The organism is Saccharopolyspora ipomoeae, assembly GCF_029952525.1.
Classification (GTDB): domain Bacteria; phylum Actinomycetota; class Actinomycetes; order Mycobacteriales; family Pseudonocardiaceae; genus Saccharopolyspora; species Saccharopolyspora ipomoeae.
Window position 1 is genome coordinate 54517 of the sequence record NZ_JASAOF010000015.1, and the last position, 55507, is coordinate 110023.

A 55507-nucleotide genomic window follows, 5' to 3' on the forward strand; every position below is an offset into this window, starting at 1 on the left:
CTCAGCCCGACCAGCGCCAGCAGCGCGCCGACCCAGCTCGGTGACACCAGCCCGAACCCGGCCGCGATCACCACGCCGCCCAGGTAGGCGCCCAGCGAGTTGGCGATGTTGAAGGTGGACTGGATGCTCGCCGAACCCAGCGCCGGGGCCTCCTTGGCCTCGTCGAGGATGCGCGCCTGGATGCTGGGGATCGCGGTGAAGCCGGTCGCGCCGATCAGGAACACCATGATCGGAGCCATGATCGGGTTCTGCGCGGTCAGCGCGAACACCGCCAGCGAGACCGCCAGCGCCGAGATGCCCGCGCACAGCGTCTTCAGCGGTGCGCGGTCGGCCAGCCGGCCGCCGATCGCGGTGCCGACGGTCATGCCGACGCCGAACACGGCCAGCAGCGGGGTGACGGCGGTGGCGCTGAACCCGGTCACGTCGGTGAGCACGGGCTTGATGTAGCTGTAGAAGGAGAAGATCGCGGCGAAGCCGAAGACCACGACGGCGAAGGCGATCCACACCTGCGGGTTGCGGAAGGCCCGCAGCTCCCCGCGCAGGCTGACCTCGGTGGGCTTGGGCTGCTTGGGCACCAGCACCGCCACGGCCGCCAGCGCGAGCACGCCGATCACCGCGACCAGGCCGAACGCCCAGCGCCAGCCGAGCGCGTGGCCGAGCTGGGTGCCGATCGGCACGCCGACGATGTTGGCGACGGTGAGACCGATGAACATCATCGAGATGGCCTGCCCGCGCCGGTCGGCGGCGACGAGACCGGCGGCGACGACCGCGCCGATGCCGAAGAACGCGCCGTGCGGCAGGCCCGAGATGAACCGGGCGGCCAGCAGCGTCCCGTGGTTCAGGGCGAACGCCGAGAACAGGTTTCCCGCGGTGAACAGCACGAGCATCCACAGCAGCATCGTCTTGCGACGGGCTCGCAGACCGAGCATGGTCAGCGCGGGCGCGCCGATGACGACGCCGAGTGCGTACAGCGAGATGTACCCGCCGGCGTCGGGGATCGACACCTGCAGGTCGGTGGCCACTTCTGGCAGCAGCCCCATCATCACGAACTCGGTCGTTCCGATCCCGAATGCGGCGATGGCCAGGGCCAACAGGGCAATGGGCAAGGAATTCTCCCGTGTGGTGAAGGTGTGGTCCTCTTCCGCGCGCTGCACTGCACGGCGTGCTCAGGCGTTCGTCGCCTTGCTGGTGCTGGGGTGGCTGCGGAAACGATTCAGTTCAGCGCCCACGATGGCGCTCCGCACACGTTCAACAGTACTCAGGCCTGCGCTGTTCCTCGTCCGAGTATGAAGCGCGCCACTTCCGAGATCGCTCGTTCGGACCACAGCGCTGCGAGATCAGCTCGTCCACTGTGGAATTCAACGGTGCGGAACGCACAACCGAATGGCGCTCGGATTGGGCGAATTCGGAAATCCCCGAAAATCTCGAAAATGGAGAGCTGAATGCGAAAGCCGGGTTCACGTCTCGTCGCGGGAGCAGCGCTCGCCATGACGGCGCTCGTCGCCGCCGCGATCCCCGGAGCGGCGGCACCACCCGTGCCCAGCCAGTACGCCAGCCGGCCGGACCTGAGTCCACCGCAGGTGCAGATCGAGTCACCCGCGCGCGGCACCGAACCCGGCTACATCTTCCTCGACGCCCGCGGCACCGCGACCCAAGGCGGACCGATGATCGTCGACGACTCCGGGCAGCCCGTGTGGTTCCGGCCCTACGGCGACGGCATGAGCCGGGTGAGCACGTCTCTGCGCACCCAGACCTACCGCGGCCAACCGGTGCTGACCTGGTGGGAAGGTGATCAGGACGAGGGCTGGGGCGACGGCGAGTTCCACGTGCTCGACCAGTCCTACGAGGAGGTCGCCACCGTCAGGACCGGCAACGGGGTCGACACCGACCTGCACGACATGACCATCACGCCGCGCGACACCGCGCTGCTGCTCGGCTACCACCAGGTGGAGCGCGACGGGCGCCAGGTGGTCGAGGGCGTGATCCAGGAGGTCGACATCGCCACCGGCCGCGTCCTGTTCGACTGGCGGAGCCTCGACCACGTCGGGCTGGAGGAGTCGACGATTCCCGCCCCGGCCGACCCGAACGCGCTGTTCGACTACCTGCACCCGAACTCGGTCACCGAGGACGCGAACGGGAACCTGCTGCTGTCGGCCCGCAACACCGACGCCGTCTACCAGATCGACCGCGCCACCGGCGCGATCCAATGGCGGCTGGGCGGCGTGCGCAGCGACTTCGCCGTCGATCCGGCCGCGCGGTTCGCCCGGCAGCACGACGCCCGCTGGCTGCCGACCGGGCAGCTGAGCATCTTCGACAACGCCTCCGACGTGCCCGGACCGCCCTCGCGCGGCATCGTCGTCGACCTCGACCCGGGCGCCCGCACGGCCCGGCTCGCCCAGTCCGTCGCCCATCCCGGCGGGACGACGAGCCCCACCCAGGGCAGCTACCAGGTCCTGCCCGGCGGCCACCACTTCGTGGGCTGGGGCTCGCAGGGGCAGTTCACCGAGTACGACGCGGCGGGCGGGGTCGTGCTGCACGCGTCGCTCGGCGACGGGATGCAGTCCTACCGCGCGCTGCGCCTGCCGTGGGTCGGCACGCCGAAGACCCGCCCGGACGTCGCGATCCGCGATGAGAACGGCACCCGCGCGCTCTACACCAGCTGGAACGGCGCCACCGAGGTCCGCGGCTGGCGGCTGCTCGCCGGCGACACCCCGTTCACGGTGGAGCCGGTCGGCGACGTGGCCAAGGCCGGGTTCGAGACCCGCGGCGTCGTCGCAGGCCCCGAGCGCTACGTCGCCGTCGAAGCCCTCGATGCCCAGGGTCGAGTCCTCGGCCGCTCCGACACGGTCTCCTAACTCCGCGAGACGTCCCGTTGGGGTGGGGAAGTTTTCATGAAAACTTCCCCACCCCAAAGATCCCCGAAGGATCCGAGGTTTTCATGAAAACTGTCCCGATCCAGACTGATCAGGAGCACGAGATGCCCTGGTGGGAGCCTCCCCACCCCGTTCTCCGAGGGTGACTGGAGAAGGGGAGGTTTTCATGAGAACTGCCCACTCGACCTCCTCTCCCGAGGTCTTTGGGGAGGGAAGTTTTCATGAAAACTGCGCCGTCAACGGCGTCGGAGACTGGCGTGCGCCTCGGAGTCGAGGCGGTCGGCCATGTGCGGGTAGTGCAGCTCGAACGCCGGCCGGATCGAGCGGATCCGGGGCAGCGCGGTGAAGTTGTGCCGCGGCGGCGGGCACGACGTCGCCCACTCCAGCGAGTTCCCGTGCCCCCACGGGTCGTCCACCTCGACCGGCGTGCCGTAGCGGTAGCTGGTGAGCACGTTGTACAGGAACGGCAGCATCGAGGCGCCCAGCACGAACGCGCCGATCGTGGACACCGCGTTCAAGGCCGTGAACCCGTCGGTGACCAGGTAGTCGGCGTAGCGGCGCGGCATCCCCTCGTCACCCAGCCAGTGCTGCACCAGGAACGTCGTGTGGAACCCGACGAACGTGAGCCAGAAGTGCAGCCTGCCCAGCCGCTCGTCCATCATCCGGCCGGTGATCTTCGGGAACCAGAAGTAGACCCCGGCGAACACCGCGAACACGATCGTCCCGAACAGCACGTAGTGGAAGTGCGCCACCACGAAGTAGGTGTCGGTGATGTGGAAGTCCAGCGGTGGTGAGGCCAGCAGGACGCCGGTCAGCCCGCCGAGCAGGAACGTCACCAGGAAACCGACGGCGAACAGCATCGGGGTCTCGAACGTCAGCTTCCCCCGCCACATCGTGCCGATCCAGTTGAAGAACTTGATCCCGGTCGGCACCGCGATCAGGAACGTGGCGAACGAGAAGAACGGCAGCAGCACGGCCCCGGTGGCGAACATGTGGTGCGCCCACACGATCGCCGACAAGCCCATGATCACCATCGTGGCCAGCACCAGCCCGGTGTAGCCGAACAGCGGTTTCCGGCTGAACACCGGCAGGATCTCGGTGACGATGCCGAAGAACGGCAGCGCCACGATGTAGACCTCGGGATGGCCGAAGAACCAGAACAGGTGCTGGTAGAGGATCGCCCCGCCGTGCGCCGGGTCGAAGACGTGCCCGCCCAGGTGCCGGTCGATCAGCAGCCCGAACAGCGCGGCGGTCAGGATCGGGAACGCCATCAGCACCAGGATGCTGGTGGCCAGCACGTTCCAGGTGAAGATCGGCATCCGCCACATCGTCATGCCGGGGCAGCGCAGGCAGACCACCGTCGTGATCATGTTGACCGCGCCCAGGATCGTGCCCAGCCCGGACACGATCAGCCCCGCCGCCCACAGGTCACCGCCCGGGCCGCCGGTGAAGGCGCCGCGCGAGAGCGGCGCGTAGGCCGTCCAGCCGAAGTCGGCGGCGCCGCCGGGCGTCAGGAAGCCGCTGATCACGATCAGCCCGCCGAACAGGAACAGCCAGTAGGACAGCGCGTTGAGCCGCGGGAACGCCACGTCAGGCGCGCCGATCTGCAGCGGCAGGACGATGTTGGCGAAGCCGAACACGATCGGCGTCGCGAACAGCAGCAGCATCACCGTGCCGTGCATGGTGAACAGCTGGTTGTACTGCTCCTGCGACAGCATCTGGAGCCCGGGAGCGGCCAGCTCGCCGCGGATGAGCAGCGCCATCGCGCCCCCGGCGAGGAAGAACGCGAACGAGGTGAGCAGGTACAGGACCCCGATGTCCTTCGGATCGGTGGTCCGCAGCCACGGCACCAGCCGTCCGCCCTTGCGCGGGCGCCTTCCCGTCAGGGCCCGCGTGGGTACCGCGGTGGGATGGATTTCGGTGGTGGCCATGTCCGCCTCCGGACGAGCGCGGGAGCGACCTACCGGCCCAGTCTTCTCCCGCGGCGGAGCCCCCGCAAGCGACCACCGGCGCAGCGAAACCCGGCCTCCGCCATGCGGAAGGGCTCAGATCGCGGCGATGGCGCCGTGCGCCATGTCGCGCAGCAGCCGCGACATGGCGGAGGTGTCCAGGTGCGCGCTGAACGGCGTCGAGTTGATCAGGCCGAACACCGCGTGCACGGCGGCGCGGGCGCGCGGGCGGTCCAGCGCCGGGCGGGCGTCGACCAGGGTCTGCACCCACACCTCGACGTAGAGCCGCTGCGACTCCCGGACGCGCCGGTGATCGCGGTCGGAGAGGCTGTCCAGGTCGCGCATGTGCACGGTGATCAGAGCCGGGTTGCGCAGCGCGAACTCGACGTGCCAGCGCACCAGCCGGTCCAGCGCCTCCGTCGGATCGGTGGTGGCGTCGACCCGGTCCTTGCCGCCGAGCAGCAGCCGGTCGCTGATACCGGTCAGCAGCTCCGCCAGCATCGCGTCCTTGCTGCGGAAGTGCCTGTACAGGGCGGGTCCGGAGATGCCGACGGCCGCGCCGATGTCGTCGATCCCGACGCCGTGGAAGCCCGCTCGCGCGAACTTCTCGGCCGCGGCGGTCAGGATCTGCTCGCGCCGGGTCGGCTTCGCCGCATCGGTGGACATGCCCCGAGATACTAGACGAGAGCGTTAGTCATCGTTAACATGAGGCTCAAGTTAACGATGACTAACCGCCCGAGGAAGGTGTGCCCCATGGATGCGCCCGTCCTGCGCACGTCGGTGGATCCGGACTCGCCGGAGTACGCGCGCAACGCCGAGCAGCACGCCAAGCTCGTCGACGACCTCAACGCGCAGCTGACCCGAGCCCGCCTGGGCGGGCCGGAGAAGGCGCGGATCAGGCACGTCGAGCGCGGCAAGCTGCTGCCCCGCGACCGCGTGGACGCGCTGCTGGACCGGGGTTCGCCGTTCCTGGAGCTCTCGCCGATGGCCGCGCACGGCCTCTACGACGACGAGGCGCCGGCCGCCGGGATCATCACCGGTGTCGGCCGGGTCGCCGGCCGGGAGTGCGTGATCGTCGCCAACGACGCCACCGTCAAGGGCGGCACCTACTACCCGGTGACGGTCAAGAAGCACCTGCGCGCCCAGGAGGTCGCGCTGCACAACAACCTGCCGTGCCTGTACCTGGTCGACTCGGGTGGCGCGTTCCTGCCCAGGCAGGACGACGTGTTCCCGGATCGCGAGCACTTCGGCCGGATCTTCTACAACCAGGCCACGATGTCGGCGCGCGGCATCCCGCAGATCGCGGCCGTGCTCGGGTCCTGCACGGCCGGTGGCGCCTACGTGCCGGCGATGAGCGACGAGGCGGTGATCGTCCGCGAGCAGGGCACGATCTTCCTCGGCGGTCCACCGCTGGTGAAGGCCGCGACCGGTGCCGAGGTCACCGCCGAGGAGCTGGGCGGCGGTGAGCTGCACTCGCGCACCTCCGGCGTCACCGACCACCTCGCCGCCGACGACGCCGACGCGCTGCGCATCGTCCGCGACATCGTGAGCACCCTGGGGCCGCGCGAGCCGCGGCCGTGGGAGGTCGCGCCCAGCGAGGAGCCCGCGGTCGACCCCGACGAGCTCTACGGCGCGGTTCCCACCGACTCGCGCACGCCCTACGACGTGCGCGAGGTGATCGCGCGGATCGTCGACGGCAGCCGGTTCCAGGAGTTCAAGCAGGAGTACGGGCAGACGCTGGTCACCGGCTTCGCCCGGATCCACGGTCAGCCGGTCGGCATCATCGCCAACAACGGGATCCTGTTCAGCGAGTCGGCGATGAAGGGCGCGCACTTCATCGAGCTGTGCGACAAGCGCTCGATCCCGCTGGTGTTCCTGCAGAACATCTCCGGGTTCATGGTCGGCAAGGAGTACGAGGCCGGCGGCATCGCCAAGCACGGCGCGAAGATGGTCACCGCCGTGGCCTGCGCCCGGGTCCCGAAGTTCACCGTGGTCATCGGCGGCTCGTTCGGCGCCGGGAACTACTCGATGTGCGGGCGGGCCTACTCGCCCCGATTCATGTGGATGTGGCCCAACGCCCGGATCTCGGTGATGGGCGGCGAGCAGGCCGCATCGGTGCTGGCCACCGTCCGCCGCGACCAGAAGGACGCGCGAGGCGAGGACTGGTCGACCGAGGACGAAGAGGCCTTCAAGCAGCCGATCCGCGACCAGTACGAGCACCAGGGCCACCCGTACTACGCGACGGCCCGGCTCTGGGACGACGGCGTGATCGACCCCAAGCAGACCCGGGACGTGCTGGGGCTGGCCATCTCGGCGGCGGGCAACGCCCCGCTCGAACCGATCTCCTACGGCGTTTTCCGGATGTGAGTGGAGTGAGCATGTTCGACACCGTGCTGGTCGCCAATCGCGGCGAGATCGCGGTCCGGGTCATCCGCACCCTGCGTGAGCTGGGCATCCGCTCGGTCGCGGTGTTCAGCGACGCCGACCGGAACGCGCGTCACGTCGCCGAAGCCGACACGTCCGTCCACATCGGACCGGCGTTGGCGTCCGAGAGCTACCTCAACGGCAAGCGGATCCTCGACGCAGCCCGGGAGACCGGGGCGCAGGCCATCCACCCCGGCTACGGGTTCCTCGCCGAGAACGCCGATTTCGCGCGCGCCTGCGAGCAGGCGGGCGTGGTGTTCATCGGCCCGCCGGCGAGCGCGATCGAGTCGATGGGCGACAAGATCCGCGCCAAGCAGACGGTCTCGGCCGCCGGCGTGCCCGTCGTGCCCGGCCGCAGCGACCCCGACATGACCGACGCCGACCTGCACCGGGCGGCCCTCGACGTCGGGTTCCCGGTGCTGCTCAAGCCATCGGCGGGCGGCGGCGGCAAGGGGATGCGACTGGTGCACGCCGAATCCGAGCTCGACGACCAGATCGCCTCGGCGCGCCGCGAGGCGGGAGCCGCCTTCGGCGACGACACCCTGTTCGTCGAGCGGTTCGTCTCCCGGCCCCGGCACATCGAGGTCCAGGTCCTCGCCGACGCCCACGGCACCGTCGTGCACCTCGGTGAGCGCGAGTGCAGCCTGCAACGACGCCACCAGAAGATCGTCGAGGAGGCCCCGTCACCGCTGCTCGACGCCGAGACCCGCGCCCGCATCGGCGCCTCGGCGGCCGACGCCGCCCGAGCGGTCGGCTACACCGGGGCCGGGACGGTGGAGTTCATCGTCTCCGCCGACCGGCCGGACGAGTTCTTCTTCATGGAGATGAACACCCGCCTGCAGGTCGAGCACCCGGTGACCGAGCTGGTCACGGCCGTGCGCGGTGAACGCGGCGTCGACCTCGTCGAGCAGCAGGTCCGGGTCGCCTCCGGCGAGCCGCTCGCCTGGCGGCAGCAGGACCTGTCCCTCGACGGCCACGCCGTCGAGGCCCGCGTCTACGCCGAGGACCCGGCCCGCGGCTTCCTGCCCACCGGCGGCGAGCTGCTCGCCGTTCACGAACCCACCGGCCCGGGCGTCCGCGTCGACTCCGGCATCCGACAGGGCGGCAGCGTCGGCTCCGACTACGACCCGATGCTGGCCAAGGTCATCGCCTGGGCCCCGCACCGGGCCGACGCCCTGCGTCGGCTCGACAAGGCCCTGGCCGACACGACGATCCTGGGCCTGAGCAGCAACATCGCGTTCCTCCGCGCCCTGCTGCAGCACCCGGAGGTGCTCGCGGGCGACCTCGACACCGGTCTGGTCGAGCGCGACCTGGACTCCCTCACCGAGGACGCCGTCCCCGAGCACGCCTACGTCGCCGCCGCCCTGCGCGGCCTCCTCGCGGCCCAGCCCGGCCGCGGTGCCGACCCGTGGGACGTCCCGAACGGCTGGCGCATCGGGCCACCGGCCTGGAGCACCTGGCGCTTCGCCGACGACCTCAAGATCCACCTCCGGGGCACCCCGGACCGGGCCGAGGTCGTGGTGGAGTCCGGCGGGTCGACGACCACCGCCGAGGTCTCCGCCCACGCCAGGGACGACGCGCTCACCGTCACCTACGAGGGGCGCACCCGCCGCTACCGGTTCGCGCACGTCGACGGCACCACCTGGCTCGCCTCCGACGGCCACGCCTGGGCGCTCACCGAGCACGAGCTGCTGGCCGAGCGCGGCGGCACCGCGGGCCGCTCCGACGGCGTGGTCACCGCCCCGATGCCGGGAACGGTGCTGGTCGCCGACGTCGCCCAGGGGCAGCAGGTGCGCAGCGGACAGCGCCTGTTCGTCGTCGAGGCGATGAAGATGGAGCACACCGTCACGGCCCCGATCGACGGAACCGTCACCGAATTGCACGCGCGGAAGGGGCAGTCGGTCGGGCTCGACCAGCCGCTGGCCGTCCTCACCGCCGAAGGGGAGGGATGAGGAGATGGTGGACCACCGGCTCACCGAGGAGCACGAGGCGCTGCGGCAGAGCGTGCAGGACTTCGCGCGAAAGGACGTCGCCCCGGTCATCGCCGACTACTACGAGCGGGAGGAGTTCGCCTACCCGCTGGTGCGCAAGATGGGCGAGATGGGCCTGTTCGGCCTGCCCGTGCCCGAGGAGCACGGCGGCATGGGCGGCGACTACTTCGCGCTGTGCCTGGCGCTGGAGGAGCTCGGACGCGTCGACCAGTCGGTCGCCATCACCCTCGAAGCGGGCGTCTCGCTGGGCATCATGCCGTTGCTGCGGTTCGGCTCGGACGAGCAGAAGCGCACCTGGCTGCCCAAGCTCGCCACCGGTGAGGTGCTGGGCGCGTTCGGCCTCACCGAGCCCGACGGCGGTTCCGACGCGGGGGCCACCCGCACGACCGCTGTCCTCGACGGCGACGAGTGGGTGATCAACGGCGCGAAGGCGTTCATCACCAACTCCGGCACCGACATGACCGGGTTCGTCACGGTCACGGCGGTCACCGGCGAACGTCCGGACGGGCGCAAGGAGATCTCGGCGATCCTGGTGCCGTCCGGGACCCCGGGCTTCACGGTCGCCAAGAAGTACTCGAAGGTCGGCTGGAACGCCTCCGACACCCACGCCCTGTCCTTCGACGACTGCCGCGTCCCGGCGGCCAACCTCGTCGGCGAGCGCGGGCGGGGCTACGCCCAGTTCCTGGCCACGCTCACCGAGGGCCGGGTGGCCATCGCCGCCCTCGGCGTCGGCACCGCGCAGGGCTGCGTCGACGAGTGCCTGCGCTACCTGGGAGAACGCGAGGCGTTCGGGCACAAGATCGGCGAGTACCAGGCGATGCAGTTCAAGGTCGCCCAGATGGAGCTGCGGGCGCACACGGCCCGGCTGGCCTACTACGACGCCGCCTCGCGGATGGTGCGCGGCGAGCCGTACAAGAAGCAGGCGGCGATCGCGAAGCTGGCCTCGTCGAACGCGGCGATGGACAACGCCCGCGACGCCACCCAGATCTTCGGCGGCTACGGCTTCATGAACGAGACGCCGGTGGGGCGCTTCTACCGCGACTCCAAGATCCTGGAGATCGGCGAGGGCACCAGCGAGGTTCAGCTCATGCTCATCGCCAGGGAGCTGGGTCTGCCGGCCTGACCTCCGGCAGACGCGAAACGAGGCCGTGGGCGCGCATCGGGGGGCGCGCCCACGGCCTCGTCGAGTTCGTGTCACATGGGGCGGTAGCGGTCGACCGGGACGGTCATCTCCTCGGTTCGCTCCACGTCGGGGATGCCTCCGGAGAAGTCGGAGGGCATCGGGTCGGGGGTGTTGTTGTCGGGGTAGGGGCCGTCCTGGCCGGGCCACGCGGGCGCCTGCGCAGCGGGCTGCTGCACCTGCGTCTGGGCCTCGTGCTCCTCCTCGGCGATCTCGAGGTGCTGCATCACCCAGTCGCGCGCGAGCGCGGCCGGGGATGTGCCCTGCTTGACGGCGAGCTCGCGGAGTCGCTCGTTGGCCAGCAGCGGCAGCCGCAGCTGGTACACCTGAGCGGCACCGAAGCGACGCCCTGACCCGGTGGTTTCGGGGTTGTCCGCCGGGTCCAGCGCAGCCAGGTACGACTCGAATTCGGGGTCCGGTTCGGCTTCCTCGGCTGTCTTGCGCTGCCGATTCGCCCTGGTTCGTCCTAGAGCCACGCGGACACGATAACGGTTGTGTTGCGGCCTGCCTATCACGGCGACCTCGGAATTCCAGCCGTGCGTCCAGGCCGGGCACCGCCACCTGCGAGTGAGCCGGCCGGGGCGGGAGATGGCGAAAACCCGTCCTGACGTGGAAGGGCCCCCGCGCCAGGGGGAGGAGCACGGGGGCCGGAGGGGATCTCCACAGGTGCTGACCGGGGGTGTGTCAGCGAGGCCGATTGTGGCACGCGCCTCCCTCTGCCGGGGAGTGTTCTCGCCACGATTCGTGCTTCCGGAGCCGTCCGCGGGCACCCGGTCGGCGGTCGCGGTGCGCTACGAGCGGTGAGGTCGCCGAGATCCGGAATGCCGGAGCTGTCGCGTTCGTTGTCCGGTTAGGACGCGGGGATGTGACGCAGCCGATATCCGAAGTGGATCGACCCACGCACGCGATTACGCTCAGTTGACTGCGAATCACTCTCTGGGGGGCTGCGGCTGTTGACAACCTGTGGATAACCTGCGGCCGAAACCCGAGGCCTGGGAGGCGTCATGTACGGGTCGCTGGACGTACGAAAGTTCTTGTGGCAGCAGGACGACGGGCAGTCGCGCCAGTCGGGCGCGGTGCCCGGGCAGCGCGTCGGCGAGCCTTCGCGCATCTCGGAGGAGCAGGTCCACCGGGCCAGGATCGCGGTCGCCCGCAGCGCCGAGAGCGCGGAGGACTGCCGCCTGCTGCTGGACATGCTGGGTCTGGTCCCGGACGAGGACGGCCAACCGCCGGTGGCGCGCTGACCTGGGACGCGCACGCGGCCGGACCGGCCGCGCGCCGGAGCGGTGTGCCGGGCGCAGCCCCGGTCGGCGTGCGTTCTCCGAACGTGTGACACGCGGGTGTTCCGCTGGGCGAAAGACCGGCGTCCGGGGTAACTTCCGGTGGCATATTTGATCATCCGTTCGGGCGGGGTCTCGCCCGCACGAGCGGGTCATGCACTGCCATCGGGGGTCGGAGTCGATCAATGCCGCAGCAGCAGCGGGCACAGCTCACGCGTCACTCGATCCTGGTCGCCGCGGCCGGGGTGATCGATGAGGTCGGCTACGAGGCCGCCAGGCTCAGCGCGATCCTGCGCCGCTGTGAGACGACCAAGGGCGCGTTCTACTTCCACTTCAGCGGCAAGGAGGAGGTCGCGCACGCGCTGGTCGAGCGCTACCGCGAGAACCTCACCGAGCTCAGCGAACGCTGGTACCAGCGCGCGCAGGACCCGATGGCGACGCTGGTCGGCCTCACCTGCGACACGGCTCGCCGCCTGGAGGAGGACGTGCTGCTGCGCGCGGGTCTCGTGCTGGCCTGCAACCACGTCGGCACGGACACCGACGGCTGGGAGTCCCTGTTCGACGATCTGGTCGGTCGCGCGGCGGAGCGCGGTCAGCTGCGGCCGGGCGCGGATCCGGCCGCCGCGGCCCGCCTCTGCTACGCGATGGTGGTCGGCACGAACCTGTTGGTGGCCGGCGACCCGCACCGCCTCGCGGCCCGCCTGGAGGAGTCGTGGCGAGTCCTGCTTCCGGGCCTGCTCGCCGACAGCTCCCGCCTGGCCGCCGCAGCCCGATGATCATGAGTCGTGGATCACAAAACCGGCCCGCTGTCGGTTTTGACCGCTTCCATCCCCTGCGGACCCGGTCCGGCGGGTGCCGGGCGGCCGTGGGGAGTCATGCTCGACTGTGGCGATTGGGCTGGTCAGGCGGCTAGTATCGGCGTCAGGCGCGGGGCGCCGAGGTGGCCCGCGGCGGTGTCGCGCGGTTTAGGGGACCCCCGGTTTGGGTGGCCGGAAGCGTGTGTCGTAAGCTTTCATCACTGCCAACGGGGCGCCCCGAAAGGGAAAGCCGGTTGGAGGCGACGGCCGGACCGGTTTCGGATCGGTCAAGCCCCCATCGTCTAGCGGCCTAGGACGCCGCCCTTTCAAGGCGGTAGCGCGGGTTCGAATCCCGTTGGGGGTACGAACAACTGAAGAACGATTGCATGGCCCAGTGGCGCAGTTGGTTAGCGCGCCGCCCTGTCACGGCGGAGGTCGCGGGTTCGAGTCCCGTCTGGGTCGCCAAGGCGAACGGCATCAAGCCGGACGCTATCGGCCAGGTAGCTCAGTTGGTACGAGCGTCCGCCTGAAAAGCGGAAGGTCGGCGGTTCGACCCCGCCCCTGGCCACCGCTCTCACCTGCGAAGAAGCCCCTCCGGATCCCGGAGGGGCTTTTTTGGGTCTCAGTTGTTGCGCTGGTGGCCTGTGGGTTAGGAGATTCGTGGAGGTCAGGTCTCAGATCCTGTTGAGGCCGGGCATGCCCATCGTGAGCCAAGTGATCAGCTCAGACCTCGTTGAGATCGTCAGTCGTAGACTCGTTCCCCAGGGCTGTTTCGTCTCGCAGCGCTTTGAGGGTGCCCAACTCTCGGTCGATGTCGCGCCGTTTGGCTTCAAGTCGTTGAAGCTCCTGGTCGAGCAGCTTTTCCATGAGGCCTGTGCGTTCTTCCGGGGGCGCTTCCAGGCACGGGAGCAGTTCGTTGATCGTGGCGCTGCACAGTCCGGCGGCGAACAGGTGCTGGATCATGACGACGCGTTCGATCATGGAGGGGTCGAAGTCCCTCCACCCTCCCGGAGTGCGTTCTGAGCGGATCAGGCCCAGGCCTTCGTAGTAGCGCAACGACCGGGCGCTGACACCGCTGGCGTCCGCCAGTTCGCCTATGCGCATGAAGACCTCCTCAGGCTGTGTCCACTCAAGTGTTGCAGTTGACACCGGTGTGAGGTTCCAGGATCGAGGGGACGCGCCCACCACGGGTGCCCGTGGAACCGGAGGTCCCCGGTGACGAAGCAGATCCACGTGTGGTCGGACTACGTTTGCCCGTTTTGCCTGATCGCTGACGAGGTCATCGAGCGCGCGATCGAAGATGACGCGGATGTGGAGGTCGTCCACCATCCCCATGAGTTGCGCCCTCGACCGGCGCCAACGCTGCGGCCCGAGGATCCGTACCTGCCCGATATCTGGCAGCGCGCCGTCTACCCGATGGCTCGCCGCTACGGCGTGCCGTTGAAGCTGCCCAGCATTTCCCCGCAGCCCTACACCGACTTGGCATTTCGCGGCGCGCAGTACGCCGCGGACTGCGAACGGGCGCACGCCTACCACCGCCGCGTGATGACCGCGTTCTTCCGCGAAGACCTCGATATCGGGGACCGGTCGGTGCTCGGCCGCCTGGCAGAGGACGTCGGCCTGGATCCCTCCGGGTTCGATCGGGCGCTGGACGAGGCCACCTATACCGAGCGGCACCGGCAAGCACTGGCCGACTCAGCCTCGATGGACATCACGGTGGTTCCGACCATCGTCATCGGGACGCGGCGCATCCACGGGGTAGCAGCCGAAGGTGTAATCCGCCGTGCTCTGCACGAAACGGCCGTCGCATGAGTACCGACGCCACCCGGCTCAGCGATCTCATGGTCCGCGCCGTCGAGGCTGGCACCCGCCACGTTCTGTCAGGCGGGCTTCCGTTCGTCGGCGTGGTTGTCACCGCGGACGGTTGGGTCTCAGCACCAGGGTTCAACCGCGTTCCAGAGACCGGGGACCCTACGGCCCATGCCGAGATTGTCGCCATCCGACAAGCGGCCGAGGAGCGGGGAGCCTCGGCGCTAACCGGAGCGACGCTGCTGGCCACCGGTGAACCCTGCGCCCTGTGTTACCGCTTCTCCGCTGGTCACGGCATCAGCCGCGTCTACTACGCCGTTGACCGCGACAGTGCCGCTGAATGGGGATTCGACTACCGGGCCGGTTACGCCGCCGACCGCACCCAGGACCTCGCCCTTTCCGCAACCGCCCAACACCTCGCCGTCGACGGAGCTCTGGAGCCGTTCGTCGCTTACCTGCATCGCCAGGCCGGCGGCAGTGCTCCCCGCCTCTGACGCACGAAAGGACCTTCTCCCATGCACTGGCTCTACCTCGGCATCGCCGTCATCTTCGAGATCACCGTTGCCATCTCCGCAGGTAAAGCTCAAGGCTTCACCAACGCCTCGTGGACCATCGCAACGCTGGTCAGCGGCGGCATCGCCACCTACTTCCTCAGCCTGTCACTGCTCACCTTCGACGTCGGCGTCGGCTACGCGATCTGGACCTCGGTCGCCGGCGTCGGGATCGTCCTGCTCGGCGCGCTCTTGTTCGGCCAGCGCCTGGACTGGCGCAAGCTCCTCGGAATCGTTGCCGTGATCGCCGGTGTGGTCGGGCTCCAACTCAGCGGCATCGCATAACCAGGCACGACGGCTTCGCACGAACCAACCCTGCAATCACGAGAGGCACCCGCAATGACCTCACCGGTAGGAACGACTGCGTCCAGTTCCCGGGCCCGCGCCTGGCTAACCCTCCTCCTCGCCGGCTGCTTCGAGATCGGCTACGCCCTGTGCGTTGGAGGTAGCCGAGGCTTCACGGTGCTGTCGTGGTCACTCGTCGCTGTGGTCTTCTTCCTGCTGACCCTGTTCGCGCTGAGCATGTCGCTGCGCACCATCGACGTCGGCATCGGCTACGCCGTCTGGGCCGGCATCGGCGCAGTCGGAGCCGCGCTCCTCGGACCACTGTTCTTCGATGAGCCCCTCACGGCTGCGAAGGCGTTCTGGCTGGCCGTCATCATCGCAGGAGTGGTCTGGCTCAAACTTGCGGATAGCCCCAAGCGAGCCGGCACGACTCAATGAGATCGCCGGGATGTTGTTCCGGTCTGCGGACCAACTGCGTGGTCTCATTCGTTCGCGTTCACGGCGTTTCGAAAGTGGCTTCGGATGTTCATCGCGATCCTTTGTGCAGGCCACCGGGCTCGTCGCCTTCCGAGCGTGCATGGCCTCGACGCGTTTGACGCCGGATTCGCGCGATCGGCATCGACACGCCGGGTGTTGACCGCACGCGGGCCGTGTAGGGTGAACGGTGGTCGTTGTATTTCTGGGTTCGTGTTTTTGCGCATGCTCGCAGGATGTTGATGCGGGCGAGCTTCTTTCTTTGGTTTGCAGCTGGAGTGAGCCGCCGTCTGAGATCCCCCGGCCCGGGCCTCCGCGCGGTGTGGGTGCCCGTGATAACCCCAGCTCCCGAAGGAGACCGACATGACCAACGGAACCGTGAAGTGGTTCAACTCGGAAAAGGGCTTCGGCTTCATCGCCCCGGACGAGGGCGGCCCGGACGTGTTCGTGCACTACTCGGCCATCGACGCCGGTGGCTTTCGCAGCCTGGACGAGGACCAGCAGGTGACCTACGAGGTCAGCCAGGGCCCCAAGGGCCCGCAGGCCGACCTCGTGCGTGTTGTCTGAGGCTCCGCTGAGTCTTCTTCCCGGCCCGCGCCTCGCGTGCGGGCCGGGGAACCGCGGTTTCACCCGGCACAGCTCCCGCACCCGCCACCTGCGGTGCGGTTGAGGCAGGCCGAGGCGATCTAGTCGCGCAGCACGCTCGCCGCCGTGACGACGCTGCCCACCGCTGGTGAGCGCAACGACGCGGCTGGTCCGTAGCCTGCTGCACCAATTCTTCTCCTTCTTCCGGTTGAGCCGAGCGCGTGTGCGCCGGCGGTTCCCGGAACCGAGTCTTGTTTCTGCCTGCGGCCTGCAGCGGCGACTTCTCTGCGTTGCGCCAGGCCACAGTTTCCTTCGACGTGTATTGGAGCCCGATGCGGGCCAACTACAGCCTGATCACAACCCTGCCCACCCTGTTCGCAGTGGAGGGTGACCTCGCCGGCGAGGAAGTCGTCCTGCTGGCCGAGCGGCTCTGGCCGCACGTGCTGACCGGACCACCGGACACGCTCGTGGACCTGGCCCAGGCCAGCACCATCGATACCGCCGGGGTCGACCTTCTGGTCGCCGCACACTCCTACGCGGCTCACCGGTGCATTCCGCTGCGCATCGTCAACGCAGCGCCTCGGGTGCTGCGCGTGCTGCAGGCGGCCGGAGTTCACGCGCTCCCGCCCCGCGGCCGCCGTCCCGATTGCGCGGCCGCGAAGACCACGACACCTGCACCCCGGCAGCACAACGCGGCGGTGATGGCTTGATGCGGCACTGCCGTCACGTCGCGCGGACGTTGTCCGACGATGCCTGGCAGATCACCGATGCCGAAGGCCAGCACACCGCCCGCATCGCCGGCACCGAACACGATGCGGTCGCCCGCGCTCACCACCAGCTCGCAGCCTACGGCGGAGGACGCGTGTTCCTCACCGACGCCGACTGACCAACGAATACCGGCTTCAGACCCCGCGAATGGACTTTCCCGTGAACCTCTCCACCTCCCTCCGCCCTGGCAATGTGCCGCGGAACGGCCACGACCCGCGTCCACCTGGCCGCGGAGACACCTCTCGCGCGCGGAGGCCGGTGGCGCCCGTGGCGTTCCTCGAGCCCGGCACGACCGGCCCCACCTCGGCTCCACTGCCTCGGCGCACCGATCAGGACGAGAAGACGCTGCGCCCGCTCCGCACGCCCTTTTCCACTGGCGAACCCGGAGGTTCGTGATCGAACGCGCCGACGGCATGGGCCCCGCGCTCAGAGTTGCAAGAAGCCCCCGTCGATCCCGGCGGGGGCTTCTTCGTCTGGCCTTCGAGGTGTTCATTGCCCCAGTGGCCATGTGCGTGCGTCGTCCGCGATGGTGGGGACGGTTCAAAGGATCGCGAGTGCGAGGACGTTGCCTCCGCAGGCTGCTGCTAGGCAGGCGGTTGTGCTGATCAGGATGTTCAGTCCGGCGATCAGGTGTGAGCCGTCCTGGGCCAGGCGGAGGGTTTCGTAGCTGAACGTGGAATAGGTGGTCAGGGCGCCGCAGAAACCTGTTCCGGTGATGGCGAAGACAGTCGGGTCGGTCGGGAGCGCGACGAGGAACGCGAGCAGCAGGGATCCGCTGACGTTGACGGTCAGGGTTCCCCACGGGAACACCGAGTCGTGCCGGGACTGCACGGCGCGATCGACGAGGTAGCGCAGCGGTGCTCCGACGGCGGCGCCGAGAGCGACCCACAGCAGCGTCATCGGAGATCGTTCTCGTGCTCGCGGCCGACGTAGCGGATCACCTCGACCTCGTCGACGATCGCCATGCCCTCTTCGATTAGCTCGTCGAGCTGCGGCAGGAACTCCCGGATCCGCTCGGCGGCGTCGACGATGATGATCACCATGGGCAGGTCTTCCGACAGCGAGAGGATCCGGGTGGTGTGGATGTGGTTGGACGCGCCGTACCCCTCCTGGCCGCGCAGCACGGTGGCACCGGCCAGGCCTGCGGCGTGCGCTCGGTGCACGATCTCGGTGTAGAGCGGTTTGTGGCGCCACTTGTCGAACTCGCCGACGAAGATCGTCAGCCGCAGCGCCGGTCCGTGCCGCTTCATGAGCGTCCCGCCTTCCTGCGTGCTGCTTGGAGCAGCGCCCGCATCAGGATCGTTCCCGTGAGGACGGCCACCATCGCGACCACGACGGTGAGCGCCATGTAGATCAGGGCCACGTGCGGGGCCCCGACCGCGATGGCCCGCTGGATCTCCACGACGTAGGTGGAGAAGGTCGTGTACCCGCTGAGGAAGCCCACGCCGATGAACGGGCGAAGCAGTCGCTGACCAGGCCAGACATCGCTGATCAAGACCATCAGCACGCCGATCAGCGCGCAGCCGCCGGCATTGATGCACAGCGTTGCCCACGGCACGGCCCCGGACGCGGTCGGGAACGCCGTTGTCAGCCCGTGCCGAGCCAGTGCGCCCAGCGCGCCACCAGCGGCGATGGCGATCAGCACTGCGGCCGGGTGATCGCGCCACTCCCGCTGCGGTGGCGCACCGAGGCCGACATCGGCGTCCACGGGCGGTTCTGAAGACATCCACGCGCTCCTACCGGCATCACCGGCAGGGACCGTTCACGGCCGGACTGCGGTTCGGCGGTCCCCACCGCCGCACATCATCAACCCGTCCGGCCCAACGGGCTCGTCGACGCGGACGCCCGTTCGCGGATCACTCCCAGGTGAGGAAGCGGTAGTGGAGGCCGGTGGTGGACTCGTGCCATTCGCCGACCGTGTCTGCGGGGCGGTCGAGTTCGGGGGCGTGGGTGTCGCCTTCGAAGGGTTCTTGGATCTCGGTGACGACGATCTTGTCTGCCAGGGGCAGGGCCGCTCGGTAGACGGCTGCGCCGCCGATCACCCAGACGTCGCCGGACACCGCGGCGAGGGCCGTGTCGAGGTCCGGGAAGGTTTCCGCGCCGTCCTGCGGGGTGCGGGAGAGGACGAGGTTGCGCCTGCCGGGCAGGGGGCGGAAGCGGGGCGGGAGGGATTCCCAGGTGCGGCGGCCCATGAGCACCGTGGCGCCCCGGGTGACCGCGCGGAAGTGCTTGAGGTCCTCCGGCAGGTGCCACGGCATGGTGCCGTCGCGGCCGATGACGCCCGTGGACGACTGGGCCCAGATCAGGCCGATCACACCGCCACCGGAGCCTTGATGCCGGGGTGCGGGTCGTAGCCTTCGATCTCGAAGTGCTCGTAGGTGTAATCGAACAGGCTGCCCGCCGGTTTCAGGCTCAGCGTCGGGAACGGCCGGGCTTCGCGGGAGAGCTGCCTGCGGACCTGCTCCTCGTGGTTGTCGTAGATGTGGCAGTCGCCGCCGGTCCAGATGAAGTCGCCCACGTCCAGGCCGACCTGGTCGGCGATCATGTGCGTGAGCAGCGCGTAGCTGGCGATGTTGAACGGCACGCCCAGGAACAGGTCGGCGCTGCGCTGGTACAGCTGGCAGGACAGCTCGCCGTCGGCGACGTAGAACTGGAAGAACGCGTGGCACGGCGGCAGCGCCATCCGCGGGATGTCGGCGACGTTCCACGCCGAGACGATGATCCGCCGCGAGTCGGGGTTCTCCCGCAGCGCGCGCAGGACCTCGCTGAGCTGGTCGATGTGGCCGCCGTCCGGCGTCGGCCACGACCGCCACTGGACGCCGTAGATCGGTCCGAGGTCGCCGTCCGGGCCGGCCCACTCGTCCCAGATCGTGACGCCCTTGTCCTGCAGCCACGTGGCGTTGGAGTCGCCGCGCAGGAACCACAGCAGCTCGTACGCGAGCGACCGGAAGTGGACCTTCTTCGTGGTGATCAGCGGGAACCCGTCGGAGAGCCGGTAGCGCAGCTGGTGACCGAAGATCGACCGCGTCCCGGTCCCGGTGCGGTCGTCCTTGCGGGCTCCCGTGTCCAGCACGTAGCGGAGCAGGTCTTCGTACTGCGTGTCCGGCATACCGATGAGCCTACAAGCGGGCCCGGACGCGGGATGTACCACGGTGAACGCGGTCGCTCCAGGTCTGCGCCTCCGGACGGCGGTGGGCGGGGAGAGCCAGGTGGGCGCACCAGGCGCATCGACCGTTCGGCGCAGCCGGACGACCGTTGGGCGCAGCCCGGCTTGTCACAGGTGTGTCGAGAAGAACTCGGTGAGCCGCTCCACCGCTGGGTCGACGTACCGGGGCTCGTCGTAGAGCTCGTAGTGGCCCGCGCCGTCGATCACCATCAGGTCGACCGGGTTCGGGGCGAGCTCCCACAGCCGCACGCCGTCCTCGTAGGAGCCGGTGCTGCCGCGCCGACCTGCGACCACGACCTGCAGCGGCTGCGTCAGCAGCTCCTCGACCAGGTGGAACGCGTCGTAGCCGAGCAGCAGCGAGTCGCCGCGCGACAGGCGGCGGTTCGTCGAGCTCTCGTGCCCGCCGCGCTCGGTGCGGTAGTAGGTGATCGCCTGGATCGTGTCGACGTCCGCGAGCTCGCCCGCCTCGTCGAGGGTGTCGGGCAGCCAGTTCGAGCGGGTCAGCGCACCGGTCCGGTTCTCCTCGGTGCGCGCGGCGGCCAGCTCGCCGAGCGCGGCGGCCGGGCCGTCCGGCTGGAACCCCCGGAACGCGGTGCCGATGTTGCCGGGAACGACCGTGCCGACGGCCTTGATGCGGTGATCGGTGCGGGCGGTGTGCACCGCGTACCCGCCGCCAGCGCAGATCCCGAGGACCCCGATCCGCTCCGGATCGACGCCGTCGCGCGTGCTCAGCGCGTCGATGGCGTACGAGATGTCCTCGCCCCTGCGGTACGGGTCCTCGAGATCGCGCGGCTCGCCGCCGCTTTGGCCCTGGTGGCTCGGGTCGAACGTGAGGGCCGTGATGCCTCGGGCGGCGAGCCGGGACGCGTAGTTCGCGCCGATCTGCTCCTTGACGCTGCTGCCGGGCGTGGAGAGCACCACGGCACGTGGTGGGGCGGCGTCGTCCGGGCGGTGCAGGTCGGCCGCGAGCTCGTAGGGCCCGCGCGGGATCGTGAGGTGCTCGATCATGCGATCGCCTTTCCGCTGAAGATCCCCTTTTTCAGCGTACTCACGATCGGCGCCTCCGGTTGTCAGCTCACCGGGGTGAGGCTCGCGAGGGCTTCGGCGACGCAGTCGGCCCAGGGGCGGTCGAGGCTGGTGACGCCGGAGTCGCCGGTGAAGGCGCTGGAGATCACCACGTCCGGCGTGAGCAGAGCCAGGGTTTCGAGGCTGCGCACGAGGGAGTCGTGGTCGCTGTGGCCGGGCAGGTATCCGGCGAACCACGCGCCGTCGGCACCGCGGACGATCGTGTCGCCGGTGAGCAGGTAGCGCGTCCCGTCCGCGCCCGGAACCAGGAAGCAGGCGCTGCCCGGGGTGTGACCCGGGGTCGGGATCACCTCGAAACCGGCCTCTTCCGTTCTCCTCTCGTCGAAAGTCCCGTCCACGTCGCAGGTTTCGCGCGCGACGGGAGCTTCGGCGGCTGTGATGTGCAGTTCCGAGCCGAAGCGCTGCTTGATGGTGCGCAGCGACGGGGCGATCTCGTCCCGGTGGCTGAGGTACTGGTGCCGCACGCCGCCGAGCTCGGCCATCGCCTCGATCTCGGACTCCAACGAGGTGTTGTAGAACAGCACGTTCCCGCCCGGTGAGGTCCACAGGTAGGCGTGGGTGCTCAGGCCGGGGGCCGGGTACTCGGGTTCGGTTTCCCAGAGATCAGGTCGAATCCGCTTCATGACTACCTCCAGTCGAAGAGCCTGACCCCACGCTAGAAGTTCCAGTTGACTCGAAGTCAAGGCGCGGCGTGGTGCCCTGTCCCGGGACGTCCGTTGCAGGAGGGGGACGGTTTTCCTCGAATCACCCATGATCAACATTCGTTTTGTCCGGATGATTCGAGGAAGAACCGTCCCCTGGCGACGTCCGCTCGAACCGGACCACCGGTCGCTCGGCGCCGGAAAGCGGGCCCGTGCCACCGGGTTTCCCGGCGGGCCGGGAGATGAACTCGGCGTGAACAGCGATCATCTCGGTCCCTGAACCGCCGCGAATCGGCCCTACGCTGTGCTGACCAGCGCTGATGGGAGGGGGCAATGGCCAACCTGTGGGCGGGTCTGGTCGGCATCGTCGCCGAACTCGGTACCCCGGGGTGGATCGCGTTGGCCGCGGCGCTCATGCTCGCCGCGCCGCTAGCGGACCGGTTGGTGATCCGGCGCAAGCGCATCGACTACCGCGTCCTGTACAACTCGAAGATCGGCCTCGACCCGCTGTCCAGGCACGACGAGCTGTCCTCCGAGGCGGATCCGCGGCTGCGGCACCTCACCGACATGGCCAACCGGATGAGCGTGGTCATCATCCGCATCCGCAACGTCGGCAGCTACGACATCGAGAAGCGCGACTACGACCTCCCCCTCTCGTTCACCTTCGGCAAGCGCGTCGTGTGGGACGCGCGGATCTCCGAGGCGAGCACCCCCGAACTGCGCGCGGCGGCTCGGGCCAACCTCGCGTTCTTCACCGAGGACACCGCGCCCCGCCGACCCGCTCCCGGCGACTCCGGCGACCTGGGCGCCGTGCGGACGTGGCTGCGCAGCCGCATGTCGACCACGATCGAAGCCGGTGCGACCGAGCTCGGTCCGCAGTGGCACGGCGTGCGGGTGGGGCAGCTGGCGCTCAAGCGGCGGGAGAAGTTCAAGCTCGTCGTGGTCCTGCAGGAGCCCGACGACCGCTCCGGCGGCGAGACGACCAAGACGGTGCTGGCAGACGGCCGGATCGAGAACGGCTGGATCCGCGACGAGAAGACCAAACCCCGCTTCACCGGGGCCGCGGTGGCGACCGGGCTGAGCCTGCTGCTCGCCGGTGCGCTGATCGCGACCTCGATCCACGCCGCCGTCTCCGCCGAACCCGACCACTGCGCGAGCGGCTCCATCCAGATCGCCGGGTCCAGCGCCTTCATGCCGGTCGTCGACCGGGTGGCCGAGCAGTACGAGAAGGACTGCGACGGCGCGACCATCAGCACCTCCGACACCGGCAGCATCGACGGGCTGGGACTGCTCGGCCGCGACGCGGGATCGCCCGTGGTCGGGGTGTTCTCCGACGGCCCGGCCGATCACGGCGACTTCCAGCAGCGGCCGATCGCCGTCGTCACCTTCGCCGTCGTCGTCAACAGCGAGACCGACGTCCCGGGCCTGACCTCCGACGATCTCCGCGCCATCTTCTCCGGGGAGGTGACGGACTGGAGCCAGGTCGGCGGCGCGCCGGGTCCGATCAAGATCGTCGACCGCACCGATCTGTCCGGCACCCGGAAGGTGTTCGAGAACGAGGTCATCAAGGGCGACATCACCGCGCCGACGCTGCCCTGCGACAGCCACGTCCTCGCACCGGACGGCCCGCCCGTGCGCTGCTGGTCGCCCAACACCGCCGCCGTGCTCAACCGCGTCGAGACGACGCCCGGCGCGATCGGGTTCGCCGACGTGCACGCCGCCAGGACCGTCGCCGAGGCCCGGGCGCTGGCGATCGTGCCCCTGGACGGCAAGGACCCGGGCAAGGACGGATACCCGTTCTGGGCGGTGGAGTACCTCTACACCCGCAAGTCCGAGGACGACCCGCTGCTCACCCGGTTCCAGGAGTACCTCACCGGCGATCCGGCCCGCGCGCTCCTGATCGGCGCCGAGACCACTCCCTGCGGCAACCCGAGCCAGAAGCCCTGCCCCGACCGCTAGGCGACGTAGTCGCTTAGGTGCTTCGCGGTGAGGGTCCTGCCGGACGCGACGAGGTCGGCCGGGGTTCCCTCGAAGACCACCTGACCGCCGTCGTGACCGGCACCGGGACCGAGGTCGATGATCCAGTCCGCGTGCGCCATGACCGCCTGGTGGTGCTCGATGACGATCACCGACTTGCCCGAGTCCACGAGCCGGTCCAGCAGGCCCAGCAGCTGCTGCACGTCGGCCAGGTGCAGGCCCGTGGTGGGCTCGTCGAGGACGTAGACGCCGCCCTTGTCCCCCATGCGCGTGGCCAGCTTGAGGCGCTGCCGCTCACCACCGGACAGCGTCGTCAGCGGCTGGCCGAGCCGCAGGTAGCCGAGCCCGACCTGGTCCATGCGCTCCAGGATTTTGTGCGCGGCCGGCGTGCGGGCCTCACCGGAACCGAAGAACTCCTCGGCCTGGGCGACCGACAGGTCCAGCACCTCGCTGATGTCCCGGCCGCCGAAGGTGTACTCCAGCACGTCGGCGTTGAACCGCTTGCCTTCGCACTCCTCGCAGGTCGTGGCGACGGTGTCCATGATCCCCAGATCGGTGTAGACGACCCCGGCGCCGTTGCAGGTCGGGCAGGCGCCCTCCGAGTTCGCGCTGAACAGGGCCGGTTTCACGCCGTTGGCCTTGGCGAAGGCCTTGCGGATCGGGTCGAGCAGACCGGTGTAGGTCGCGGGGTTGCTGCGCCGCGACCCTCGGATGCCGCTCTGGTCGATGGCCACCACGCCCTCCTCTGCGGGCAGCGACCCGTGGATCAGCGAGCTCTTGCCCGAACCCGCCACCCCGGTGACCACGCACAGCACGCCCAGCGGCACGTCGACGTCGACGTCGCGCAGGTTGTTGGCGTTGGCCCCGCGGATCTCCAGCGCTCCCACGGTCTTCCTGAACTGCGATTTCAGCGAGGCGCGGTCGTCGAAGTGCTTCCCGGTGACGGTGTCGCTCGCGCGCAGGCCCGCCACGTCGCCCTCGAAGCACACCGCACCGCCGTCGGTGCCCGCGCCCGGACCCAGGTCGACGACGTGGTCGGCGATGGCGATCGTCTCCGGCTTGTGCTCGACGACCAGCACCGTGTTGCCCTTGTCGCGCAGCCGCAGCAGCAGGTCGTTCATCCGCTGGATGTCGTGCGGGTGCAGCCCGATCGTGGGCTCGTCGAACACGTAGGTCACGTCGGTCAGCGACGAGCCCAGGTGCCGGATCATCTTGGTGCGCTGCGCCTCACCGCCCGACAGCGTTCCGGCGGGGCGGTCCAGCGACAGGTAGCCGAGGCCGATCTCGACGAACGAGTCGAGGGTGTGCCGGAGCTTGCCGAGCAGCGGCGCCACCGACGGCTCGTCCAGGCCGCCGACCCACTCGGCGAGGTCGCTGATCTGCATCCGGCACGCGTCGGCGATGCTGATCCCGGCGATCTTCGACGACCGCGCGCCCTCGTTCAGCCGCGTGCCCTCGCACTCCGGGCAGGTGTCGAAGGTGATCGCCCGGTCCACGAACGCGCGGATGTGCGGCTGCATCCCCTCGCGGTCCTTGGACAGCATCGACTTCTGGATGCGCGGGATCAGCCCCTCGTAGGTGACGTTGACGCCCTCGACCTTGATCCGGGTGGCCTCCTTGTGCAGGAGGTTGAACAGCTCCTTCTTGGTGTACTCGCGGATCGGCTTGTCCGGGTCGAGGAACCCCGAACCCATGTAGATCCGCCCGTACCAGCCCTCCATCGTGTAGCCGGGGATCGTCAGCGCGCCCTCGCGCAGCGACTTCGAGTCGTCGTAGAGCTGGGTGAGGTCGAAGTCGGACACGCTGCCGCGTCCCTCGCACCTCGGGCACATGCCGCCGGTGACGCTGAACTCGCGGCGCTCCTTCACCTTCATCCCGCCGCGCTCCAGGGTGACCGCGCCCGCGCCGCTGACCGAGGCGACGTTGAACGAGAACGCCTGCGGCGAACCGATGTGCGGCTCGCCGACGCGGCTGAACAGGATGCGCAGCATCGCGTTGGCGTCGGTGGCGGTGCCGACCGTCGAGCGCGGGTCGGCGCCCATCCGCTCCTGGTCGACGATGATCGCCGTGGTCAGGCCGTCGAGCACGTCGACGTCGGGGCGCGCCAGCGTCGGCATGAAGCCCTGCAGGAAAGCGCTGTACGTCTCGTTGATCATTCGCTGCGATTCGGCGGCGATCGTGCCGAAGACCAGCGAGCTCTTGCCCGACCCGGACACACCGGTGAACACCGTCAACCGGCGCTTGGGGATCTCGACGCTGACGTCCGCGAGGTTGTTGACGCGCGCCCCGTGCACGCGGATCAGGTCATGGCTGTCGGCGACGTGCATAGCGGCTCCCGTTCGACGTGCCCGGCAGGGGCTCCCGCTCGGAGCCCCTGCTGCGGCTTGCTCACCAGCGGAATCCTGCCACGAAGCACCGACGATCGCGTCCGTTTCGTCCCGACGGTTCAGGGCCTCCGCCCGGTGAACGCCAGCAGCGTCGAGAACCGCGGTTGGCTCGGTCGTTCAGGGGACGAGAGGGCCGTCAAGGATTGTGCGGGCGGCTTCGCGATCTCCGGTGCAGGTGATGGCGGGGTCGTCCGGGGTGAGGCGGTTCCAGAGCAGCAGGGTGAGCGACTCCGCCGTCGCCGCGAGTTCGGCGACCGGTTCGCCGGGGCCGTAGGTCCAGGTCGCGGGGGTGTCGGTGGCGCGGAGGCGGATCGCGTGGCGGGGCGCCGGGGCGCGACCGAGGGAGACCTGGCGCGGGGCCATCGTGTCGAAGACCTCGGCGACGCCGTCGGCGGCGAGGTCCGGTGAGATCGGGGTGATCCGGCCGAGCGCGTTCTCTGCGTCCCAGCGGTGGATGACGGTCTCGTGGCAGCGGCGGCGTCGCCAGAACCCGACGGTGCTCGGCGGCGCGATCGTCCACGCTGCGCTCTCGGGATCCGCGGACAGCTCCGCCAGCATGGTTTCGCAGGTGTTCTCGAACCACGCGATCAACCCGTCCTCCGGCGCGGGAGCGCGCTGGTGATCGCCGTGTCCCTCCCGGACGGCCGTGGCAACCCAGAGGTTCTCGTTGCCCAGGTGGTCGGCCAGCTCCCGCAGGGTCCAACCGGGGCAGTGCTCGATCGGAACCGACAGATCACCACCCAGCAGTTCCCGGAACGCCTCCAACTGCCTGCCCAACTCACCGAGGAAGTCCACGATCGTGACGTTAGTCCACCTCGCCGACACGCCCCCGAGGTCGAGATCCGCGGTTCTCGACGCGAACCGCAGTTCTTGCAGGTTTTGTCAGTGGGTGCGGGTAGCTTCGGGTTGCCTCGCGGGGATCGCTGCGGATGACGACGTCGTGGTCAGCGTGGAGGTGGCTGAGCTTCGGTCCGAAGTGATCGGGACGGTGCTGTCCACCTTGGCCGCTCAGGTCGCTGCGGACGCAGGTGAAGGTGGAGTGGATCTCGTCCACATTCAACGTGGGCTGGGAATGGCGACGCCCCCGCGCTCAACCGGCCTGGGGGTTACCGGGAGTGCGGGGGCGTCAAGGTCCACCCCTGGGGGTCAGGTGGACGGCGTCAATGCTACTGCGTGGTATCCAAGATGTCTCTAGGGGAAGAGATCTTTTTTCACCCGCACGGCGGTGAATTGCAGACATGCCTGCGTGAGAGGGCCGATCGCCGCCGCGTACAGCACGGTTCCCAGGCCGGCCGTGCCGCCGAGCAGCCAGCCCGCGGCGAGCACGCAGACCTCGATGGACGTTCGCACCGCCCGCATCGACCACCCGGTCCGCGCGTGCAGTCCCGTCATCAGACCGTCGCGTGGTCCCGGGCCGAGGCGGGCGCCGACGTAGGTGGCGGTCGCCAGCGCGTTGAGCACGACTCCCGTGACCAGCAGCGGGACCCGCATCGCGAGCGCCTGCACCGGAGGGAGCGCGGCGAGCGTGGCGTCCACGGCGACGGCGATCAGCAGCACGTTGGCGACCGTGCCCACGCCCGGCCGCTCCCGCAGCGGCAGCCAGCACAGCAGGACCGCCACGCCCACCACGGCGCTGGCCGTGCCCATGCTCGCGCCCAGCCGCTCGGCGATGCCCTGGTCGAGCACGCTCCACGGCGACAGGCCCAGGTCGCCGCGCACCATCAGCGCCAGGCTCGCCCCGTAGAGCAGCAGCCCGCCGATGAGCTGCGCGAACCGGGCGAGGGGGCGGAATCGCATCGACAGCGGTGAGAGATCCACGGGAACCGTTGCTGAGGCCATGACCCAGTCATAGCCGTGAATTGGACTTCAACTCGATATCCAATCTGGCTATTCTGGACTCATGTTGCCGACTCCCGGTGCGCACATCCACGGCCAGAAGCTCCTCGACCTCCTCGGGTTCTGGCACCAGGGCGCTCGCCCGTCCTCGCAGCTGCTCGCCGACGGCGTCCGTCAGCTGGTGCTCGACGGTCGGCTCCCTCCCGGCACCCGGCTGCCCGCCGAGCGGGAGCTCGCCGCGTCCCTCGACGTGAGCCGCACCCTCGTCGCCCGAGCGCTGGAACGACTGCGCGAGGACGGTTTCGCGGCGAGCCGGCGCGGCGCGGGATCGTGGGTGAAGCTGCCGGACTCACGGCGCGGCAGCGAGATGCACGGCGGCTGGTTCCCCTCCAACGACCCGGGCGTGATCAACCTGGCCCAGGCCACGCCCGGCGCTCCGCCGGAGCTGCGCGGGGCCTTGGAGCGCGCGCAGGTGCGGCTCGCGGAGCAGATCGGCGATCACGGCTACCAGCCGCACGGGCTGCCCGCGCTGCGCGCCCGCGTCGCCGAGCGCTACACCGCGCGCGGACTGCCCACCAACCCCGAGCAGATCATGATCACCAACGGCGCTCAGCACGCGTTCGCGCTGGTCCTGCGCGCGCTGGTCTCCCCCGGTGAGCGCGTCCTCGTCGAGCACCCGACCTACCCGAACGCGATCGAGGCGCTGCGCGGGCTCGGGGCCGCACCGGTGGCCGTGCCGATGACCGGCGACGGCTGGGACCTGGAGCTGCTCGCCGCGACCCTGCGCCAGACCTCGCCGCGGCTGGCCTACCTGATCCCCGACTTCCACAACCCGACCGGCGTGCGGCTGGACGCCGGAGGCCGCGAGCGGCTGGCGCGGGCGCTCGCCCGGACCTGCACCAACGCGGTGATCGACGAGACGCTGCTGGACATCGATCTCACCGGGCGGCAGGCGCCGCCACCGATGGCGAGCTTCACCGACCGGGTCATCACCATCGGTTCGGCGGGCAAGTCGTTCTGGGGAGGATTGCGGCTCGGCTGGGTGCGGGCCGGGGAGGAGTTCGTCCAGCGGCTGGTGCTCGGTCGTGCCGCGACCGACCTGGGCACCCCGGTGCTGGAGCAGCTGGTGCTCGCCGAGCTCCTCGACGACGCCGAACCCGTGCTCGCCCGGCGGCGGGCCGAAGCCCAGGAGCGGCTGGACGTGCTGGTCGCGGCGTTGCGGGAGTACCTGCCGGAGTGGCGGTACCGAATTCCCGACGGCGGTCTGTCGCTGTGGTGCGACGTCGGCGAACCCATCGCCAGCAGGCTGGCCGTGGCAGCCGAGGCTCACTCGGTGAGACTCGCTCCGGGGGCGCGGTTCTCGGTGAACGGATCGCTGGAGCGCTGGATCCGGGTTCCCTACACGCTGCCCGGCGAGCGGCTGGTCGAGGCGATCCAGCGGCTCGCGGCGGCAGCGGGTTCGGTGCGGCCGGGGCCGGCACCGAACCCGCTCACCGTTCCCATCGCCTGAAGCTCACACCCCTCGTAGCGAGCTTCAGGACTGCGCCGGGTGGGAAACCGGGCGAAGTCCCGTGCGGATTTCGTGCGGATCCCACCGATGAGAAGTTGCCGGCCGCCCGTCGGCACGGCCCCTCGACGTGCCGACGGGCGGTTCGACCTGTGGGGCGCCGCCCCGGTGCCGCTGGGGCAATAGCGGCACCGGGGCCAGGGCCCAGTCCTGTTCTTCCAGCAGGTCAGAGACGCTTAATCAGCGATGTTCTTCAGCGACGCTGCCGGGCAGGCTGATGGCGCCCCGGTCCGATCCGGCCGGGCGCAGGCGTCCGGATCGGAGTCCATCGGGTGGTGTTGACACCAGAGTCACCGCAGATGCGGTTTCATGCAGGCCGGATCGGCCGCTGTTAGTCGGGCGACGCCGTGGTTTCGGCCGATCGTGTGTTGATGTCCGGGCCGATGTCGCGTTGCGCCACCAGTGCTGCGGCGGTGTCGGAAAGATCGGGTGATCCGGGCAGGATGGCGTGTGCGCTGCGCAGGCCACCGATGCAGCCGGTGTTCGCGGAGGTCAGCGAACTGGCAGGTGGTGAGCAGGGCGCGGGCGCCGCCGGGCTCGAATCGCTCTGCCGCTCCACGTCCGGCGCCGGGGCCTCGTCGGGCGCCCGGGGTTGCGCGTCGTCGCGGGCGGTGCTCGTGCCGGTCGCGGCCGCCGATTCGTGCGTGATCGGCTCGCTGACCAGCTCGGGAGTCGTCTCCTGCTGCTGGCCGTGGGCGGCCGCAGGCGTGGTGTGGCGCGCGTGGGAGACCTGGGCCGACGAGCCCTGGCCCTTCTCGGACGCGGAGTCGGCGTTCGACGAGGAGTTCGTCTCGGCCTGCTCGGGGCGTTGGCCGTCGTCCTCGGAGTTGCCGACCGCGGGTTCGGCCGGGCTCGGGACGTCGGGCTTGCTCGGCTGGACCTTCTCGGGCTTGGCGGGTTCGGCCGTCTCGGGCTGGACCTTCTCCGGCTTCGCGGGTTCGACGCCGGACGTGTCCGGCTTCGACCCGGAGTCCTGCACGTCGGGCTTCGACGGCTTCTCGGAGCCCGAGCTGCTCGACCCCTTCGAATCCGATGCCGTCGAGTCAGAGCCCGAGCTGCTGGAGCCCTTCGAGTCGGACCCCTTCGCCGTGTCTGGCCCCTTCGCCGAGCCGGACCCCGTCGCCGAGTCGGATGAGGAGGCGGACTGCGTGGCGCTGGGCTTGTCGGCGTGCGCGTGTTCGGCGGCCGAGGCCGCGGTCGCACCACCGACGAGCACCCCGAGGCACACGCCGCTGAACAACGAGATCCGCACCAGGAACGCGGCGGTCCGCGAACGGGGACCGCGCGCTGCGCAGATTCCCTTCACGGTGATCACCGCCAATGTCCGTCAGGTTCGCGCGGTTCGAGCGCGGCGGGGCAACGGCTGCGCCGGGGTCGGCGCCTCCGGTTGACATTCAACCACTCCAGGGGGCGATTTCGGACCACCCGGAGCGACGATCACGACAGTTGGGCCAGCATTCTCCATGCATTCGGGGGACTCCGGAAGGGGCCAAACGTTGTCGCGACGAAGTGGTCCGTTCCCCGAAAGGGTCTCGTCCGCTGTGGACTTCGCCCGAAACATGCAGAGTGTCCGCTGTGGATCACGATCACCAGCGCGGCGGCCTGGGGCTGGCCGAACTCCATCGCATCTGGACGTCCTACGGGCACGAGATGGTGCTGCACGATGCGGGCGGCGACTCGGAATGCCTGGTCAGGCGGGGTGAACTGCTGGCTCCGGCGGAGTCGCTGGATCCCGTTCTGGACCGCTACCGGCGGTGGATCGACCGGGTGCACCACGACGAGGAGCTGCTGCTGGCCCGCATCCGGCTGCGCGATGCGGAACGCGATCACTGCGTGGAGCTCGCCCGCGACACCTCCGGTGTGTCGGTGAACAACGTGCACGTGGGCAGCCCGGTCATGTTCGGCACACCGGTGATGTTCGGGACCGGCGCCGAAGCGGAGTTCAGCCCGCCGGTTCCGGAACCGCCTGCGGCCCAATGGGAACCGCCCGTGGTCGTGGGAGTCCTGGACACCGGCTGCGATCCGCACCCCTGGTTCACCGGCCGCCCGGGGTTCGTCGCGGCGCCGGAGGTGCTCGACGCGGACGACGACTCGGGGCAGGACCGGCAGGCGGGGCACGGCACCTTCGTCAGCGGTGTCGTGCTCCAGCACGCGCCCGGCGCGGTCATCCGGTCGCAGCGCGTGCTGTCCTCGCTGGGCTTCACCGACGACCTCACCGTCGCCACCGGGCTGCGCGCGCTGCGGCGTTCGGCGGAGCAGCGGGGCGTTCCGGTCGACGTGGTGGTGCTGACCTCCGGCTGCCACACCGCCGACGACGAGTGCCCGGAGATCCTGGCCGCCGAGCTGCGGGAGATGGCCCCGGCCGTCGTCGTGGCCGCCGCGGGCAACCACGGCCGGACCCGACCGTTCTGGCCCGCCGCGCTGCCCGACGTGGTGGGCGTGGCCGCGACCGGGCCCGACGGCCGGATCGCGGATTTCTCCAACAGCGGCGACTGGGTCGACGCGGCGGCTCCCGGCGTGGACGTGCGCAGCTGCTTCGTCCGGATGCGGGCCGGGGGTGGCCGCAGCTTCGGCTACGCGCGCTGGAGCGGGACGTCGTTCGCCGCGCCCCGCGTCGCCGCCGTGATCGCCACCGCGCTCCAGGCCGACCGCGATCCCGAGCGGGCTCGCGCGGCCGTCGCGCACATCTACCCGGCCGCGGTTTCCGAGACCGATGTGGCGCCCGAGACGGATGCGGTGCCCGAAACTGCTGCGGTGGAGTGATTCCGGCGGGCAATTCTTGACTCGATCGTGGGGTATCCGGCTCGAACTGAATCTTTGAGGCCCCCTTCCTCCTCTTACTCGGTGGGAAAGAAGACAACGCCGAGCTCCGGAGGTGCTGGTCGTGTACGAGGTCGGGGAAGCCGGTCCGGCTGCGGTGCTGCTGAGTCGGGCGGCGTCCGGGGACGAACAGGCGTGGCGGGAACTGGTGGACCTGTACACGCCGGTGATCTGGGGTGTTTCGCGCGCGTTCGCCGGCAACACCGCCGACGCCGAGGACGTCTGCCAGGCCACCTGGCTGTCGCTGGCGGAGAACCTGGATCGGTTGCGGGAGCCGGAGAAGCTGCCGGGCTGGCTGGTGACCACCGCGAGGCGGGAGGCGATCCGGTTGCGCCGGGCCCGGTCGCGGGAGGCGCCGATCGGGCTGGACACCGATCACCTGGACGGTTCCGAGCGTTCCGAGCCCGCCGAGAACCTGGTGATGCGGATGGTCTCGGCCTCCCGCCTGGCGCAGGCGTTCGGTGGCCTGCCACAGCGGTGCCAGCAGCTGCTGCGCGTCCTGGCGGTCACGCCGGAGGCCAGCTACGCCCAGGTCAGCGAGGCCTTGGGGATCCCCAGAGGAACGATCGGTCCGAAGAAGAGCCGGTGCCTGGCCGAGCTGCGCAAGCGGCTGCTCGGCGCCGAACTGCCCGAGGAGGTGGCGGGATGAACCAGCGGATTCCAGCGGAACTGCGCAAGCTGCGCGAGCTGTTCCAGACCGAGGACCCGGTCCCGGAACGGGTCCTGGCCGGTTCGTACGCGGCGGTCGCGATGCGCACGAGCGGTCGCGACCGGGGCGAGCTCAAGCTCGTCGGCGACTCGGCGGACGAGCGCGTCGGGGTGCGCACCGGAGGACCGCAGAACCGGGTGCTGACCTTCGCGATGCCCGGGCGCGTGCTGGAGATGGACCTGGTGCCCGCCGCGAGCGGGCTGGTCACGGTCTCCGGGCTGGTGCTCAACAAGGCCGGGCAGGCTTCGCCGACCGGCGAGGTCGTGCTGCGCCACCCCGCGGGTGAGCGCAGCGGCGAGCTGGACCGGCACGGCGCGTTCCAGGTGACCGACGTGCCGCGCGGACCGCTGAGCGTGGTCTACCGGCCGGAGCGGGCCGAGCCCGCCTTCGCGGATTGGCTGGTCTGTTGAGCGCCGCGGCGGCGGTGACACCGCCGGAGGCGATCGCGGACGCGCTGCGCTGGCGCGAGGAGGCGACGGCCGTGCCGAGGGACGCGCTGCGCGAGGCCGAGCGGCTGCTGGCGGGCGCGGCACCGGAGGGAGAGCTGCGGGTGCTCGCACGGCACATCGCGGCGCTGGCCTCGGTCGAGCTCGGCATGGTCGAGCAGGCGCGCGGGCACGTGCGGCTCGGGCTGTCCACCGCCCAGCGCGGGCGGTGGGCCAAGCGGTCCGCGCAGCTGCAGCTGACGCTGGCCTGGATCGAGCTGGAGCGCGGCGACACCGGGGCGAGCTGGGCGAACCTGGCCGCGGCCGAGCCGCACCTGCCCGCCGACGATCGGCCCCGGGCGACCTGCCTGCGGGGGCTGCTGCACTGCCAGCGCGGTCATCACCGGGATGCGCGGCTGCGGCTGACCAGCGCGCTGGCCCACCTCGACGGGGACCGGCGCTGGCGGGCGAACGCGCTGCTCGGTCGTGGCCTGGCCAACCTCTACACCAACCGGTTGGAGGAGGCCGAGCAGGACCTGGCCGACGCCGAGCGGATCTTCGCCGCCGACGGCCGGGGCGCGCGGGCGGCGGGGTGTCGGCACAACCGGGGCTGCGTGGCGTTCCGGGCCGGGGACCTGCCCCGGGCGCTGCGGCTGTTCGAGGAGGCCGAGGCCGCCGGGCTCGACGTCCGGGCCAACCCCGAAGCGCTGGTCGACCGGGGTGAGGCGCTGGCGGCGGCGGGGCTGACGCAGCAGGCCCGCGCGGTCATGGAGCAGGCGGCCCGGCGGCTGTCCGCCACCGGGAAGCAGGGCAGGCTCGCCGAGACCCGGCTGGCGCTGGCCGGGTGCGCGTTGCGCGACGGCGACCCGGCGGCCGCGGTCGAGGCCGCGAGCGCGGCGCGGCGGTTGTTCCGGACGCAGAAGCGGCCGGCCTGGGCGGCGCTGGCCGCGGCGATCGTGTGGCAGGCCAAGCTGCGGACCGGCCAGAGCACGCGCTGCGCCCTGTCGGCTGCGCGCCGCGCGGCCTCCGCCTGCGAGGAGTTCGGGTGGCGGGCCACAGCGGCGGAGCTGCGGCTGACCGCCGGGAAGACCGCGCAGCGCGCGGGACTGCACTCGGTGGCGCGCAAGCTGCTCCGCCGCTGCGCCCGGCTGCGCGAAAGCGACGCCGTGCCACCGCAGTTGCGGGCGATCGGGTGGTTGGCGGACGCGCTGCTGGCCGAGCAGGACGGCAACACCGCGCGGCTGCTCCGGTCCTGTCGCGCGGGCCTGCGCGCGGTCGACGGTCAGGCCGTGGACATGGCCGCCTTCGAGATGCGGGTGCACGCGCTGGGGCTCGCCGACGAGCTCGGCGAGGTCGCGGTGCGGGCCGCGCTGCGCGTCGGCGACCCGCAGCTGGTGCTGCGCTGGACGGAGCGCTCCCGAGCCAGCGCGCTGCACCGGCGTTCGCTGCTCCCGCCGACGGATCCGGCGCTCAACGACGCCCTGGTGCGGCTGCGGGGCGCGGTGCTCGACGCGCAGCGGTCCGCCGACCCGCAGCGCGGCATGAGAACCGTCGCCGACATGGAAGAGCGGGTGCGCCGCCGGGCGATGCTCGTCCAGGGACGCACCGACCGGCTGCGGGCACCGGCCGAGGCCGACGAGATCAGCGCCGAGCTCGGGGAGGCCGTGCTGCTGAGCCTGTTCTCCGAGCGCGGCAACCTGTTCGCGGTGTCCATCGTGGACGGTGAGTTCGGGTTGCACGCGCTCGGTCCGGAATCGGCCGCCGAAGCGCAGGCGCTCCGGCTCCGGCACCTGCTCTCGCGCCAGGCGTGCGGGGTGGCGTCGCGCGCGGCGCCGATGTTCGAGCACGGGATCAGCGTGGCAGCGGCGGAACTCCAGTCGCAGCTGCTGTCCCCGGTGCTGGCCGAGCTGGAGCGGGGGCGCGGTCTGGTCGTGGTGCCGACCGGGCGGTTGCACCTGCTGCCGTGGTCGGTGCTGCCGGCGTGCGGCGGGAACGCGGTCACGGTGAGCCCGTCCATCCGCTGCTGGCTGGGTGGCGCGGCCCGGGCTCGCGCGGCCGATCCCGCCGGGGAGCGGGTGTGGGTCGCCGGGCCTGCGCTGGACCACGCCGAGCGCGAGGTCACGACCTTGCAGCGGCGAGGTGGTGGACGGCTGCTCGCCGGTGATCAGGCGCGGACCGACCAGGTCCTGTCCGCAGTGGACGGAGCGGCGGTGGCGCATCTGGCCGCGCACGGTCATTTTCGCGCTGACCAGCCGTTGCTGTCCTGCCTGGATCTGGTCGACGGGCCGCTCTACGCCCACGACCTCGACGGCCTGCACCGGAGCCCCACCACGGTCGTGCTCTCGGCCTGCGACGTCGGCAAGTCCGCGATCAGCAGGGGCGATCAGCTCAGCGGGCTGACCGCCACGCTGCTCGAACGCGGCACCGCCACGGTGATCGCGAGCGTCGTCCCGGTCCCGGACGAGCGCACCGTGGAAGTCATGCTGACCCTGCACGAGGCCCTCGACGCGGGTCTGCCACCAGCAGCAGCCCTCGCGAAAGCCCAAGCGCAGCACGGAGAAACGGGCTTCATCTGCATCGGCTACGGAGGTGGTTGAGACCCGTCGCCGCAGAACCCCCTACCGGAGCTTGTGCAACCGCCGGATTCCTTCGTCGAGGACTTCGTCCTTCTTGCAGAAGGCGAAGCGGACCAGGTGCTTGAAGTCGTCGGGGTTGTCGCAGAAGACCTGGACGGGGATGGCGGCGACGCCGACGCGTTCGGGCAGCGAGCGGCAGAACTCGGCGCCGTCGGTGTAGCCGAGCGGGCGGACGTCGGTGCAGATGAAGTAGGTGCCTTCGCTGTCGAGCACGTCGAAGCCGGCTTCAGCGAGTCCTTCGGCCAGCCGGTCGCGCTTGCGCTGCAGGTCGGTGCGCAGGGAGTCGACCCAGGGCAGCTCGTGCCGCAGGGCGTGGGCGACCGCCGGCTGGAACGGGGCACCGCCGACGAAGGTCATGAACTGCTTGGCGGCCCGGACCGCCGCGACCAGCTCGGCGGGTCCGCAGACCCAGCCGATCTTCCAGCCGGTGGCGCTGAAGCTCTTGCCGACGCTGGAGATCGACACGGTGCGCTCGGCCATGCCGGGCAGGCTCGCCAGCGGGTGGTGCTCGCGGCCGTCGAACAGGAGGTGCTCGTAGACCTCGTCGGTGACGGCGATGACGTCGTTGTCCCGGCAGACCTGGGCGATCGCGGCCAGCTCGGCATCGGTGAACACGGTGCCGGTGGGGTTGTGCGGTGAGTTGAGGATCAGCGCGCGGGTCTGCGGTCCGACGACCGATCGCAGCTGGTCGAGGTCGAGCTCGAAGCGGTGGTCGGGGCCCTGGCGCAGGCCGACGGTCTTGCGCACGCCACCTGCCATCGCGACGGCGACGGGGTAGGAGTCGTAGTACGGCTCGACGAGCACGACCTCCTCGCCGGGCTCGACCAGCGCCATCATCGTCGCGGTCAGGGCCTCGGTGGCGCCGACGGTGACCAGCACCTGGTCGGCCGGGTCGTAGGTGGTGCCGTAGCGGGCGCGGTGCTCGCTGATGGCCGCGCGCAGCTCGGGCTCACCGGCGCCCGGCGGGTACTGGTTCACGCCGTTGGCGATGGCGTCCCGCGCGACGCGCAGCATGCTCTCCGGGCCGTCGGTGTCGGGGAAGCCCTGGCCGAGGTTGACCGCGCCGGTGCGGCGGGCCAGCTCGGTGATCTCCGCGAAGATCGTGGACGTGAACGGCTGGAGACGCGAGGTCAAAGCAGGAGTGCGCACGCTTGCGGAGCCTAATACACCGAACAACCCGCGTGACCAGCGTTTTAAGGCCCCCGAGGGGTGGGGCCGGGCGCCGTGTCGGGGCTCACGTCGTCGTGTTCGCCCCGGCTTGCCCGAAAACGCTGCCACAATCGTGGAGTGCAACCCACGACGGTCCCCGACTCGGACAAGCGCCGGAGCCTGCGGCGGATGAAGGCGGTGGCCACCGCGTTCCTGCTGGTGGCGACGGCGGTCTACTTCTTCGCGCGGTGGCAGGAGAACGCGGGGGCCGGGGCCTGGGTGGGCTACGTCCGGGCCGCGGCGGAAGCGGGCATGGTCGGTGCGCTGGCGGACTGGTTCGCGGTGACGGCGCTGTTCCGGCGGCCGCTGGGGCTGCCGATCCCGCACACGGCGATCATCCCGACCCGCAAGGACACCATCGGCCGCAGCCTGGGCGACTTCGTCGGCACGAACTTCCTGGCCGAGAACGTGGTGCGGGACAAGCTGCGCAGCGCCGGGATCAGCCGCCGCATCGGGGTCTGGCTCGACGACGACGATCACGCCGAGCGGGTCACGTCGGAGCTGGCCACGGCGGTGCGGGGTGCCGTGCAGGTGCTCCGGGACGACGACGTGCAGGCGATCATCGAGCACGGGGTGGTGCGCAAGCTCGTCGACCAGCAGTGGGGGCCGCCGCTGGGCCGGATCCTGGGCCAGGTGTTCAGCGACGGATCGCACCACAAGCTGGTCGACCTGGTTTGCGACCGCGCTTACGACTGGGTGCGCGACAACCACGAGACCGTGCTGCGGGTGGTCAGCCAGCGCGCGCCGTCGTGGTCGCCGAAGTTCGTCGACGCGATGCTCGCGGACAAGATCTACGCCGAGGTCCTGTCGTTCGCGTGGGCGGTGCGCACCGATTCGGAGCACCCGATGCGCCAGGCCGTGGATCGCTTCCTGGTCGAGTTCGCCCACGACCTGCAGCACGACGAGAAGACGATGGCCAAGGCCGAGCAGATCAAGCACCAGGTGCTGGAGCACCCGGAGGTGCAGAACCTGGTGTCCTCGGCCTGGGGCACGGCCAAGAAGATGCTGCTCGACGCCGCCGAGGACCCGTCCAGCGAGCTGCGCGTGCGGGTCCGCGACGGCCTCCGCTCGCTCGGGGCCCGGCTGCACGCCGAGCCCGAGCTGCGGGAGAAGGTCGACGGCTGGCTGGAGGGCGCCGCGACCTACGTCGTGTCGAACTACCGGGACGAGCTGACCACGCTGATCACCGACACGGTGGAGCGCTGGGACGCCCAGGAGACCTCGCGCAAGATCGAGCTCCAGGTCGGCAGGGACCTGCAGTTCATCCGCATCAACGGCACCGTCGTGGGCGCCCTGGCGGGTCTGGCGATCTACGCGATCTCGGAGCTGCTGATCTAGGTTTTCGCGGCATGCGGCGGAGCCGCGTTCTCCTCCACCACCCGGGCAACCCCGCACCGCTGAGCAAGGTGACGACGATCGCTTTGGTCAGGCGGGAGTGTGTCTCTCGCGCCAGGAACGGGCCTTCTCCCGGTTGCCGCAGACTCGCATCGAGCACCAGGTGCGGGATCTGTTGCGGGAGCGGTCGTAGAACGCCCACAGGCAGTCCTCGGCCGGGCAGATCTTGATGCGTTCCCAGTGCTCGGTGTGCACGAGTCGGGTGGCGGCGACGAGCACGCTGCCCAGCGCGTCCACGCCGACCAGCGAGGGGATGCCGTTGCGCAGCTGCACCTGCACGGGCCAGGTCGTGTTCGCCAAGCCGGTGGGGCGGGTTCCGCAGGCCACCGACGACCGCATGGTGTCGCGGATCTCGCGGGCCGCTTCGACTTCGGGGACCACGACCAGGCCGCGTTCGGTGCACCACCGCTGCCAATGGGCGTGCTCGTCGAGGACTTCGGTGCCCTTCTCGGCGTCGCAGGTGTTGAGGAAGGCCAGGACTAGCTCGATGTCGTGGTCGAAGTCGAGTCCGACCGCCTCCAGCACAGACGCGCGGTCCACTTCCGGAGCGACAGCTCTGCTGTTCACGGACACCATCGTAAGCCAGTAGGGGGTTGCGGCCGACACTTGTAACCTGCATTCTGCTCATTGGTGGTTAGTTAGCTCCGACACAGATGAGGAGAAGTGCGATGAGTGCGTTGACGCTCGCCGCGTACGCGATCGACTGCGCCGACCCGCGCCGGCTCGCCGAGTTCTACGGCCGCTTGCTGGGATGGCAGATCGACGAGGAGGAGTCCGGCGATCGGTGGGTGGAGCTCGCCGACCCGTCCGGCGGTGCGCCGCTGGCGTTCCAGCTCGACCCGCACCACAAGCGCTCGACCTGGCCGAGCCCGGAGGTGCCGCAGATGGCGCACCTCGACGTCCGGGTGGGCACGCTCGACGAGGGGCACGAGCGGGCGATCGCCGCCGGGGCGGTCCAGCTCCCGCAGCCGGCCGATCAGCGCGACGCGAGATTTCGGGTTTACGCCGATCCCGAAGGTCACCCCTTCTGCATGTGCGCAAGTCAGTAGGGTTTCCGGCCGAGCGCTAGCAGGGTGTTAGCTGGGTGCTTGCAAGAGCTAGCACTCGGGGCTATGGTGGATGTCGAAACCGGAGAGGTGCCCGATGGAACGCGTGGACAAAGCCGTCCCCAAGGCCGTGAACCAGGCGGTCAGCGACCTCGGTGGCTACATCCGGACCCAACGCAACAACGCCCAGATCTCGTTGCGGCAGCTGGCGAAGCTCGCCGGAGTGTCCAACCCGTATCTGAGCCAGGTGGAACGCGGGCTGCGCAAGCCGAGCGCGGAGATCCTCCAGCAGATCGCCAAGGGGCTGCGGATCTCCGCCGAGGCGCTCTACGTGCAGGCCGGAATCCTGGAGAGCCGCGAGTCCGGGCCCGTGATCGACGCGATCCTCGCCGATCCGGAGCTCAGCGAGCGGCAGAAACAAGTGCTTCTGGACATCTACTCCTCGTTCCGGCGCGAGCAGGACGCCGCGGAGGACGGGGACAGCGACGGGGACACCCACCAACCCGAGGAGTGAACCGCGATGCCGGCTTTCCCCAAGACCGACGACGTCAACAAGGCCTTCAAGGAGGGCGTCGACCAGGCCCGGACCCCGCTGCTGGCGGCGCTGGGCGCCGGTGACCTCGCCGCGCAGGCCGTGCTGGACGCCGTCACCAAGTTCCGCAACCAGGTCGCCGAGCGCACCGAGTCGGCCAAGTCCGAGCTGCCCAAGGACTTCAGCGAGTTCAAGGCCAAGCTCGACCCGTCCGAGGTGCGCAAGCAGCTCGAGACCTACGGCGAGTCCGCCAAGAAGTTCTACGAGCAGCTCTCCGAGCACGGCGAGGAGACCTTCAAGAAGCTGCAGGACTCCACGCAGGTGAAGAAGGTCCGCGAGCAGGTCGGCACCGCCCAGGGCAAGGTCGAGGACACCGTCGGCGACGTGCGCGGCCTGGCCGACGACGTGCTCGGCAAGGTCACCCGCACCTTCGTCAAGGAGGACGCGGAGCCGGAGACCGACTCCGACAAGGCCGACTCCGCGAAGACCGAGGAGCCGAAGGCCGAGACCACCGAGAAGCCGGCCGACACCAAGCCCGCCGCCAAGCCGGCTGCGGCCAAGGCCACTCCGGCGCCGAAGGCGACGACCACCAAGGCGACGCCCGCCAAGAAGTCGACGAGCGCCAAGGCCGCCGACGACGAATGATCGCCGCGAGCGCCGGTCCCGGTACCCGACGGGTGCCGGGACCGGTTGCTGCCGGAGGCGGGTGCCCACGGCGGCACCCGGCACGTAAGGTGGGCACGTGGGTTTTTCGAGCGGAATGCCGCTGTACTGGTGGATCCTGACGGTCATCTGGATCGTGTGCATCCCGGTCGGTGTGTTCGCGTTCGTGCACGCCGCGCTGCAGCGCGCGGATGCCTTCACGGCCGCGGACAAGTTGAACAAGCTGGCCTGGATGGGGATCACCGGCGCCGCCGCGCTGCTGCTGATCGTCGACACGCGCGGGCCCTACGGGATCATCTGGATCGCCGGGCTGGTCGCCGCGCTGGTCTACATCGTCGACGTGCGGCCGAAGGTGAAGGAAGTCCAGGGGCGGTCCTGGTAGTGCGCGCTCGCTGGCGGGCGCTGGGCAGCGGTGCGCCGGTGACGCTGGTCGCGCACGGACTCGGCGCGACCGAGGGCGAGGCGCGCATCCCCGCGTCCGGCCTGCGCGGCACCCGGGTGGTGATCACCCTGCCCGGGCACGGCTCCGCGCCCGACGCCCCGGCCGGGTACTGGAACTACGCTTCGGTGGCCGCCGACGTGCTCGCCATCGCCGACGAGGTCGGTGCGACGCAGGCGGTAGGCGTCTCGCTCGGCGCAGGCGCGCTGACCCGCATCGCCGCCGAGCACCCCGATCGCTTCCAGCGCCTGGCGCTGCTGCTCCCGGCCGCGCTGGACCGGCCCCGGGAATCCGCAGCGGCCTGGGCCTACGAGCGGTTGGCCGCCGCGATCGCCGCCGATGACGAGGGCGCGAGCCTGCGGGAGGCGCTGGCCGCCGAGATCCCGCCCGGCGTCGAGGTCGGCGATCACCTGGCGCAGCGGGCCACCGCGCTGTCCCGGCTCGCCGAGGCGCTGCGCGAGCTGCCGGAGCAAATCCCGGTCGCCGACGCGAGCGCGCTGTCGCGGGCGTCGGCCGAGGTCCTGGTCATCGGCGCCACCAGCGATCCGATGCACCCCGCCTCGGCGGCGAAGGCCACCGCCGCCGCGTTCGGCGACGCCCGGCTGGAGCTGCTGGAGTCCCAGGCGCCGATGCTCACCCACCGCAAGCTGCTGCGGGACCTGCTGACGGGTTTCCTGCGCTGAGCGTTCTATCGTGCGGGCATGGGTTTCGATGGGTCCGCGGCGGCGGGAACGCTGGAAGTCACCACGGCGCTGGAGCGCCTCGACCTGCTCGCCGACCCGGTCGCCGAGTCCGTGCGCGGGCTCGGTGACGACCGGATCGGCGTGGCCGAGATCGACCCGGATCTGGCCGACACCGCCGCGTTCTGCGAGAAGTACGGCTCGCCGCTGGAGCTCTCGGCGAACTGCGTGGTGGTGGCGGGCAAGCGCGCCGGCGAGGTCCGCCGCGCGGCCTGCGTCGTGCTGGCCACCACCCGCGCCGACGTCAACGGCGTGGTGAAGCGCCGTCTCGACGTCCGCAAGGCGTCGTTCGCCGCGATGGACGAGGCGGTGATGCTCACCGGCATGGAGTACGGCGGCATCACCCCGTTCGGCCTGCCCGAGGGCTGGCCGATCCTCGTCGATCCCCGCGTGGTCGAGGCCGGCGCGGTCGTCGTCGGCAGCGGCCTCCGCCGCAGCAAGATCATCACCCCGGCCGACGTGCTCCCGGAGCTCCCGCACGCCGAAGTCCTCGAAGACCTCGCCCGCTGAGCGGTGGTCCCGGGAGGCGCGTTCCGCACCAGCAGACGGTTTTTCCTCGAATTGTCCGGGCAAAACGGACATTGATCATGGGTGATTCGAGGAAAAACCGTCCCTTGGTGACGCTCAGAACACGACGGTGCGCTTGCCGTGGACCAGGACGCGGTCCTCGACGTGGGAGCGCAGGCCCCGGGAGAGCACCATCTTCTCGATGTCGCGCCCCTTGCGGACCATGTCCGCGACGTCGTCGGTGTGATCGATGCGGATCACGCCCTGCTCGATGATCGGGCCCGCGTCCAGCTCCGCCGTCACGTAGTGGCAGGTCGCGCCGATCAGCTTCACGCCGCGCTCGTAGGCCTGGTGGTACGGCCGGGCACCGGCGAACGACGGCAGGAAGCTGTGGTGGATGTTGATCGCCTTGCCCGCCCACCGCTCGCACAGCTCCGGCGGCAGCACCTGCATGAACCGGGCGAGCACGATCGCGTCCGGGTCGTGCTGCTCGGCCAGCTCCCGGACCTGCTCGAACGCGGCCGCCTTGGTCTCCGGGTCCTTGCTGAAGGGCACGTGGTGGAACGGGATGCCGTGCGCCTCGGTGATCGGCCCCAGCTCCGGGTGGTTGCCGATCACCGCGCACAGCTCGACGTCCAGCTCCCCGGATCCGACCCGGCCGAGCAGGTCGTGCAGGCAGTGGGCCTCCTTGGACACCAGCACCACGACGCGGCGGCGCTCGGCGGTGTCCCAGATCCGCCACTCGGCCCGGTCGCTGAGCTCGCCCGCCACGGCGCCGAAGCGCTCGCGCAGCTCCTCGATGCCGAACGGCAGCGAGTCCGCGCGCACCTCCTGCCGGGTGAAGAACCAGCCGGTCGTGGTGTCGGTGTGGTGACCGGCCTCGACGATCCATCCGCCGTGCTCGGCCAGGAAGCCGGAGACGGCGGCGACGATCCCGGTCCGGTCGGGACAGCCGAGGGTGATGACGAAGCGACGTTCGGAAGAGCTCACGACCAAGATTGTCGCAGGTCGGGTGGGTTCCTTCAGCGTCCGGCCGCCACACCGGCCAGCGCGGTGTCGCCGGTGACCGAAGCGGAACTGGGCCGTCCCCACACCCGTCGGTACACCGCGTCGGCGGTGCCCGCGACGGTCGCGCCGGTCTCCAGCCCGGCGCCCGCGGGAGCCCCGGTCTCGGGGCGTTCGCCGGGCCGGTAGGTCACCAGCCAGGCCCGTCCCGCGTCGGCCGCGTGGTAGAGCACGGTGCCGTCGTGCTCGCCCGCGCTCCAGTCGCCGAGCGGCAGCAGGACGGTGAGCATCTCGTCGATGCCGTCGGCCGCCAGCTCCGGGTCGAAGACCAGGTCGTGCGCCTGCCCGAGGGCGAGTTCGGCGTCGAGCCGGTGGATCGCGGTCTCGTGCGCGACCCGCCGCGCCCAGCCGGTCGGGGTCGCGTCGTCGAAGAACGCCCACACCCGCCGATCCGGGTCCATCGTGGACAGATCGGAGACGAGTTCGCCGCGGAGCTCGTCCCACCAGGACAGCAGCGCGTCGAAATCCGCTGGGGCGTCGGGAACGTCCGGGCGCGCGTCGCCCGGGCCCGACCGCAGCGATGCCCGCACCCGCGCGTAGACGCGCGCGAGGTGCCCGGTCATCCGCCGGACGTCCCAGCCCGGGCAGGTCGAGACCGGGGCGTCCGGACCGGCTTGCAGGACCGCACGCCGGAAAGCGTCCGCCTGCTCCTGAAACGCCTTGAGGTGGAAGTCGCGATCCATGCCCCCCATTAAAGGCGCTACCCCGCTCGCGGGGAAACGCCCGCTCCCGTCGTGTCCGAGACGGCGCAGTTTTCATGAAAACTGTCATCCCCCTGCGAAGCAGGGTCACGTTCGAGAACCGAGACGAGATCCCGTTCCGATGCAGGTGAGAAGCACCCTCCCGTCCCCAGACCGTTCCCCGTCCTCTAGAGGACGGGGAAGTTTTCATGAAAACTTCCCCCACTCACGGAGACCCGGGGTGGTGCAGTTTTCATGAAAACTTCGTCATCCGAGGTCAGGGGGCGACGGAGGACCAGGGGACGGTGAGTTCTCCGAGGCGCCAGCGGGGGTGGCGGTCGAGGACCGGCCACCGCTCCGCGAGGAGGCGGACGGCGTGGGCCCAGCGGGCGCGGGGGCCGAAGGTGGCCAGCGGAGCGGCCGTCGCCCAGCACGAGTCGAGTTCGCCGAGCAGCGCGTGGATCCGCTCGCCGGGGACGTTGCGGTGGATCAGCGTCTTCGGCAGCCGCTCGGCGAGGTCGGAGGGCTTGTCGATGGCGGAGGGGAGGCAGGCCAGCGTGAGCGTGCGCGGGCCCTCGCGGGTGAGCGTGACCCAGCAGCAGCGGCGGCCGATCTCGTCGCAGGTGCCCTCAACGAGCAGCCCTGTCGGGGCGAGCCGCGAGCACAGCTCGTCCCACGCCTTCCACGCCTCCGGCTCGGTGTACTGGCGCAGCACGTTGAGCGCGCGGATCAGCGCGGGACCGGGGAAGCCGCGGACGCCCGCGGCGAGGCCCGCGAGCTCGAACCCGCCGCGCCGGAACTCCAGCCGGGGCGGATCGGCGACGACCTTGCCCGCCGCCACCCGCTCCGGGTCGATCTCCAGCCCCACCACCCGCAGCCGCGGGTGCAGCCCGGAGAGCCGCTGCGCGAGCTCGACGGTGGTGGTCGGGGTGGCGCCGTAGCCGAGGTCGATGACCACGGGTTCCACGGCGGTGCGGACAGCGCGGGCGACCTGCGGGGTGGCGGCGATCCAGCGGTCGACGCGGCGCAGCCGGTTGGGGTTGGTGGTGCCGCGCGTCGGCATCCCCATCGCCCGGGCGCGGCCGGCGGCGAGCCGGGGGTTGCGCTTCTTCGGGACGTTCATCGCGGGCGGGAGTCGCGCGCTCAGGCGCGCTGGGCCAGCCACGCGGCCGTGAAGTGGTCCTCCTCGACCAGCATCTTCTGCACCTGCTCGGCGACGAGGTCTTCGAGCTTGCCGCCGACGAACGGGACGGTGACCTTGACCGAGCCCTCCACGACGAGCTCGCTGACCGCGGGCCCGGTGGGGTCGACGAGGTCGCGCAGCCACATCGAGCCGGTGATGGAGCAGGGGGCGCCGGCGATCTCGGCCGCGATCTCGCCGGTGTAGTGGCCGTCCTCCTCGCGCCGCCAGGACTCGCTGCGGTCGATGAGCAGGTCGCCGCCGACGACCGTGCGGGCCACCGACGGGAGCTTGTCGGCCGGGACGCCCTGACGGGTCTGGAAGCGGGCCCCGTCGTCGGTGTCCACGTGCTGCAGCAGGGTCGCGGTGGAGCCGCCGAGCTCCTCCAGCCGGGCTGCGAGGTAGTCGGAATCGATCAGCGCCCGGTACACCTCGACGGCGGGCCGTTCGGAGGTGCTGCGGTGCTCGATGCGGCGTGCCATGCAGCGGAGGTTACCTTTGGCAGTCGTGAGTGCCTCTACGTCCGGTGCCGAAGAAGTGCGCGACGACACTGCCCTGCCTGGTGAGAAGCCGGGCGGTGGGTCGCCGCTGGCCGAGTTCACCACCCTGCGACTCGGCGGCCCCGCGACCGGCCTCGTGGTCGCCACCAGCGAGAACGAGCTGGTCGACGCGGTCCGCGCGGCCGACGACGGCGGGCACCGGCTGCTGGTGCTCGGCGGCGGGTCGAACCTGGTCATCGCCGACGAGGGCTTCGACGGGCACGCCGTGCGCATCGCGACCCGCGGCCGCGAGTACGACAACGTCGGCGACGGGATCGTGCAGCTCACCGCCGAGGCGGGCGAGGACTGGGACGACGTGGTCGCCGACTCGGTGGCCCAGGGCCTGGGCGGGCTGGAGTGCCTGTCGGGCATCCCGGGCCTGGCCGGGGCGACCCCGGTGCAGAACGTCGGCGCCTACGGCGTGGAGGTCTCCGAGCTGCTGGTCTCGGTCGACCTGCTGGACCGGCGCACCGGCCGGGTGCGGACCGTGCGGGCCGCCGACCTGGGCCTGACCTACCGCAGCAGCGTCCTCAAGCACAGCGACGCGGCGGTGGTGCTGCGCGCCCGGTTCCGGCTGCACGACAGCGGCCTGTCGGCGCCGATCCGCTACGCCGAGCTGGCCCGGACGCTGGGCGTGGAGCCCGGGGAGCGGGTGGACGCAGCGAAGGCGCGGGACGCGGTGCTGGGGCTGCGGCGCGGCAAGGGCATGGTGCTCGACCCGGCCGATCACGACACCTGGAGCGCGGGCTCGTTCTTCACCAACCCGATCGTGCCGGAGGCCGAGCTGCCCGCCGCGCTGGAGCGCATCGCCGAGCGGGTGGGCGCGGACCAGCGGATCCCGCAGTACCCGGCCGAGGGCGGCGGGAAGCTGTCGGCGGCCTGGCTGATCGAGCGCGCCGGTTTCGCCAAGGGCCACCGGGGGCCGGGCGGTCGGGTCGCGCTGTCGAGCAAGCACACCCTGGCGCTGACCAACCGGGGCGGCGCGACCACCGCGGACCTGCTGGAACTGGCCCGCGAGGTCCGCGACGGCGTCCGCGAGGTCTTCGGCGTCACCCTCGCTCCCGAGCCCGTGATGGTCGATTGCGCGCTCTGATCCAGCGGCCATCCAGGTGACTCTTAGTGACTAACAGGTAACCCTGTGTGTTAAATGGCAGAGGTGGAGGGGGCCACCATGCTGAGCATCAGGGAACTTCGCGACCGCGCGGTGATCCGCCCGATCAAGCGCGCGGTCGAGGACCAGCTGCTGGACCTGCCCGGGGTCACGGGCGTGGACATCGGTGCCCGGACGCGCGCGGGCAGCCGACTCCGCGAGCAGGTCATCGTCGTGTCGGTCGCCCGCAAGCGGCCGCGCGATGTCCTCGGCAGGGACGGTTGCGTGCCCGCCGAGCTGTTCGGCATCCCCACCGACGTGGTCGAGGAGCAGGCTCTCCTGCAGCACATCCACCGCTCCAGCGAGGAGCCGCTGCGGTGGCCGACCCGGACGATCGGCTCCGACGGCGGTCCGGGGTGCCCGCTGCGCGCGGTGCGCGGCGGCAGCGGCCTGGCGCCGTGCCGGTCGGTCCGGCTGGAGGCCGGCGAGTACCGCCGGATCGGGACGCTCGGGGTGCTGGTGGCCGGTGATTCCGCCGAGCCGATGGGACTGACGACCTTCGACGTCGGCTGCCTGGACGACGCGTGGTCGGTGGGCGACCGGATGGCCGAGCCGGAGAGCGGCCAGGTGCACGCCGAACTCGCCAGGGCCGCGCTGTCGGGCCGGGTGGACGCGGCCGCCGTCCGCGTCGTGCCCGGTCTGACGGCCTCGCCGGAGGTCGGCAGGCTCGGCCCGGTCACCGGTCACGCGCGGGCCTACCCCGGCGAGCCGGTCCGCAAGCACGGGTTCGGCACGGGTCTCACCGACGGCGTCGTGACCTCGGTGGACGCCACGATCCGCGTCGATCACGGGGCGGCGCTGGGGGTGCGGGTGCTGCGCGAGCAGATCCGGATCACCACCGATCGGCCGCACTTCTGCGGCCCGGGTGATGCCGGGGCGGCCGTCGTCGACCCGTCGGGCCGGTTGCTGGGTCTGCACGTCGCCGGGGCCGAGGGCGGGGTCGTCGGATATGCGACTCCGATAGGGGACGTTCTCTCGGAACTCGACGTCCGGCTCCACCCGCGATTCCAGCCGCTCGGCGTCTGAGGGCCGTTCGCGCGAATTGTGCCGGGGAATCGCGCGAACTCCATTTCGCGTCGAATGCCCCCCTTTCGGGGCAGGTGGAGCGGCATTCGGCGGTTGTGATGCGATGCACAAGCGTCCCGGACATCTTTTCGCGCCGTCGCGCGTCTTAATGGTGGGGGCGAGGAGAACCGCCGGCTGGAGAGAAGCGCGTTCGCTTTTTCCGGCGGTGACCGTTTTTTGCCGATTTCGACTTCATTTTCAGAGAGGATTCCTTCGAAGTGAGTGGTGTGATGCGGCTGCCGTGGCGCGTGTTGTTGGGGGCGTTGGCGGCCGTCCTGCTGATCGCGGGCTGTTCTGCGCAATCGCAGGAGCAGTCCCAGCCCGCTCCGCCGGTCGCCGCGGTCCACCTCGAACCGGGCGCCGGTGCGGGTGAGGTCAGTCCGACCGCTCCGATCAAGGCTTCCGTGGGCGAGGGGCGCTTCGAGTCCGTCCAGCTGACCAACGCCGACGGCAAGGCCGTGGCCGGGCAGCTGGCCGCCGACGGCACGAGCTGGCAGGCGACCGAGGCGCTCGGCTACGGCAAGGAGTACACCTGGTCCGGCCAGGCCGTCGGGACCGACGGGAGGAAGGCGCCGGTGCAGGGCTCCTTCCGCACGGTGCAGCCGAAGAAGACGGTCCGGGCCACGGTCAACCCGACCGACGACGCGAAGGTCGGCATCGCGATGCCGATCAGCGTCAAGTTCGACGAGCCGGTCAAGGACAAGGCGGCGGCGGAGCGCGCGCTGAGCGTGCAGACCTCCACGCCCGTCGAGGGCTCGTGGGCGTGGCTGTCGGACAAGCAGGTCGACTACCGGCCCAAGGAGTACTGGCCGGCGAACACGCACGTCACCGTCAAGGCCGACCTCTACGGCGTGCCCTACGGCGACGGCTCCTACGGCCTGGCCGACCTGACCAGCGATTTCGACATCGGCCGCGCGCAGATCGTCAAGGCCGCGGTGGGCACCCACCAGATGGTCGTGATGCGCGACGGGCAGCAGGTGGCCAGCTACCCGGCCAGCTACGGCGAGGAGTACGACCCGGGGCGCAACACCCCGAACGGCACGTACATCGTGATGGAGAAGAACCCCGTCGAGATCATGGACAACCCGCGCTACGGGTACCACGACGTGCGCAAGACCTTCGCGGCCCGCTTCTCCAACCACGGCGAGTTCATCCACGAGAACCAGGAGAACGCCGCCGCGCTGGGCAAGGTGAACAACTCGCACGGCTGCATCAACCTCAACGCCGCCGACGCCAAGGCCTACTACGACAGCGCCCTGCTGGGCGACCCGGTCGAGGTCACGGGCTCGGCGAGCTCGATGGAGCCGCGCTACGACGTCTACGACTGGATTTTGACCTGGGACCAGTGGAAGGCGAAGTCCGCTCTCTGATCGAGGCCGGGGTGGGGAAGTTTTCATGAGAACTTCCCCACCCCCACCGCGCCGCGGTGGAAGCGCGGACGGTCTGTGACGGAAGCCACCGAGGGGCGGCGGAGCGGGGGTTTCGCCGCCCCTCGGGGGTAGCGTCGTGGGTTGGCTCCGAGGTTTCAGCGCGTCGACGGGAATGTTTCGGCGGCGTGCGGTGTCGGGGTTGATCGGGTCCGAACAACTCGGGCCCACCGGCTTGCGATGGGCAGCAGATGACTTCCAGGACCTTGCGGATGCGGCCGCGCCGCGCCGCCGTCTTCTCGTTGCACACCTCCCCGCTGGAGCAGCCCGGCACCGGTGACGCGGGCGGGATGAACGTCTACATCGCCCAGACCTCCCGGCGGCTCGCCGAGCTCGGCACCGAGGTGGAGATCTTCACCCGCGCCACCTCCTCCGACATCCCGCCGATCGCGGAGCTGGCACCGGGCGTGCTGGTCCGCAACGTGGTGGCCGGCCCGTTCGAGGGCCTGGACAAGAACGACCTCCCCTCGCAGCTGTGCGCGTTCGCCGCCGGCGCGCTGCGGGTGGAGGCCCGGCACGAGCCGGGGTACTACGACGTGGTGCACTCGCACTACTGGCTGTCCGGCCAGGTGGGCTGGCTGGCCCGGGAGCGCTGGGGAGTGCCGCTGGTGCACACCGCGCACACGCTGGCCAAGGTCAAGAACGCCAACCTCGCCGAGGGCGACTCGCCGGAGCCCCGGGTGCGGGTGCTGGGCGAGGAGCAGATCGTCGATCAGGCCGACATGCTGGTGGCGAACACCGAGTTCGAGGCCACCGATCTCATCGACCGCTACGACGCCGATCCGGACGCGGTCGCGACGATCCCGCCGGGGGTGGACCTGGAGGTCTTCACCCCGGGCGACGGGTCGGCCGCGCGCGAGGAGCTGGGCGTTCCCGCCGACGCGCTGGTGCTGGCGTTCGTCGGACGGATCCAGCCGCTGAAGGCGCCGGACGTGCTGCTGCGCGCGGCCGCCGAGCTGCTGCGGCGCCGTCCGGAGCTGCGCGAGCGCTTGGTGGTGCTGGTCGTCGGCGGTCCTTCCGGCAGCGGTCTGGAGCGGCCCCGGGCCCTGCAGCAGCTGGCGGTGGACCTGGGTGTCGACGACGTGGTGCGCTTCCTGCCGCCGCGCGGCGGGGCGGACCTCGCCCGCCTCTACCGCGCTGCCGACGTCGTGGCTGTGCCCAGCCACAACGAGTCGTTCGGCCTGGTCGCGCTGGAGGCGCAGGCGTGCGGCACGCCGGTGGTGGCGGCCGCGGTCGGCGGCCTCCCGGTGGCGGTCGCCGACGACGTGTCCGGCGTGCTGGTCGACGGCCACCGCACCGGGCAGTGGGCCGACGCGCTGGGCTCGGTGCTGCTGAACCCGGAGCTGCGGCACCGGCTGGCGGCCCGCGCGCGGGAGCACGCGAGCACGTTCTCCTGGGCGCGCACGACGGAGTCCCTGCTGGAGACCTACGCGCAGGCGAAACTGGCGTTCAACCGGAGCCTGCGGATCGAGGAGGTGACGGCGTGACCCCGGAACAGGTGATCACGTCCACGCTGGAGGCCAACGAGCTCGCCCACCAGGACAAGGGCGAGGGGCGCTTCTTCGTGACGCTGCCCGGCACGAAGAAGCTGCAGACCAACTGCTGGCTCATCGTCGCCGAGCACGCCCTGCTCATCGAGGCGTTCGTCTGCAGGCAGCCGGACGAGAACCACGAGAACGTCTACCGCTACCTGCTGCGCCGCAACGCCAAGCTCTACGGCGTGCACTACACGATCGACAAGACCGGTGACATCTACCTGGTGGGCCGCATCAGCCACCAGGCCACCACCCCGGACGAGCTGGACAGGATCCTCGGCCAGGTCCTCGAAGCGGCCGACGGGGACTTCAACACCCTCCTGGAACTCGGCTTCGCCACTGCCATCAGGAGGGAATGGGCCTGGCGCGAGTCCAGGGGCGAGTCCCTCGCCAACCTCCAACCCTTCAAGCAACTGGTGGACCAAGAGGACTGAAAGAGTCCACGTCAGGCAAGCACCGCAGGTGCTTTCGCAGTACCCCACCCGAGCGACCGGCGCCGCCGCGGGTTCTGAGCGCCTTCGTGGCGAGTACGCCGGGACACCGCGTATTCACATACTCAAGGAGCGGCGCACGGAGTCCACGGAGGCGCTCAGGTTCCGCCACTGGCACCGCTGAGCAACTGGACCACGCACCACGGGAGGGGCGGCTCGGGAGAGAGGGGGAGTCACGAGCTCGAGCCGCCCCACCACGGTGGTCCCGCCTGACGGGTCTGGAGGGCGGGGGGCACCCTGAACCCGGCGGGGCGCGGCTCGTTGGGGGAGCTGAACCGCGCTCACGCTCTCGCGAGATCGGGGAGTGCGTGGGAGCCGATCAAGGAGAGCGTTGTCAACTTCGCAGAGTTATGTAGCTGCCACAAGGCCGCCGCATTACTCCATTCGTGTGATGTTCGACTAGAAAACTAGAGCACGCACGGTTGGAGGCGCCATATCTTCCACGGAAAGTGACGGCCGACACTGTCGTGTCACAGCCGGGCGGGGATCACGTAACTCTCGGGTGAAGCTCACAACCCCGCTGCCCTGCGGAACGGGCCGGATAGCCTGGGGCCATGACTTCGACTTTGGTGCTGCTGCGGCACGGTGAGAGCACGTGGAACGCCGAGAACCTGTTCACCGGCTGGGTGGACGTCCCGCTGTCGGACAAGGGCCAGGCCGAGGCCAAGCGCGGCGGTGAGCTCCTCCGCGACGCGGGCGTGCTGCCGGACGTGCTGCACACCTCGCTGCTGCGGCGCGCGATCTCCACGGCGAACATCGCCCTCGACGGCGCCGACCGCCACTGGATCCCGGTGAAGCGCGACTGGCGGCTCAACGAGCGCCACTACGGCGCGCTGCAGGGCAAGAACAAGAAGCAGACGCTGGAGGCCTACGGCGAGGAGCAGTTCATGCTCTGGCGCCGCTCCTACGACACCCCGCCGCCGGAGATCGAGCTCGGCGACGAGTTCAGCCAGGACTCCGACCCGCGCTACGCCGACCTCGGCGCGGAGATGCCGCGGACCGAGTGCCTCAAGGACGTCGTGGCCCGGCTGCTGCCGTACTGGGAGTCGGCGATCGTGCCGGATCTCCAGGCGGGCAAGACGGTGCTGGTCGCCGCGCACGGCAACTCGCTGCGGGCGCTGGTCAAGCACCTGGACGGGATCTCGGACGAGAACATCGCCGGGCTGAACATCCCCACCGGCATCCCGCTGCGCTACGACCTCGACGAGAACTTCAAGCCCACCAACCCGGGCGGCACCTACCTCGACCCGGAGGCCGCCGCCGCTGCCGCCGCGGCCGTGGCGAACCAGGGCCGCTGACCCGCTGCTGAACCACCGGCGGGCCGCTGAACCACCGGCTTCGCGGGGGAGGGCACCTCGGGAACGTTCCCGAGGTGCCCTCCACGCGTCGCTCACGTGGGTGACGAGTGGCGAGAAGTCGCCGAGTCGGGGAACGGAGCGCTACCGAGGCCCGGGCGGTAGCTGAACCAGCTCCGATCAGGGGGTGAACCACAGGTGAAGAAGCGCCCGATTCGTGTCACGGGCGTCACGGAACGCCCTCGTGGACTGGCATTCGCCCACCCGAGCTTGCTTACGATGCAGACGTGACCGCATTGGGCTGGACCGCCCTGATCATCGCCGCGCTCCTGCTGGGCGCGGTCGGCGGATTCTTGGTTGCCAGAGGACCCCGGCCCTACCGCACGTCCAAGCCCCAGGGCCCCACCGTCGCCGAACTCCTGCAGCGCCTGGTGCACACCAGCACCAACGGCGTCGTCGTGCTCAACCGCTTCGGCGACGTGGTGCTGCACAACCCGCGCGCCGCCGAGCTGGGCGTCATCCAGGACTACCGGGCCGACGCGCGCGCCCAGAAGGCCGCCGAGCAGGCCGTGCGCACCGGCGAGCCGGTGACCGTCGACCTGTGCCCGCTGGACGGGCGCGCCTCGCTGGCCGGCCGCGGCCCGGCCGCGGTGCTCGGCGACGTCCGGCCGCTCGGGGACGGCTTCGCCGTCGTCGACGCCGCCGACCAGTCCGACTCGGTGCGCCTGGAGGCGACCCGGCGCGACTTCGTGGCCAACGTGAGCCACGAGCTCAAGACCCCGGTGGGCGCGCTGGCGCTGCTGGCCGAGGCTCTGCTGGACAGCGCCGACGACGCCGACGAGGTCAAGCGCTTCTCCACCAAGATCCTGCACGAGTCCACGCGCCTGGGAACGCTGGTCTCGGAGCTGATCGCGCTGTCGCGGCTGCAGGGCGCCGAGCGGCTGCCCGAGCTGACCACGGTCGAGGTCGACGACGTGGTCGAGGAAGCGCTGGGCCGGTCCCGGCTGGCCGCCGAGTCCGCCGGGATAGAGATCGCGGTGGACGGACCGTCCGGCTACCTGCTGGAGGGCGACCGGGCGCTGCTGGTCACGGCCCTGACGAACCTGGTCACCAACGCGGTCAACTACTCCCCCCACGGCAGCCCGGTGTCGATCTCGCGCCGGTTGTCCGAGGACTTCGTCGAGATCGCGGTCACCGACCGCGGCATCGGGATCGAGCCGGAGCACCACGAGCGGGTGTTCGAGCGGTTCTTCCGGGTGGACCCCGCGCGCTCGCGGGCCACCGGCGGTACCGGCTTGGGGCTGGCCATCGTCAAGCACGTCGCCGCCAACCACGGAGGCGAGGTGAAGCTGTGGAGCAGGCCGGGGACGGGCTCCACCTTCACCATCCGGGTGCCCCGGCACAGCGTTGCCGAGAGCGACGACGAGGCGACCACCGAACCCGATCGGGCGGCACCTGCCGCGCGGTCCACCACCGACAGTGCGGACGGCGTGACAACCGTCGAAACAGGAGGAGTCCGGTGACCAGAGTGCTGATCGTGGAGGACGAGGAGTCCTTCGCCGACCCGCTTGCCTTCATGCTCCGCAAGGAGGGCTTCACGGCCGCCGTCGCGGCCAACGGCACCGATGCCCTGGACGAGTTCGACCGCAACGGCGCGGACATCGTGCTGCTGGACCTGATGCTGCCCGGGATGAGCGGCACCGACGTGTGCAAGCAGCTGCGGCAGCGCTCCGCCGTGCCGGTGATCATGGTGACCGCGCGCGACAGCGAGATCGACAAGGTCGTGGGCCTGGAGCTGGGCGCGGACGACTACGTCACCAAGCCCTACTCGGCGCGCGAGCTCATCGCCCGGGTGCGGGCGGTGCTGCGCCGCCGCGGCGAGGCCGAGGAGCTGCAGCCGCAGGTGCTGGCGGCCGGTCCGGTGCGGATGGACGTCGAGCGGCACGTGGTCACCGTCGAGGGCGAGGACGTGAACCTGCCGCTCAAGGAGTTCGACCTGCTGGAGTACCTGCTGCGCAACGTCGGCCGGGTGCTCACCCGCGGTCAGCTCATCGACCGGGTCTGGGGCGCGGACTACGTCGGCGACACCAAGACCCTGGACGTGCACGTCAAGCGGCTGCGCTCGAAGGTCGAACCGGACCCTGCGGACCCGAGCTACCTGATCACCGTGCGTGGTCTTGGCTACAAGTTCGAGGCCTGAGCCGGCCGGGTGCGACCGGTCGCATCCCCGAGAGGCTGATGACCTGGTGGCGGGCCCTGATGACCTGGTGGCGGGTGCGGCGGGAGTGTTCCGGGACGCAGTTTCCCGCCCACCTGCAGCCCGGGGACGTGCG

General features: G+C 70.5%; 56 protein-coding genes and 3 tRNA genes (1 of these 59 cut by a window edge). 37 read left to right on the top strand and 22 right to left on the bottom strand.

Features of this window, described 5'->3' with window-relative positions:
- Positions 1-1106, bottom strand: partial view of an MFS transporter gene (locus tag QFW96_RS21035; protein ID WP_281457412.1) — the 5' portion only. The gene continues 112 nt to the left of window position 1, outside the view; only the first 1106 of its 1218 coding nucleotides appear in the window; its start codon is at positions 1104-1106; its stop codon lies beyond the left edge, outside the window.
- 381 nt (positions 1107-1487) lie between these two features.
- Between QFW96_RS21035 and QFW96_RS21040 the strand changes: the two genes are divergently transcribed.
- Entirely contained in the window at positions 1488-2855 is a 1368-nt protein-coding gene (locus QFW96_RS21040) for an arylsulfotransferase family protein (protein WP_281457413.1), read from the top strand.
- A gap of 254 nt (positions 2856-3109) precedes the next feature.
- On the opposite strand, the gene ctaD is transcribed toward QFW96_RS21040, so the two are convergent.
- Both ctaD and QFW96_RS21050 read right to left on the bottom strand, forming a co-directional pair.
- On the bottom strand, positions 3110-4804 hold the full coding sequence (ctaD, locus tag QFW96_RS21045) for an aa3-type cytochrome oxidase subunit I (RefSeq protein WP_281457414.1): 1695 nt from the start codon (positions 4802-4804) through the stop codon (positions 3110-3112).
- 114 nt (positions 4805-4918) lie between these two features.
- Positions 4919-5488 (bottom strand): SACE_7040 family transcriptional regulator, encoded by a 570-nt coding sequence (locus QFW96_RS21050; RefSeq protein ID WP_281457415.1) that lies wholly within the window; start codon positions 5486-5488, stop codon positions 4919-4921.
- A gap of 87 nt (positions 5489-5575) precedes the next feature.
- Here QFW96_RS21050 and QFW96_RS21055 point away from each other — a divergent pair, with 87 nt between their 5' ends.
- Genes QFW96_RS21055 through QFW96_RS21065 form a run of 3 tightly spaced genes read left to right on the top strand, consistent with a single transcriptional unit; the run spans position 5576 to position 10360 of the window.
- Positions 5576-7189 (top strand): carboxyl transferase domain-containing protein, encoded by a 1614-nt coding sequence (locus QFW96_RS21055; RefSeq protein ID WP_281457416.1) that lies wholly within the window; start codon positions 5576-5578, stop codon positions 7187-7189.
- A gap of 11 nt (positions 7190-7200) precedes the next feature.
- A complete protein-coding gene (locus QFW96_RS21060; protein ID WP_281457417.1) occupies positions 7201-9198 on the top strand; it encodes an ATP-binding protein in 1998 nt (665 codons plus the stop codon).
- Positions 9199-9202: 4 nt separating this feature from the next.
- Complete coding sequence (locus tag QFW96_RS21065) at positions 9203-10360, top strand: acyl-CoA dehydrogenase family protein (RefSeq protein ID WP_281457418.1); 1158 nt, start codon at positions 9203-9205, stop codon at positions 10358-10360.
- Between the two features lie 71 nt (positions 10361-10431).
- Here the strand turns inward: QFW96_RS21065 and QFW96_RS21070 are convergent, their stop codons facing one another.
- Positions 10432-10893, bottom strand: coding sequence for a hypothetical protein (locus tag QFW96_RS21070; RefSeq protein WP_281457419.1), 462 nt, complete (start codon positions 10891-10893; stop codon positions 10432-10434).
- A 528-nt stretch (positions 10894-11421) separates the two neighbouring features.
- Between QFW96_RS21070 and QFW96_RS21075 the strand changes: the two genes are divergently transcribed.
- From QFW96_RS21075 to QFW96_RS21095, 5 genes are all read left to right on the top strand, one after another.
- A complete protein-coding gene (locus QFW96_RS21075; RefSeq protein ID WP_281457420.1) occupies positions 11422-11661 on the top strand; it encodes a hypothetical protein in 240 nt (79 codons plus the stop codon).
- Between the two features lie 221 nt (positions 11662-11882).
- Positions 11883-12473, top strand: coding sequence for a ScbR family autoregulator-binding transcription factor (locus QFW96_RS21080; protein ID WP_281457421.1), 591 nt, complete (start codon positions 11883-11885; stop codon positions 12471-12473).
- Positions 12474-12785: 312 nt separating this feature from the next.
- Positions 12786-12858 (top strand) — tRNA-Glu (locus QFW96_RS21085).
- A 24-nt stretch (positions 12859-12882) separates the two neighbouring features.
- Positions 12883-12959: transfer RNA gene (locus QFW96_RS21090), tRNA-Asp, on the top strand.
- A gap of 29 nt (positions 12960-12988) precedes the next feature.
- A tRNA-Phe gene (locus QFW96_RS21095) sits at positions 12989-13062 on the top strand.
- A 155-nt stretch (positions 13063-13217) separates the two neighbouring features.
- Here the strand turns inward: QFW96_RS21095 and QFW96_RS21100 are convergent.
- Positions 13218-13598: a MerR family transcriptional regulator gene (locus tag QFW96_RS21100; RefSeq protein WP_281457422.1), complete on the bottom strand. Its 381-nt coding sequence runs from the start codon at positions 13596-13598 to the stop codon at positions 13218-13220.
- A 111-nt stretch (positions 13599-13709) separates the two neighbouring features.
- Here QFW96_RS21100 and QFW96_RS21105 point away from each other — a divergent pair, with 111 nt between their 5' ends.
- From QFW96_RS21105 to QFW96_RS21135, 7 genes are all read left to right on the top strand, one after another.
- Complete coding sequence (locus QFW96_RS21105; RefSeq protein WP_281457423.1) at positions 13710-14306, top strand: DsbA family oxidoreductase; 597 nt, start codon at positions 13710-13712, stop codon at positions 14304-14306.
- A complete protein-coding gene (locus QFW96_RS21110; protein WP_281457424.1) occupies positions 14303-14797 on the top strand; it encodes a nucleoside deaminase in 495 nt (164 codons plus the stop codon). The genes QFW96_RS21105 and QFW96_RS21110 overlap by 4 nt, the downstream gene beginning before the upstream one ends.
- A 21-nt stretch (positions 14798-14818) precedes the next feature.
- Positions 14819-15139 carry a DMT family transporter gene (locus QFW96_RS21115; RefSeq protein WP_281457425.1) on the top strand — a complete coding sequence of 107 codons (321 nt, stop codon included), beginning with the start codon at positions 14819-14821 and terminating at the stop codon, positions 15137-15139.
- A 54-nt stretch (positions 15140-15193) separates the two neighbouring features.
- Entirely contained in the window at positions 15194-15577 is a 384-nt protein-coding gene (locus QFW96_RS21120; protein ID WP_281457426.1) for a DMT family transporter, read from the top strand.
- A gap of 399 nt (positions 15578-15976) precedes the next feature.
- Positions 15977-16180: a cold-shock protein gene (locus QFW96_RS21125; protein ID WP_281457427.1), complete on the top strand. Its 204-nt coding sequence runs from the start codon at positions 15977-15979 to the stop codon at positions 16178-16180.
- Positions 16181-16530: 350 nt separating this feature from the next.
- Positions 16531-16908 (top strand): STAS domain-containing protein, encoded by a 378-nt coding sequence (locus QFW96_RS21130; protein ID WP_281457428.1) that lies wholly within the window; start codon positions 16531-16533, stop codon positions 16906-16908.
- Positions 16905-17084, top strand: a complete 180-nt coding sequence (locus QFW96_RS21135) for a hypothetical protein (protein WP_281457510.1) — start codon at positions 16905-16907, stop codon at positions 17082-17084. Before QFW96_RS21130 ends, QFW96_RS21135 begins: the two co-directional genes overlap by 4 nt.
- Positions 17085-17506: 422 nt before the next feature.
- On the opposite strand, the gene crcB is transcribed toward QFW96_RS21135, so the two are convergent.
- The 7 genes from crcB to QFW96_RS21170 form a co-directional block, all read right to left on the bottom strand.
- Entirely contained in the window at positions 17507-17866 is a 360-nt protein-coding gene (gene crcB, locus QFW96_RS21140) for a fluoride efflux transporter CrcB (protein ID WP_281457429.1), read from the bottom strand.
- On the bottom strand, positions 17863-18216 hold the full coding sequence (locus QFW96_RS21145; RefSeq protein ID WP_281457430.1) for a DUF190 domain-containing protein: 354 nt from the start codon (positions 18214-18216) through the stop codon (positions 17863-17865). Before QFW96_RS21145 ends, crcB begins: the two co-directional genes overlap by 4 nt.
- On the bottom strand, positions 18213-18692 hold the full coding sequence (locus QFW96_RS21150; RefSeq protein WP_281457431.1) for a fluoride efflux transporter FluC: 480 nt from the start codon (positions 18690-18692) through the stop codon (positions 18213-18215). The genes QFW96_RS21145 and QFW96_RS21150 overlap by 4 nt, the downstream gene beginning before the upstream one ends.
- Positions 18693-18822: 130 nt before the next feature.
- Positions 18823-19281 carry a dihydrofolate reductase gene (locus QFW96_RS21155; protein WP_281457432.1) on the bottom strand — a complete coding sequence of 153 codons (459 nt, stop codon included), beginning with the start codon at positions 19279-19281 and terminating at the stop codon, positions 18823-18825.
- Positions 19278-20075, bottom strand: coding sequence for a thymidylate synthase (locus QFW96_RS21160; RefSeq protein WP_281457433.1), 798 nt, complete (start codon positions 20073-20075; stop codon positions 19278-19280). The genes QFW96_RS21155 and QFW96_RS21160 overlap by 4 nt, the downstream gene beginning before the upstream one ends.
- 165 nt (positions 20076-20240) lie before the next feature.
- Positions 20241-21140 (bottom strand): alpha/beta hydrolase, encoded by a 900-nt coding sequence (locus QFW96_RS21165; RefSeq protein ID WP_281457434.1) that lies wholly within the window; start codon positions 21138-21140, stop codon positions 20241-20243.
- A 62-nt stretch (positions 21141-21202) separates the two neighbouring features.
- Positions 21203-21841, bottom strand: a complete 639-nt coding sequence (locus QFW96_RS21170; RefSeq protein ID WP_281457435.1) for an MBL fold metallo-hydrolase — start codon at positions 21839-21841, stop codon at positions 21203-21205.
- A 351-nt stretch (positions 21842-22192) separates the two neighbouring features.
- On the opposite strand from QFW96_RS21170, the gene QFW96_RS21175 reads away from it, so the two are divergent.
- Positions 22193-23818 carry a substrate-binding domain-containing protein gene (locus tag QFW96_RS21175; RefSeq protein WP_281457436.1) on the top strand — a complete coding sequence of 542 codons (1626 nt, stop codon included), beginning with the start codon at positions 22193-22195 and terminating at the stop codon, positions 23816-23818.
- Here QFW96_RS21175 and QFW96_RS21180 read toward each other — a convergent pair.
- The 3 genes from QFW96_RS21180 to yczE form a co-directional block, all read right to left on the bottom strand.
- On the bottom strand, positions 23815-26163 hold the full coding sequence (locus tag QFW96_RS21180; RefSeq protein ID WP_281457437.1) for an ATP-binding cassette domain-containing protein: 2349 nt from the start codon (positions 26161-26163) through the stop codon (positions 23815-23817). The two genes, QFW96_RS21175 and QFW96_RS21180, sit on opposite strands and share 4 nt — an antisense overlap.
- 177 nt (positions 26164-26340) lie before the next feature.
- Positions 26341-27018 carry a maleylpyruvate isomerase family mycothiol-dependent enzyme gene (locus tag QFW96_RS21185; protein ID WP_281457438.1) on the bottom strand — a complete coding sequence of 226 codons (678 nt, stop codon included), beginning with the start codon at positions 27016-27018 and terminating at the stop codon, positions 26341-26343.
- Between the two features lie 396 nt (positions 27019-27414).
- Positions 27415-28062 (bottom strand): membrane protein YczE, encoded by a 648-nt coding sequence (gene yczE / locus QFW96_RS21190; protein WP_281457439.1) that lies wholly within the window; start codon positions 28060-28062, stop codon positions 27415-27417.
- Between the two features lie 61 nt (positions 28063-28123).
- Between yczE and yczR the strand changes: the two genes are divergently transcribed.
- A complete protein-coding gene (gene yczR, locus QFW96_RS21195) occupies positions 28124-29569 on the top strand; it encodes a MocR-like transcription factor YczR (RefSeq protein WP_281457440.1) in 1446 nt (481 codons plus the stop codon).
- 388 nt (positions 29570-29957) lie between these two features.
- Here yczR and QFW96_RS21200 read toward each other — a convergent pair whose 3' ends face one another.
- Complete coding sequence (locus QFW96_RS21200) at positions 29958-30941, bottom strand: hypothetical protein (RefSeq protein WP_281457441.1); 984 nt, start codon at positions 30939-30941, stop codon at positions 29958-29960.
- A 260-nt stretch (positions 30942-31201) separates the two neighbouring features.
- Between QFW96_RS21200 and QFW96_RS21205 the strand changes: the two genes are divergently transcribed.
- The 4 genes from QFW96_RS21205 (at position 31202) to QFW96_RS21220 (ending at position 36177) form a co-directional block, all read left to right on the top strand.
- Positions 31202-32389, top strand: a complete 1188-nt coding sequence (locus QFW96_RS21205; protein WP_281457442.1) for a S8 family peptidase — start codon at positions 31202-31204, stop codon at positions 32387-32389.
- Positions 32390-32510: 121 nt separating this feature from the next.
- Positions 32511-33095: an RNA polymerase sigma factor gene (locus tag QFW96_RS21210; protein WP_281457443.1), complete on the top strand. Its 585-nt coding sequence runs from the start codon at positions 32511-32513 to the stop codon at positions 33093-33095.
- Positions 33092-33565 carry a hypothetical protein gene (locus QFW96_RS21215; RefSeq protein ID WP_281457444.1) on the top strand — a complete coding sequence of 158 codons (474 nt, stop codon included), beginning with the start codon at positions 33092-33094 and terminating at the stop codon, positions 33563-33565. Before QFW96_RS21210 ends, QFW96_RS21215 begins: the two co-directional genes overlap by 4 nt.
- Positions 33562-36177, top strand: a complete 2616-nt coding sequence (locus QFW96_RS21220; protein ID WP_281457445.1) for a CHAT domain-containing protein — start codon at positions 33562-33564, stop codon at positions 36175-36177. The genes QFW96_RS21215 and QFW96_RS21220 overlap by 4 nt, the downstream gene beginning before the upstream one ends.
- Before the next feature lie 21 nt (positions 36178-36198).
- Here the strand turns inward: QFW96_RS21220 and QFW96_RS21225 are convergent, their stop codons facing one another.
- Positions 36199-37365, bottom strand: coding sequence for a pyridoxal phosphate-dependent aminotransferase (locus tag QFW96_RS21225; RefSeq protein ID WP_281457446.1), 1167 nt, complete (start codon positions 37363-37365; stop codon positions 36199-36201).
- A gap of 189 nt (positions 37366-37554) precedes the next feature.
- Here QFW96_RS21225 and QFW96_RS21230 point away from each other — a divergent pair, with 189 nt between their 5' ends.
- On the top strand, positions 37555-38763 hold the full coding sequence (locus QFW96_RS21230; RefSeq protein ID WP_281457505.1) for a DUF445 domain-containing protein: 1209 nt from the start codon (positions 37555-37557) through the stop codon (positions 38761-38763).
- 87 nt (positions 38764-38850) lie between these two features.
- Here the strand turns inward: QFW96_RS21230 and QFW96_RS21235 are convergent, their stop codons facing one another.
- Positions 38851-39396 (bottom strand): CGNR zinc finger domain-containing protein, encoded by a 546-nt coding sequence (locus QFW96_RS21235; RefSeq protein ID WP_281457447.1) that lies wholly within the window; start codon positions 39394-39396, stop codon positions 38851-38853.
- Positions 39397-39488: 92 nt separating this feature from the next.
- Here QFW96_RS21235 and QFW96_RS21240 point away from each other — a divergent pair, with 92 nt between their 5' ends.
- The 6 genes from QFW96_RS21240 (at position 39489) to QFW96_RS21265 (ending at position 42750) form a co-directional block, all read left to right on the top strand.
- Positions 39489-39869 carry a VOC family protein gene (locus QFW96_RS21240; RefSeq protein ID WP_281457448.1) on the top strand — a complete coding sequence of 127 codons (381 nt, stop codon included), beginning with the start codon at positions 39489-39491 and terminating at the stop codon, positions 39867-39869.
- 94 nt (positions 39870-39963) lie between these two features.
- Positions 39964-40380, top strand: a complete 417-nt coding sequence (locus tag QFW96_RS21245; RefSeq protein WP_281457449.1) for a helix-turn-helix domain-containing protein — start codon at positions 39964-39966, stop codon at positions 40378-40380.
- 6 nt (positions 40381-40386) lie between these two features.
- Entirely contained in the window at positions 40387-41043 is a 657-nt protein-coding gene (locus QFW96_RS21250) for a hypothetical protein (protein WP_281457450.1), read from the top strand.
- Positions 41044-41158: 115 nt separating this feature from the next.
- Entirely contained in the window at positions 41159-41443 is a 285-nt protein-coding gene (locus QFW96_RS21255; RefSeq protein ID WP_281457506.1) for a DUF2516 family protein, read from the top strand.
- Positions 41443-42183, top strand: a complete 741-nt coding sequence (locus tag QFW96_RS21260; RefSeq protein WP_281457451.1) for an alpha/beta fold hydrolase — start codon at positions 41443-41445, stop codon at positions 42181-42183. Before QFW96_RS21255 ends, QFW96_RS21260 begins: the two co-directional genes overlap by 1 nt.
- Positions 42184-42201: 18 nt before the next feature.
- Positions 42202-42750, top strand: coding sequence for a YbaK/EbsC family protein (locus QFW96_RS21265; protein WP_281457452.1), 549 nt, complete (start codon positions 42202-42204; stop codon positions 42748-42750).
- 114 nt (positions 42751-42864) lie between these two features.
- On the opposite strand, the gene purU is transcribed toward QFW96_RS21265, so the two are convergent.
- From purU to QFW96_RS21285, 4 genes are all read right to left on the bottom strand, one after another.
- Entirely contained in the window at positions 42865-43737 is an 873-nt protein-coding gene (gene purU, locus QFW96_RS21270) for a formyltetrahydrofolate deformylase (RefSeq protein ID WP_281457453.1), read from the bottom strand.
- Positions 43738-43769: 32 nt separating this feature from the next.
- The gene (locus tag QFW96_RS21275; protein WP_281457454.1) at positions 43770-44495 is read right to left on the bottom strand and encodes a maleylpyruvate isomerase family mycothiol-dependent enzyme; all 726 of its coding nucleotides are present in this window, start codon (positions 44493-44495) and stop codon (positions 43770-43772) included.
- Positions 44496-44769: 274 nt separating this feature from the next.
- Complete coding sequence (locus QFW96_RS21280) at positions 44770-45615, bottom strand: class I SAM-dependent methyltransferase (RefSeq protein WP_281457507.1); 846 nt, start codon at positions 45613-45615, stop codon at positions 44770-44772.
- 20 nt (positions 45616-45635) lie between these two features.
- Positions 45636-46154: a DUF2505 domain-containing protein gene (locus tag QFW96_RS21285; RefSeq protein WP_281457455.1), complete on the bottom strand. Its 519-nt coding sequence runs from the start codon at positions 46152-46154 to the stop codon at positions 45636-45638.
- Between QFW96_RS21285 and QFW96_RS21290 the strand changes: the two genes are divergently transcribed.
- From QFW96_RS21290 to QFW96_RS21325, 8 genes are all read left to right on the top strand, one after another.
- Positions 46141-47304, top strand: a complete 1164-nt coding sequence (locus QFW96_RS21290) for a UDP-N-acetylmuramate dehydrogenase (RefSeq protein WP_425524778.1) — start codon at positions 46141-46143, stop codon at positions 47302-47304. The genes QFW96_RS21285 and QFW96_RS21290 overlap by 14 nt on opposite strands.
- Positions 47305-47358: 54 nt before the next feature.
- Positions 47359-48387 (top strand): chymotrypsin family serine protease, encoded by a 1029-nt coding sequence (locus tag QFW96_RS21295; protein ID WP_281457457.1) that lies wholly within the window; start codon positions 47359-47361, stop codon positions 48385-48387.
- 269 nt (positions 48388-48656) lie between these two features.
- The gene (locus tag QFW96_RS21300) at positions 48657-49796 is read left to right on the top strand and encodes a L,D-transpeptidase (protein ID WP_425524779.1); all 1140 of its coding nucleotides are present in this window, start codon (positions 48657-48659) and stop codon (positions 49794-49796) included.
- Between the two features lie 248 nt (positions 49797-50044).
- Positions 50045-51340, top strand: coding sequence for a D-inositol-3-phosphate glycosyltransferase (mshA, locus tag QFW96_RS21305; RefSeq protein WP_281457459.1), 1296 nt, complete (start codon positions 50045-50047; stop codon positions 51338-51340).
- On the top strand, positions 51337-51822 hold the full coding sequence (locus QFW96_RS21310; RefSeq protein ID WP_281457460.1) for a type III secretion system chaperone family protein: 486 nt from the start codon (positions 51337-51339) through the stop codon (positions 51820-51822). Before mshA ends, QFW96_RS21310 begins: the two co-directional genes overlap by 4 nt.
- A 611-nt stretch (positions 51823-52433) precedes the next feature.
- Entirely contained in the window at positions 52434-53177 is a 744-nt protein-coding gene (locus tag QFW96_RS21315) for a phosphoglyceromutase (RefSeq protein ID WP_281457461.1), read from the top strand.
- A 284-nt stretch (positions 53178-53461) separates the two neighbouring features.
- Positions 53462-54697 carry a sensor histidine kinase gene (locus QFW96_RS21320; RefSeq protein WP_281457462.1) on the top strand — a complete coding sequence of 412 codons (1236 nt, stop codon included), beginning with the start codon at positions 53462-53464 and terminating at the stop codon, positions 54695-54697.
- Positions 54694-55374 carry a response regulator gene (locus tag QFW96_RS21325; RefSeq protein WP_281457463.1) on the top strand — a complete coding sequence of 227 codons (681 nt, stop codon included), beginning with the start codon at positions 54694-54696 and terminating at the stop codon, positions 55372-55374. Before QFW96_RS21320 ends, QFW96_RS21325 begins: the two co-directional genes overlap by 4 nt.
- Positions 55375-55507: the final 133 nt, after the last annotated feature.

Excerpts from the sequence above, each read along its gene's own strand:
- QFW96_RS21050 (WP_281457415.1), bottom strand. The coding sequence starts at position 5,488 with ATGTCCACCGATGCGGCGAAGCCGACCCGGCGCGAGCAGATCCTGACC.
- QFW96_RS21165 (WP_281457434.1), bottom strand. The coding sequence starts at position 21,140 with ATGATCGAGCACCTCACGATCCCGCGCGGGCCCTACGAGCTCGCGGCC.
- QFW96_RS21300 (WP_425524779.1), top strand. The coding sequence starts at position 48,657 with ATGCGGCTGCCGTGGCGCGTGTTGTTGGGGGCGTTGGCGGCCGTCCTG.
- QFW96_RS21125 (WP_281457427.1), top strand. The coding sequence starts at position 15,977 with ATGACCAACGGAACCGTGAAGTGGTTCAACTCGGAAAAGGGCTTCGGC.
- QFW96_RS21265 (WP_281457452.1), top strand. The coding sequence starts at position 42,202 with ATGGGTTTCGATGGGTCCGCGGCGGCGGGAACGCTGGAAGTCACCACG.
- QFW96_RS21215 (WP_281457444.1), top strand. The coding sequence starts at position 33,092 with ATGAACCAGCGGATTCCAGCGGAACTGCGCAAGCTGCGCGAGCTGTTC.
- QFW96_RS21240 (WP_281457448.1), top strand. The coding sequence starts at position 39,489 with ATGAGTGCGTTGACGCTCGCCGCGTACGCGATCGACTGCGCCGACCCG.
- QFW96_RS21100 (WP_281457422.1), bottom strand. The coding sequence starts at position 13,598 with ATGCGCATAGGCGAACTGGCGGACGCCAGCGGTGTCAGCGCCCGGTCG.
- QFW96_RS21110 (WP_281457424.1), top strand. The coding sequence starts at position 14,303 with ATGAGTACCGACGCCACCCGGCTCAGCGATCTCATGGTCCGCGCCGTC.
- QFW96_RS21080 (WP_281457421.1), top strand. The coding sequence starts at position 11,883 with ATGCCGCAGCAGCAGCGGGCACAGCTCACGCGTCACTCGATCCTGGTC.
- QFW96_RS21295 (WP_281457457.1), top strand. The coding sequence starts at position 47,359 with ATGGCAGAGGTGGAGGGGGCCACCATGCTGAGCATCAGGGAACTTCGC.
- QFW96_RS21285 (WP_281457455.1), bottom strand. The coding sequence starts at position 46,154 with ATGGCACGCCGCATCGAGCACCGCAGCACCTCCGAACGGCCCGCCGTC.
- QFW96_RS21055 (WP_281457416.1), top strand. The coding sequence starts at position 5,576 with ATGGATGCGCCCGTCCTGCGCACGTCGGTGGATCCGGACTCGCCGGAG.
- QFW96_RS21115 (WP_281457425.1), top strand. The coding sequence starts at position 14,819 with ATGCACTGGCTCTACCTCGGCATCGCCGTCATCTTCGAGATCACCGTT.
- QFW96_RS21075 (WP_281457420.1), top strand. The coding sequence starts at position 11,422 with ATGTACGGGTCGCTGGACGTACGAAAGTTCTTGTGGCAGCAGGACGAC.
- QFW96_RS21235 (WP_281457447.1), bottom strand. The coding sequence starts at position 39,396 with ATGGTGTCCGTGAACAGCAGAGCTGTCGCTCCGGAAGTGGACCGCGCG.
- mshA (WP_281457459.1), top strand. The coding sequence starts at position 50,045 with ATGACTTCCAGGACCTTGCGGATGCGGCCGCGCCGCGCCGCCGTCTTC.
- QFW96_RS21170 (WP_281457435.1), bottom strand. The coding sequence starts at position 21,841 with ATGAAGCGGATTCGACCTGATCTCTGGGAAACCGAACCCGAGTACCCG.
- ctaD (WP_281457414.1), bottom strand. The coding sequence starts at position 4,804 with ATGGCCACCACCGAAATCCATCCCACCGCGGTACCCACGCGGGCCCTG.
- QFW96_RS21175 (WP_281457436.1), top strand. The coding sequence starts at position 22,193 with ATGGCCAACCTGTGGGCGGGTCTGGTCGGCATCGTCGCCGAACTCGGT.
- QFW96_RS21230 (WP_281457505.1), top strand. The coding sequence starts at position 37,555 with ATGAAGGCGGTGGCCACCGCGTTCCTGCTGGTGGCGACGGCGGTCTAC.
- QFW96_RS21120 (WP_281457426.1), top strand. The coding sequence starts at position 15,194 with ATGACCTCACCGGTAGGAACGACTGCGTCCAGTTCCCGGGCCCGCGCC.
- QFW96_RS21065 (WP_281457418.1), top strand. The coding sequence starts at position 9,203 with ATGGTGGACCACCGGCTCACCGAGGAGCACGAGGCGCTGCGGCAGAGC.
- QFW96_RS21180 (WP_281457437.1), bottom strand. The coding sequence starts at position 26,163 with ATGCACGTCGCCGACAGCCATGACCTGATCCGCGTGCACGGGGCGCGC.
- QFW96_RS21060 (WP_281457417.1), top strand. The coding sequence starts at position 7,201 with ATGTTCGACACCGTGCTGGTCGCCAATCGCGGCGAGATCGCGGTCCGG.
- QFW96_RS21255 (WP_281457506.1), top strand. The coding sequence starts at position 41,159 with ATGCCGCTGTACTGGTGGATCCTGACGGTCATCTGGATCGTGTGCATC.
- QFW96_RS21275 (WP_281457454.1), bottom strand. The coding sequence starts at position 44,495 with ATGGATCGCGACTTCCACCTCAAGGCGTTTCAGGAGCAGGCGGACGCT.
- crcB (WP_281457429.1), bottom strand. The coding sequence starts at position 17,866 with ATGACGCTGCTGTGGGTCGCTCTCGGCGCCGCCGTCGGAGCACCGCTG.
- QFW96_RS21290 (WP_425524778.1), top strand. The coding sequence starts at position 46,141 with ATGCGGCGTGCCATGCAGCGGAGGTTACCTTTGGCAGTCGTGAGTGCC.
- QFW96_RS21280 (WP_281457507.1), bottom strand. The coding sequence starts at position 45,615 with ATGAACGTCCCGAAGAAGCGCAACCCCCGGCTCGCCGCCGGCCGCGCC.
- QFW96_RS21245 (WP_281457449.1), top strand. The coding sequence starts at position 39,964 with ATGGAACGCGTGGACAAAGCCGTCCCCAAGGCCGTGAACCAGGCGGTC.
- QFW96_RS21150 (WP_281457431.1), bottom strand. The coding sequence starts at position 18,692 with ATGTCTTCAGAACCGCCCGTGGACGCCGATGTCGGCCTCGGTGCGCCA.
- yczE (WP_281457439.1), bottom strand. The coding sequence starts at position 28,062 with ATGGCCTCAGCAACGGTTCCCGTGGATCTCTCACCGCTGTCGATGCGA.
- QFW96_RS21145 (WP_281457430.1), bottom strand. The coding sequence starts at position 18,216 with ATGAAGCGGCACGGACCGGCGCTGCGGCTGACGATCTTCGTCGGCGAG.
- QFW96_RS21130 (WP_281457428.1), top strand. The coding sequence starts at position 16,531 with ATGCGGGCCAACTACAGCCTGATCACAACCCTGCCCACCCTGTTCGCA.
- yczR (WP_281457440.1), top strand. The coding sequence starts at position 28,124 with ATGTTGCCGACTCCCGGTGCGCACATCCACGGCCAGAAGCTCCTCGAC.
- QFW96_RS21315 (WP_281457461.1), top strand. The coding sequence starts at position 52,434 with ATGACTTCGACTTTGGTGCTGCTGCGGCACGGTGAGAGCACGTGGAAC.
- QFW96_RS21040 (WP_281457413.1), top strand. The coding sequence starts at position 1,488 with ATGACGGCGCTCGTCGCCGCCGCGATCCCCGGAGCGGCGGCACCACCC.
- QFW96_RS21160 (WP_281457433.1), bottom strand. The coding sequence starts at position 20,075 with ATGCCGGACACGCAGTACGAAGACCTGCTCCGCTACGTGCTGGACACG.
- QFW96_RS21250 (WP_281457450.1), top strand. The coding sequence starts at position 40,387 with ATGCCGGCTTTCCCCAAGACCGACGACGTCAACAAGGCCTTCAAGGAG.